Below are 56,489 nucleotides of genomic sequence, written 5' to 3' on the forward strand. Positions count from 1 at the left end.
GCCGTCGTCGCCTACAAGGGCCTGCTCCTGCGCTCCGTGAAGAACCTGGTGGTCGGCGGGCTCTGGCCGCTGCTCGGCTCGGCGTTCATGCTGTGGGCCTTCGTCGAGTCCCTGGGCGAACTCTCCACCACCGCCCTCGCCATCGGCCTCGGCGGCCTGCTCCTCGGCACGGTCCCGCTGGCCGTGTACGCCCGGAAGGGCAGCGACTACTACCGGCGCCCGGCCCGCCTCGACGCCGTCCGCGCCCTCGCCGCCTCGGCCGCCGCCGGGGCCGCCACCCCGGGGGCGCGCACGGGCGGCCGGGACAAGAGCTACGCGACGGACTTCTGACCCCCGTTTCCGCCGGCCGCCGCACCCGAAGGAGGTCCCGATGGCCGTACGCCGCCGCTCCTCGCGCTCCTCCCGCCCCTCGCGTCCGGAGCGCTTCGCGCCCGACTTCGACCCGGACTTCGGGGACCGGGCGCTCACCGAGGCGCGCCACGACATCGTCATCGGCCGCTGGCAGGGCGTACGGGACCTGCTCGCCGCCACCGGCGACGACTGGGCGCGCCGCACCCACCGCGTCCGGCTCCTCTCGCACGCCGCCGCCGGCAGCTCCACCGTCGAGACCTGGCGGGGCGCCGAGCCCGGCAACCCGGACGCCGCCGTGCTGCGGGCCGCGACCGAGGTGGTACGGGTCTTCGACGCGGCCATCGCGGCCGGCCGGGGCGCGGCCGTCGACCGGGGCCGCATCGACGCGGCCGTGAACGCCTGCCGGGGCGCTGCCGAGGCCGCGCCCGCCGACCCGATGCCGTGGGTGTCGCTCCTGTCGGTCGCCAGGCTGTACGAGGGCGGGGTGCCGCGCCGCGAACTGCGCCACTGGTTCGACGAGTTGAGGCGCCGCGACCCGTACAACACCGAGGGGCACATCCAGGTGCTGCGGTACTGGTCGGCGCGGTGGCACGGCACGCACGGCAGCATGTACGACTTCGCGCGCGACGCGGCCGGGGTGGCGCCGCCCGGCTCCCCGCTGCCGGTCCTGGTGCAGGTGGCCAGGGTCGAGGAGTACCGCTACATCGCGGACGGGGCCCTGGGCCGGGGCCCGGTGCGCGGCTTCGACCAGCACTGGAAGCACGAGCTGGCGGTGACCGAACTGCGCCGCACGCACGCCCGCTGGATCGGCGGCCGGGACCCGGCGCTCCCGGTGGCACCCGAGGAGGTCGGCGACCTCAACTTCCTCGCACACGCGGCCTGTTACGCGGGGCAGGTGGACATCGCACGGGAGCTGCTGGGGATGCTGGGGCGGCGGGCGGCGTGGGTGCCGTGGGCGTACACGGGGGACCCGGAGGAGCAGTTCACCCGGTTCAGGGAGGGCCTGGGGGTGGAGTGCCCCCAGGCCCGCGACTGAGACCGGCTCCGTTGTACGGCCCGGGTTACGGCCCCGGTCAGACGCCGATGTCGCGCCCGTCCGTGCGCCAGACGGCGACGACCGACGGGCGGACGAGCTTCCCGGGACCGTCGGGCCAGGTGGACGCGGGCTTCTCGACGGACGCCCCGTCGACCTCGCCCGGGTGCTGCACGGCGACGAGCACGCGCCGGTCCTGGATGACCGGGCCGCAGGTCTCGGCGCCCTTCGGCACGGTCAGGAACTGCTTCAGCTCACCGCGCCGCTCGCCCTGCACCGCGACGCCGAACAGGCCGTCGTGCGAGCCGAGCTGGGCGCCGTCGGTGGAGATCCACAGGTTGCCGTGCGGGTCGAAGGCGACGTTGTCCGGGCAGGAGATCGGGGAGACCTTCTCCTTGGGGAAGCCGGCGAAGTAGGTCGCCGGGTCGTTCGGGTCGCCCGCGACGAGGAAGAGGCGCCAGGCGAAGCCGTCCGAGGCCGGGTCGTCCCAGTGCTCGGCCAGCTCCAGGATCTGCCCGTGCTTGTTGAGGTTGCGCGGGTTGGCCTCGTCCGCGCCCGCCTTGCCGGCCTTGCCGCGGTCGGTGTTGTTGGTGAGCGCGACGTACACGCGGCCGGTGCGGGGGCTGGGCTCGACGTCCTCGGGGCGGTCCATCTTCGTCGCCCCGACCTTGTCGCCGGCCAGGCGGGTGAAGACGTACACCTCGTCGGCGGTCATGCCGGGGACGTGCGAGACGTTCCCGGTGGCGAGCGGGATCCACACGCCGGAGCCGTCGAACTCGCCGTCGTTGGGGAGCTTTCCGGTGCCGTCGACCTCGGCGGCCGGGGAGTCGCCGGTCAGCTTGGCGACGTACAGCGTGCCCTCGTCGAGGAGGGTGAGGTTGTGCTCGCGGGCGGCCCGCGAGTTCCCCTTCTTCATCCGCTTCGAGGAGACGAACTTGTAGAAGTAGTCGAAGCGCTCGTCGTCGCCCATGTAGACGACCGGGCGCCCGTCGGCGGTGAGGCGGGGCTGCGCGGCCTCGTGCTTGAAGCGGCCGAGCGCGGTGCGCTTGCGGGGCGTGGAGTCGGGGTCGTACGGGTCGAGCTCGACCACCCAGCCGAAGCGGTGGACCTCGTTGGGCTCCTGCTTCAGGTCGAAGCGCCGGTCGAACCGCTCCCACTTGCGCTCGGTGGCGCCGGAGCCGACGCCGTAGCGCTTGTCGGTGGCGCTGGAGCCGTTCGCGAAGTACTGGTTGAAGTTCTCCTCGCCGTGGAGGGTGGTGCCCCACGGGGTGGTGCCGCCGGCGCAGTTGTTGAGCGTGCCGAGGACCTTGCGGCCGGACGGGTCGGCGGAGGTGCGCAGCAGCGGGGACCCGGCGGCGGGCCCGGTGACCCGGAACTCGCTGGTGGTGTGCAGCCGCCGGTTGAGGTGGTGACGGGAGACCGGCGTCAGCCTGCCCGTACGGCGCTCCTCCTCGACCACGACGACGGACAGGCCGTGCGCGGCCCAGGCGATCTCGACCTGCTCGCGGGTCGGGTTCTCGGGGTCGTAGCCGCGGAACATCAGGACTTCGTCGGTGTACTCGTGGTTGGCGACGAGGACCTGGCGGTCGCGCTCCCCGGGGAGCGGCAGCAGGGAGAGGAAGTCGTTGTTGTAGCCGAACTGGCCGGCCTGGGCCTTCGCGGTCTGCTTCTCGGCGTGGAAGGCCGGTGCGCCGCGGAGGATGGGCTCGCCCCAGCGGATGACCACGTTCTGGGAGTAGCCGGAGGGGACGGTGACCTTGTCGGCGGTGTTGGGCGCGACGGGGGCGAAGCGGAGGCCGCGGGCGCCGTCGGCCTTGACGGGCGGGTGGCCGTGACCGTGGCCGCCGTGGGCCTCGGCGGCCGGGGCCTCGCCGAGGACGGCGGCGCCGCCGACGGCGGAGGCGACGGTGACGACGGCGGCGGCGCGCAGGGCGGAACGGCGGGAGAGGACCCCGGCTATGAGGTCGCCGGCGTACTCGTTGTCGCTGGTGTTGGGGACCTCGTGGAAGCAGGCGTCGCCGCAGCGGTAACGGCAGGTGAGAGCGGAACGGCCGCCTCCGTGCGGGTTCGTGCTCAGGAGCGGCAGCAGTTTGCGCACTTCGTCCTCCTCCGGCGCAGCACTGCGCCGACATGGTGTCGGGATGTCTTCGGCGGTGACGCTAGGTGCGGGTCCCTGCACGGGGGCGGCCGTGGAATGAACGCCGCATGAATGCGGGACGACCGGGGGCGACCGGGGCACGGAGGTGGCGGGAAGTGGCCGCTAACCTTACGTATCCGCCCTGGCCAGGGATGAAAGTCCCGAAACGCCCAGTACGGACATTCACACTGCACCCCCACTCATGCGAAAGGGTTCGCCCATGGGTATTCGGAGCATGCTGCGCAAGGTGTTCGGCCGGGACCGCGAGGACTCCCCGGCAACCTCCGTCCCGCCCCAGTCGCGTGAGACGACGGAGCCGGTCGCCCAGGAAACCCCGGAGGCCCCGGCCCCGGTGGCTCCCGAGGCCCCGGTTGCCCCCCGGGAGGCGGCGGCTCCGGAGGAGGAGGCCCGCCGGGCGGCGGACGACCTGGTGGCGGCGTCCTTCGACAACCCGCAGGTCCCGAAGGCGCGATCGGCGGAGACGGTTGCTCCTGCGGAGACCAGCGCCGTTGAGACCGTGGAGACCCCGGAGTCCGTGGAGGAGGAGACCCCCGTCCTCTCCGCCGCGGCGGAGGCGGCGGAGCGGGACGCGGCGGCCGTCCCCGAGGCGGAGCCCGTGGAGGTCTCCCTCCCGGAGGAGCGCACCGACGAGGCCGGGCTGTCCGCAGAAGTGGAGGCCGTCGAGATCTCCTACCCCAAGCCCCCGGCCGAGCCGGAAGCCGAGCCCGCCGTCGCGGAGGCCCCTGAGACCGAGCCCGCCGTCGCGGAGGCCCCGGCCGAGACGGAGACCGCCACCGAACCGGAAGCCGTCACCCAGGAGTCCGAGCCCGCCGTGGCAGAGACCTCGACCGGGCCGGAGCCCGTCACCGTCACGGAGCCGGAGCCCGAGCCCGCCGTGGCGGAGACCCCCGAGCCCGAGACCGTCACGGCAGAGGCACCCGAGCCCGAGACCGCCGTCGCGGACACCCCGGCCGAACCGGAAGCCGTCACGGAGCCGGAGCCCGAGCCCGCCGTGGTCGCCGCCCCCGCGCCGGAGGCCCCCGCCCCCGTACCCACCCCCGAAGCCCCCGTGATCACCGCCCTGGAGCCCGAGGCTCCCGAAGGGGCCGGGGTCGCCGCCCCGGCCGCCGCGGGCCCCGCGCTCTCCCTCGCCAAGGTCAAGGCCGTCGCCCCGCACCTCGCCGACGCGTACAAGGCCGCCGGGGCCGCGTTGAAGAAGCAGGGGCTCGCCGGGGCGCGGGCCGCCGTGTACCTGGTCGTCGACCGGTCCGGTTCGATGCGCGGGTACTTCAAGGACGGCTCCGTGCAGCGGCTCGCCGAGCAGACGGTGGCGCTCGCGGCGCACCTCGACGAGAACGCGGCCGTCACGGCCGTGTTCTTCTCCACGGACGTCGACGGCACCGCCGAACTGACCCCCGCCACGCTCTCCCCCACCGGCATCGAGGAGATCAACGCCGGTCTCGGCCGCCTGGGCCGCACCCACTACCACCGCGCCGTGGAGGAGGTCCTCGCCCACCACGAGAAGACCGACCCCGCGCGCCCGGCCCTGGTCGTCTTCCAGACGGACGGCGCGCCGGACGCGAAGACGGCCGCCACGCAGGCGCTCGCCGGGGCGGCGGACCGCCCGCTGCACTGGCGGTTCGTGGCCTGGGGCGAGGAGGACAACAAGGCCTTCGACTACCTCAGGAAGCTCGGCACGCCCCGTACCGCCGCGTACTTCCCGGGCGCGACCCCGGCCGGGACGGCGCACGCCGCCTTCTACCGCGGTCTGCTCGAAGGCCTGGAGCTGTAAGCCCTACGAGCGGCGGGTGACGGTGGCCGGCAGGGTCACCGTCACCACGAGCCCGCCGCCCTCCCCGGCGCCCCGCGCCACCGCCGTCGCGGTCCCGCCGTGGGCGGTGGCGATCGACCGGACGATGGAGAGCCCGAGCCCGGCCCCGGGCCCCGTCCGGTCGCGCCCGGCCCCCCGCCGGAAGGGCTCGAAGAGGCTCTCGACCTCGTCCGGGGGAACGACGGGCCCGGTGTTGACGACGGTCAGGACGACGGTCGGGGCGCCCCCGTGGACCCGTACGTCCACGGTGCCCCCCGGCACGTTGTGGGCGACCGCGTTCGCCACGAGGTTCCGCACGAGCTGCCGGAGCAGCACCCGGCTTCCCCGTACGACGCCGTCCCCCGCGACGGCCACGTCCTCGTACTCCTCCGCGACGACCTCGGCGAAGGGCACGTCCTCGCGCTCCGCGAGCCCCCGCTCGCCGCGGGCGAGGAGGAGCAGGCCGTCGAGGAGGCGTTCGCTGTGCCGGTTGGTGTCGAGGAGGATCCGCCGGACCTCACAGTCCTCGTCCAGGCCGACCTGGAGGGCCGCGCGCTGGGTGGCGAGCGGGGTGCGCAGCTCGTGCGAGGCGTTGGCGATGAACCGCCGCTGGCTGTCGAAGGCGGTCTCGAGGCGTCCGAGCAGCGCGTCGATCGTGTCGCCCAGCTCCTTCAGCTCGTCGTCGGGCCCGCGCACCGCGAGCCGCCCGCCCAGGTCCCGCTCGGAGAGGCGCCGGGCGCGGGCGGTCATCTCGTGGACGGGCCGCAGCACGCGCCCCGCCGTCCACCAGCCCACGACGACGGCGCCGCAGGCGATGACGAGCAGGGCCAGGCAGGACCACATGAGCATCTGCTCGTTCGCGGCCCGGCCGACGTCGTCCCCGATCCGGTACGCCTCGACCACGGCGACCTCGCCGGCCCGCGCCACGATCGCCTCCTTCTCCCCGTCCGTACCGGCCCTGACCAGCAGGTTCACCACGAGCAGCAGCAGTGCGCCGAGGACCAGGAAGACCCCTCCGTACACGAGGGCGATCCGGGTCCGGACGGTGGACCCGGCCCCGAGGCATCCGGTTCCGGAAGGGCTCACAGCACGTACCCCACGCCCTGCACGGTCCGGATCATCCCCGGCTCCCCGAGCTTGGCCCGCAGCTTGCTCATGCAGACGCGGACGGCTCCGGTGAAGGGGTCGGCGTGGGCGTCCCAGGCGCGTTCGAGGAGGTCCTCGGCGGAGACGACGGCACCGTCGGCCTCCAGGAGGATCTGGAGGACGGAGAACTCCTTCGGGGAGAGGCCGAGGTCGCGCCCGTCGCGAACGGCGGTCCGGCGGACGGTGTCCATCCGCAGCCCGTCCCGTTCGAGGAGCGGCGGCAGGGGCCGGGCGGAGCGGCGGCGCAGGGCGCGGACGCGGGAGACCAGCTCGGGGAACTCGAAGGGCTTGCCGAGGTAGTCGTCGGCGCCGAGGTCGAGCCCTTCGACCCGGTCCTCGACGGCCGTGGCGGCGGTCAGCATCAGGATGCGGGTGCGGGAGCCGCCGGCGACGAGCCGCCGGGCGACGTCGTCGCCGTGGAGCCGGGGCAGGTCGCGGTCGAGGACGAGCACGTCGTACGCGTACAGGCCCAGCCGCTCCAGGGCGTCCTCGCCGTCGTGGACGGTGTCGACGGCGAATCCGGCCCGCCGCAGCCCGGTGGCGACGAGCCCGGCGAGGACCCGCTCGTCCTCCGCTACGAGTACACGCATGCCCCCATCCTCACCGAGCCGCGCCGCCGCCCCTTCCCCGGGGTTTAAGGATGTGAGGGGATCTTCGCGGGGCCGTTAGGATTTCGACCATGGCGGCCACTGGATCCGAGAAGCAGGGGACGAAGGCGTTCTACGTCACGACCCCCATTTACTACGTCAACGACGCTCCTCACCTGGGCCACGCCTACACGACCGTCGCAGGCGACGTGCTCACGCGCTGGCACCGTCAGCGCGGCGAGAAGGTGTGGTACCTCACCGGCACGGACGAGCACGGTCAGAAGATCATGCGCACGGCCGAGGCGAACGACGTCACGCCCCAGGCCTGGTGCGACAAGCTCGTGGAAGAGGCGTGGAAGCCCCTCTGGGAGCACCTGAACATCGCGAACGACGACTTCATCCGCACCACGCAGAAGCGTCACACCGACCGCGTCCAGGAGTTCGTGCAGGACCTGTACGACAAGGACGAGATCTACAAGGGCGGTTACGAGGGCCCGTACTGCGTGGGCTGCGAGGAGTTCAAGCTCCCCGGCGACCTCATCGAGGCGGAGGACGGCACGAAGCTGTGCCCCGTCCACAAGAGGCCGGTGGAGATCCTCAAGGAGGAGAACTACTTCTTCAAGCTGAGCGCGTACGGCCCGAAGCTCCTGGAGTTCTACGAGGCGAACCCGGGCTTCATCCAGCCGGAGTCGGCCCGCAACGAGGTCGTGAACTTCGTCAAGCAGGGCCTGGACGACCTCTCGATCTCGCGCTCGACGTTCGACTGGGGCATCCCGGTGCCGTGGGACGAGAAGCACGTCATCTACGTGTGGATCGACGCGCTCCTGAACTACGCGACGGCCGTCGGCTACAACGAGAACCCGGCGAAGTTCGAGGAGACGTTCCCGGCGGACGTGCACCTGATCGGCAAGGACATCCTGCGGTTCCACGCGGTGATCTGGCCGGCGATGCTGATGGCGCAGGGCCTGCCGGTCCCGGGCCGGGTCGCGGCCAACGGCTGGCTGATGGTCGGCGGCGAGAAGATGTCGAAGTCGAACCTGACCGGCATCAAGCCGCAGGACCTGACCTCGCACTTCGGCGTGGACGCGTACCGCTGGTACTTCCTGCGGGCGATCGCGTTCGGCCAGGACGGCTCGTTCTCGTGGGAGGACTTCACCGCCCGCTACACGAGCGAGCTGGCGAACGACTACGGCAACCTCGCCTCGCGCGTGGCGGCGATGGTCGGCAAGTACTTCGGCGGCGAGCTGCCGGCGTCGGCGGCCGACGGTGACGCGGAGAAGGCGGTCCACGAGGGCCTGGCGAAGGCGGTCGCGGTCGCCGACGCGAAGATCGGCGAGGAGCTGGACTTCCAGGCCGGCATCCTGGCGATCTTCGACTTCGTGAAGCAGGTCAACGGCTACATCACGGAGCAGGAGCCGTGGAAGGTCGCGAAGGACGAGTCCGAGGAGGGCCGCGCCCGCCTGGCGACGATCCTCTACACGGCCGCCGAGTCCCTCCGCGCGGTCGCCGTCCTCCTCAACCCGATCATGCCGGAGACCTCCCAGGCCCTCTGGGACTCCCTGGGCGCCGAGGCGTCCCTGGGCGCCCTGGCCTCGCAGCCGGTCCAGGACGCGGCCACGTGGGGACAGCTCCCGGCCGGCGCGACGGTGACGAAGGGCGCGGTGCTGTTCCCGCGCCTGGAGGAGCCGAAGAAGGACTGACGCCCGTTTCGTCCCGCCCGGAGGCCGCCGTTCCCGTACGCACGGGGCGGCGGCCTTCGCCTGCCGGAAAGGAAGCCAGGCCCCATGGACGCGGCTGTCCCCGGCCCTCCGACCCCGGTCCCGGCCGGATCCCGCATGAACCCGCCCCGGCGCCGCTCCTGGCGCACCCCCGCCGACGTCGCCCCGGACAGCGCGGCGGCGGAGCAGCTCCGCCTCCTCGACGGCTTCGCGTCCGGAAGGATCACGGCGGCGGACTTCGCCCTCGGCTGGCACCCGGCCCGCCGGGCGTCGACGGCGAACGGTGAACGCCTCCACGGTCCCCTGTACGCCCTCTTCAACGAGGTCTTCATGATCCTGGAGGACTACACCCACGACCCGTCCCTCCGCGAGGAGGGCGACCTGTCGGACGCGGAGCTCCTCGCGGCGGTGAAGTCCCTCACGCGAGGATGAGCACGGCCGCGGCGGGCGCCATGTAGACCAGCGGGAAGGGCACGTGGCCGTACGCGCGGGCCCGCAGGACCGTGACCACGGCCCCGGTGAAGTACAGGACGAGCCCGACGGCGGCCAGGACGCCGACGACGGGCACGGCGTACCCGACGAGCAGCCCGCCGGCCCCGGCGACCTTGACGGCCCCGAGCCGGTTCCACCACGCCCGGGGCACCCCGTACGCGGCGAGCGGCCCGACGACGAACCCGGCCCGCACGAGCACCGCGACCCCGGAGAACCCGGCCATGAACGCGGCGACGGCGGTGACGACGGTGGCGGTGGTGGACATGGCGTTCTCCTTCGACACTCCCGAAGACCCGCCCCGACCGGGCCGGCCACCACCCTGACGGAGTGGGGAGGGGAAGTGTGACGAGTCGCCGACGCCCCCGTCAGACGCCGACCGCGTACGCCACGAACCCGGCCCACGCACCGGGCCCGACCGCGAGCTGCGGGCCGTCCGCGACCTTGGAGTCACGGACGTGGACGGTGGCGGGGGTGGTGGCGACTTCGACGCACGAGTCACCTTCGCTACTGCTGCTGTAGCTGCTCTTGCGCCAGGCGACCTCGATGCAGGAGTCGCCTTCGCTGCCGCTGCTGTAGCTGCTCTTGAACCACACCAGGTCAGAGACATCCCCGTCTGAGGCGTTGTGCGTCATGTCTCTCCTAGCAGTCCCTGGATGACGTCGGTGGACTCACTGGGTGTGAGGGCCTGAGTCCGGATGATGCCATAGCGCAATTCCAGGATACGGAGCTGTCGCAGGTCGGTCACCGGCCTTCCACCAGCCACCACGGGTGACCGCCCGACTGCCGAGCCGTCCTCGAACTTGAGCACCTCGATAGCGCCGTCTACACCTGCGTGCTCCACTCGCGCCATCGGCATCACCTGGAGCTCCACCTGCCGCAACTCGGACACCTCCAGTAGATGTTCCAGTTGGCGCCGCAGCGCTTCCCGCCCGCCCAGCGGGCGCCGGAGCGTCCACTCCTCCAGTACGAAACTCAGCTCCGGCGCGGGGTCCCGTTCGAACACCGTCTTGCGGGCCACGCGCGCCGCCATGTACCGCTCCACCTCGTCCTGCGTGTACGCGGGACGCCGCATCAGGAGCAGCCCCCGCGCGTACTCGGGCGTCTGGAGCAGGCCGTGGATGTTGAGCGGATCGTAGAGCTGCATCTCGACCGCCCGGGCCTCCAGCTTGGCCAGGTCCCGGACCTTCTTCGGGTACCGGACCTTCGCAACGTCGTCCTTCATGGCCGACAGCAGCCCGCCCGCGCCGAGGATGTCGTCCGCCTTGTCCAGGAACTCGGGGCGCGGAATCCGCTTCCCGCCCTCGATCTTGTAGACCATGTCCTCGCCATAACCGACCACGTCGGCGAACTCCGCGGCCCGCATGCCCACCGCCTCCCGCCGCAGCCTCAACTGCCGCCCCACGGTGGCGATGACCGCGACGCCCCAGTCGTCGTCCGGGTCGACCTCCCAGCTGGGCTCTTCCACCGACATTCCGCACCCCTCCGTCTGTCCTGCTCGGCCGCGTCGCCCCTACCCGTGACGGGGCTTCGGACAGACCGGACAGCGGTGGACAAGCTCCGGACAGTCACCCTACGTACCGGTGGAGTCACTGTTCACGGTAGCCAGGGGCGGCCACGCTCGGTGACGTGAACCAGAAGAACACCACCCAATCCCCTCCCGGCGCCCGGGACTTCGGGCTCCTCCTGTCGTCCACTCCGCGCGGCGCCCGGCTCGCCCGGCTGCTCGCCGTCGAGTGGCTGCGGGAGTACGAACTGCCGTACGGCACGACCGAGGCCGCCGCGCAGCTGGTCGCCGAGCTCGCGACGAACGCCGTCACCCACGGCCGCGTCGCCGGACGGGACTTCCGCCTGGCCCTCCGCCTCTCGCCGGAGGTGCTGCGGATCGAGGTGACGGACACCCGGGGCAATGCCCTCCCCCGGCCGCAACAGGCCTGCCGGGAGGCGGAGTCGGGGCGCGGTCTGCTCCTCGTGGACACCCTCGCCGACCGGTGGGGCGTCGCGCCCGGCCCCGTACCTCAGAAGACGGTCTGGGCCGAACTCGACCTGGCGCCAAGGCCGGAGCACAGGAACCCGTGCTCCGGCGATTCGGGCTGTCTTCCAAAGGAACAAGAAGAGAGAAAGAACCCTCACCAAACCCCACCCCTTCCCGCCCCGGTGAGCCTTCACTCTCAGGAGTGAAAACTACCGAAACAGCTGGTTGAGGGACGGGTTGTCGGATCTATCCTCAGCGCAATTGGCATATGCCTGCAGACATGAGTCAGCCCCCGCCGGAACTGGCATTCCAAAGGCGGGGGCCTGACCACCGAGGAAGATAGGGCTTCCTGATGGGTATCCAGAACACTAGCGCGCGCCCCCTCTCCCCGTCCCGTAACGACGGGCAAAACCGCCCCACGGGGCGAGGTTCGAGGCCCCGTCGTGTCGGTGGCGTCGTCCACCAGAACGTCCGCCACACCACCCGGTTCACGGTGGTCGGCAACCACCTCGCCCAGCACGCCGAGCTGTCGCTGCTGGCCATCGGCCTGGGCGTGCACATCCAGTCGCTGCCCGGCGGGGCGGCCGTCGACATCAAGAGCCTCGCCGCGCGTTTCCCCGAGGGGGCGGCCCGTATCGCCGCCGGGCTGCGCGAGCTGGAGGCCCACGGCTACCTGCGCCGCGAGCGGAACCGCGACGACACCGGGAAGATCGTCACGCTCACGATCTCCTGCAACCACCCGGGCCGGTCGTCCGACCCGGAGGAGAAGACGGAACGCAGGGCCCCGGCCCGCCGCACGGAGGCCCCGCGCCGCGCCCTGCCCGCCGTACCGCAGCCCGTGTACCCGAGGCCCGACCTCCTGCCGACGGCCCTCGGCGTCCTCGCCGGCCTGCGGCGCGAGGACTCCCGCCTGTACCTGTCCGCCACCGACACCGAACACCTGGCGCCGGGGGTCGTCGCCTGGCTGGAACGCGACCTGACGCCGGACACCGTCCACCTGCTCCTGACCTGCGCCATGCCCCAGGTGCCCCTGCACCGCCCGGCCGCGCTCCTGGCCCACCGGCTGAACGACATGCTCCCGCCCCTGCCGCCGCTCGGCGCGAAGGCCCCGCCGGCCGCCCCGTACCCCCTCCAGAACTGCGACGCCTGCGACCTGGCCTTCCGGGGGCCGGAGCCGGGCAGGTGCGGGAGCTGCACGGCGGCGGGGCGAAGGGAGAATATGTAACCGACGAGGAGACGAGGAGGGGACCCCATGGACGCGCCGGAAGCGGACCGGCTCCAGATGCACCACGCGTTCGACCACGGCCCCGACGGCGGCGTCTGCGTCGTCCGCTGCGTCGGAGGGCGGCCCCGGGTCGGGCAGTTCTTCGCCGCGAAGGGCATGACGGGGACGCTGAGGCTGGACCGGATCAAGCAGTACGACGTCCCCGTCACGCCCCTCACCCCGCCCCACAGCGCCAAGGTCCACCTTTCCGGCGGCCCGCTCGTCCAACTCCGTTACGGGGACGCCCTCGTGGCCGTCCCGGAGCCGGGCGACACCGTCACGCTCCCCGTACGGGTGGCCCCCGACTGGCGCGGAAGGCTCGAAGCCTGCGGGCTCCGGCTGCTCGGCCTCGACGACGTACCCGACGACTTCCCCGAACCGCTGCGGGCCCACTACGCCGACCGCGCGCGCCCGGGTCACCCCTCCGCCCTGGCCCGTTCCGACGCGGAGCTGGACCACCTGTGGGACACGCTGACGCGCGCCGCGCGGCTCGCCTCCCCGGAGGGCGAGTTCCACCTCGTACCGCCCGACCCCAACGGACACGAGATCGGCTGGGCCCGCGTCAGGGACCTCGTCGGCACCGCCCTGCCGTCCCGCGTCCTGGCCGCCACCGGCCGCGCCGCGTTCTTCGCGGTCTCGCCGGACGGGCGGGTCCTGGGGGCGGTGACGGACGAGGGGACGGGGAAGCGGATCGTCGTGCGCGAGGACGACTGGAAGACCCGCCGGGCGGTGACCTGAGATGCCTCCCCGCCTCCGCGCGACACTCACCGCCCTCGGCGGCTCGTGGGCGGAACCGGACCGCCTGCGGTGTACGGCCGGCACGTCCACGGACGTCTCCGGATTGCCGGGAGCCGAGCTGTGCACTCACCTGACACCTCAACTCCCTTATTCCACTGGGATGGTGAAAACCGCGTGGCCTGCCGACGGGATCGCGACGAGAATGACGGCGGAGCGGCTGACGGTCGTACGGATGCACGGGGTGGACATGGAGGAGCGGGACGTGGACAGGGACCGCAGGGTCCTTGACCTGCTGGTGGCGCTCGGGCGGCAGGGCGTGGTGGAGGCGGACGGAGGAATACCGGAAACCGCGCCGGACTCCAGGAAGGCGTTCTTCGCCATGGCGGGGTTCGAGGTGGTGCCGACCCGGACAGTTCCCCAGAAGGACCCGGACGCGCGGGAACGGGTGGACGCCCTCTGGCACGAGGAGGCGGACCGGATGGGGCTCTTCGACGGGGACGGAGAGTTCCTGCTGCTCGCCACCTATGCGGGTTCTCTGGCCAGAGGATGGCTCAGGACGCGGGACACGATCGGCACCCGCCTCCCCTCCCGCATCGCCGCCGCGACCGGAAACCAGGAGTTCGTCGCGGCCTCCCTGGACGGGAGGTCGATGTGCGCCGTCTCGGTCGAGGAGTACGACGACTGGATCATCACGCACTCCTTCGAGACGACCGAATAGGAGGGCTGGCCCCATGACGGCCGCCGTCCCGACCCTGGTGAACCCCGAAGACCTCGTCCGCCTGTACGGAGAGGTCCCGCACCTCGGCACGTTCCGGCCTCGGGCCGTCAACCTGTCCTGGAGGGGGCCGACGGTCATGCTGCGCGTAGACCTGTCGGCCTTCCCGGCGGAGGTTCCGCCGGAGTGGGGGGGCGCGGACGTCGACACCGTCCAGTGCCACTTCCAGTTCCTCGCGGTGGAGGACTTAGCCCTGGAGGAGTGGGAGCCGCCCGTACCCACCGCGTCCTTCACGGCGGAGCCCCTGGGCCGGGACCGGCGGATGCGGGTGCGCGTGCGGGGCGCCGGGATGGACCTCGGCTTCACCAGCCACGACACCGTGCACGTCGGGCACGTGAGCGCCTTCGGGATCGCGCCCGACGGCACGGACGGAGGCCCGCACCTCTTCCTGAGGCCTCTCGACAGGAGGCGCTTCACGACCGTCCCGGGCCCCGAGGAGAAGACCTTCCATGAGCGCGTCTGACTGGACGACCGTCGTCGGGGCGACGGGCGAGGTGACGAACGCGTACACGACGCCACCGAACCTGGACGAGTGCCGCCTCTACTACACGCAGATCGACGAGAGGGACGCGTCGGTGACCCTGATGTTCGAGACCACCGCCCTCCCCGAGAGGCCGCCCCTCGCCTGGGCGGACAGGGCGTGCAACACCGTCGAGATCTACGTGAAGTTCACGGGCGTGCGCGGACTGCGGTTCAACGGCTGGCAGTTCAGCGCCCGTGACGCGGGGATCACCCTGAACCCCCGGGAGGGCACGGACGTCCGGGTGACCGTCGAGGCGGAGGGCTCGTACCTCGCCTTCACGGCGTCCGGATCGACCGTGGCCCGCTTCCGCTCGTACCTCTCGTCGGGTACGGATTGCTGACCTCCAGGAGCGATCCCGTCATGAACAACGCTCTCGCAGCCCTTCACCAGGTCGCCCCGGCCCCGGACGTACCCCGCCGAAAGGACTGGGCCGAGATCGAGCGTGCCCTCGGGACCGGGCTGCCCGCCGACTACAAGGAACTCGTCCGCATCTACGGCGGAAGCAACTGGGACGACTACCTGTACGTCCTCGAACCCGACTGCCCCAACGCGCACTACGACCTCCTCACCTGGGCCGATCAGCAGGCCGAGGACCTGGAGGACCTGTGGGCGTACGAGGAGAAACCGGCGGAGCTGGAGGCGGGCGACGGGGCCCGGGTCGTCCCGTGGGCGGTCACGGACAACGGAGAGTGCCTGTACTGGCTCGTCCGGCCCGGGCTCGACCCGGACGGGTGGACGGTCATGGTGAACGAGGCGCGCGGCGCCCGGTGGGAGCACTTCTCCGTGTCCTGCACCCGATTCCTCGCGTCCGCCCTGTCGGGCGATCTGCGCTCGGGCATCCTCTCGTCCTCATTCCCTCTCGCCGTACACGGGTTCCGTCGGCTCGGTCCGGCGTGACGGGGCGGAAGGGGCCGCCGGCCACGATCACGGTGAGGTTCTCGGTACGCCCGGGGCAGGGAGAGCCCGACGACTTCGACCTCGGGGACATGGTGTGGGAGGGAGAGCGCGGAAGGGTGGTGTCGGCGGGGCACGTCCCCGACCAGGGGATGATGATCCACCTGTCGGTGGCGCTCCTGCTCCACCAGCTCGGGCCGCTGCTCTCCGGTAAGCGGCGGACCCTCTCGTACGCGGGCATCGGCTCGTCGTTCCGGCTCGACTTCCGGCATGACGGGAAGGGGTTCGTCTCGGTCGCGTCGAAGGGGAAACCGGTGGGCAGGGTCCGTGCCGAAGACCTCGCGCAGACGGTTCTCCGCGCCGCCGAGGAACTTGCGCAGGAAGGCTCTTCGAGCCTCCCTGCGGACAGCGGGGCACGGAACGACTGCCTCGCGGCTGTACGGGAGTTCCGCGTGACGATGGAGGCGATGGAGGCGACGGGCACGGGGGTGGCGGAGGCGTGAGCCCCGACGACGACCGGGGCGGGCTCCCCCGTACCTCGCTGGAGGACCTGGAACGGATCCCTGTGGGACCCGATGCGGGGTCCCACTCACCGGAGGACTGGGAGCAGCTGCGCGACCTCGCCGTCGGTCGCATGCAGAACGGGGACCTCCCGGCCGGGACCAGGATCCGCTGGGGTCGGATCGCGCTCGCCGCGCTCCCGGGGGTGTATCCGGAGGGAGGACGGTCGCAGCAGGCGGTGATCGGCTCGGCCCGCGTACGGGCGTATCTGATCCGGGAGTGCGGGCCCGACGCCACCGACCCGGCCCGGGACCTCCCCGCGCTCCGCGCGGACGTCCTGCGGAACCTGGGCACGCCGGGGGAGACGGCCGCGCGTCTGGCCGACGGGTGGCAGTCCCTGCCGCGGGAGCAGATGCTCCGGCTGCGCCGCATCAAGAACACACTGGTCGACAGAAGCCTCCGGTACGGACGAGTCTGTCCGTACCGGAGGCAGGGAGCCCGACCCACGCCATTGGCCTGGTCGTCGTCACAACGGGAGCCCTACGGGGGGCTCACTGCCCCAGTCCTCCACTGGACCTGACGTAGATCCTCGTGGCGCCCGGTTCGAATGCATGGGCATAGATGTCCACGCAACTGCGCAGGTGCTTGCCCTCCGGGGTGGCCGTGTCTTCGGGGCAGAGAGCGGTCTTCCCGAGGTTCGAGGTGATCGTCTCCGGCTCCGTCAGTTCCAGGTGCGTGAACGGGGCGTCCCCCTTGTACGCGTCGTGCTTCGGAGCGATGTTGGCGATCAGCCTGGTGTCTTCGGGCACCATCCGGGAGAGATAGCGATGTGCGGCATCCTCGGGCAGAGTGAAGGCCAGAATTCCCGTCTCGTGACGGGAGTTGGCCTTCACCGCGGCCTTTCGGTCCATGGCCCCTTCGGGGATTCTGATGCCGATCCGCGCACTGAGCCCGGCGGGAGTGACTCCTTCCTCCCAGCAGCAGTTCTTCTCCTTGGCCGCCGTCTCGGACACGGCCCGGTCGCCGAGCATGGCCACAGCCATGATTCCCCCGACCACGACCGCGAGTGCCACGCCGAGGACGATGAGCGTCCTGCGCACGCCCCCCGGTCGGCGCTTCCCTCCCGGTGCCGGAACTACAGTGGTCACTCGGCTCAACGCTTCGTCCTCTGTCTGTCCGGATCCTGCCTCGTCCCTTCGCGGCCGGGATCGTCCGGTGCGGGCAGCGGATCGTCGTTCGACGTCGTGGAACCGAGATCGTAGTACTTCACGGAACTGCTGCCCTGCATGTCGAATTCCTGGGCAAGACCGGTGGTGTGCAGTCGCGCCGGTTGGCCATCCGGAACGTTGAGGAAGCCGATGTCGACGCCCTTGCCCTGGTCCCAGTTGTAGCGGTCCCAGGCGTTGACCTGATAGTCGAGTCCGACCTTCGGCTCACCGTCGGCTCCGGATACTACGGTCACCACGCCGGTGACGTTCGTACGGGTGGAACCGACCGCGTAGAACCAGTTGGCCTGCTCGTTCTGGGGGAAGGTGTAGTCGCTGTTGGAGGTTTCCACGGGGACGGCGACCGGCCGGCCGCCGTTTCGCCGGAACTCCTCCAACGCCTGTTCCCGCCAGGCGTCCTGCTTTCCGCGAATCGCTTCCTCGGCATGGATACGGAGTCCCTCGTCATCGTGAAGCATCTTGTCCACGGGCAGATCCAGCGGTTCACCCGACTTCTCGAGATAGTGCTGCATATGCCGGGAGGCATCGTTCATACCCTGCCAGTCGGAACCCGAGGAGAGCATCCTCATCTTGTCCTTGGTCAAGAACTCGGTGAAGGTGGGTTCTTCCGCTCCGTATCGCCCCGAACCTCTGTCCGGGGCGATCTTCTTGACCGTGGGACTGAGCAGTCCGGCTGCCAGCAGGTCGTCTTTCCGAGCTTTCCATAGCTCGGCACGGGCCTCAGGACTCAGCGACTGCCACAGCCGCTGCAACTCGGCTCGCTGTCCACCACTGGCGTCCTCGCCGAGTGAGGCGAGCTGCATCGCACGCGGTAGCTGATCCTCGTCGAGCGAGGTGTAGGCGGCGTGACCGGCGTTGTGCGGGTCACCGCCGTGGGATTTGCGCAGAGCTCGGCCGACCGCGGCATCCACCTCGGCAGCGTGGGCGACCAGGCCGGTGAGGGTGTCGGCGTACCACTGCATCCTGTCCTTGGTCCGCTGCGAGGTTCCCTTCACGTCGCACACCGCCTCGACGACCTTTACCGTCCCGTTCCCGCCGTCCGTCACCAGCAGGCCGTGGTCGGGGTCGGGAGACCGGCCAGGGTCGCCTTTGCGTGCCTCGTCGGTCAGGGCCTTCGCCCTCTTCTGGATCCGCAACAGTTCGGCATGTGCGTCGGCAAGCACGGCATGGATGCTCTGCGCTTCCTTGTGCAGATCGGCGAATTCCTTGGCGGCCTTGCGGACGAAGTCCTTGGTCACCGTCGCGTTGACACCCTGCCAACGGGCGCCTTCGGACTTCTTCAGCAGACCGTCCCTGGCATCGGTCTGCAGCGTGGCGAGACTCCCGGCCATCGTCTTCCAGTTCGTGACGGCGGTGCTCAGCCTGTCGAGATCCAATGCAATGAGGTCGGAGTAGGTGAAAGTGCCCATCGGTGTACCGCCTCCCCGTCAGCGCACGTACGTGGTGATCGCGGAGACCGGCACAGCGGCCCCGTCCCGGCCTCGAAGAGTGGCCGCGATCGCGGCGTCCTCATCGGCGTGCATCTTCTTCGAGTAGTCCAGGTGGTTCGAGATGTGTGCGCACATCTGCAGGACGGTTTTCACCTGCGAGTCCCACACCGACAACGTGGTGTAGAGCTCGCCACCCATGGTCAGGTTACGGTCTGCTAATTCCCTGGCCGCCCGGGCAGTGGAGCCCTCGCCGTTCCGATCGACGCCCGCACCCACGATGTCCGCCTTCTTGCGCAGCTCACCGTGGAGCAGGAACGCCTCATGGCCAACCGCTCCGAGGTCGTCCTGCGTGACCACCAGATCCACGCCGGCTTCGCCACCGGTACCGGCGGATCCCGGCTCCAGCTGATTGAGCTGCATCCCTGTGGACCGACGCTGCTTGGCCTCCGAAACCAGCTGTTCCCACTCGTCGTTGAACGTCATCGTCTCCCCCGTCCCGATCATCGACTCCTGAGCAATTTTAGCAACGGTGCTGTATACAAACCCAGTTGCTGCCGTGACGCCCTCCGAGGGGCGGGCGCTGTCATTTTCGGCCCCGTGGCGACACCTTCCACAACCGACCCACGCCAAGGGGTGTGGGCCAGCAAGCCAGGACGCTGTCCAGCCTCATGCCGACCGCTTACCGACCCGGAGGTATCAACAAGGTCCTTGACCTACAGAAACCCCTAAACGCCAGCCCTTGGGCTTGGATATTGTTCGTATCACCGAGGCACTCATGGACATAAGCAACGAGTCGCAGGCCCGGGCGCTGTTCCCAGGTTCTCCAGGACTTATGCCGACCACTTGCTGATTTTTCTGGCGCATCACCATGTGACAGCGGGGTCCTCCTACACCAAGCCGACCGTCGCCATGATGGCCCGGTAAGCGCCCGCGTCGGCGACGGCGACGTGTGGGGCCTCGATCTGTGGCTGCCGTTCCGGACGGGCTGACGGGAAGCGGGAGGGGCCCGGAACCGTACCCACGGTTCCGGGCCCCTCTCGTCAGTACGGCGTACTGCTTACCGCGCCGCGTCCGGATGCACAGCCTCCGTCACCGGGCGGCCCTCGACCACCTTCGACTCGACCGGCTTGCGGAGCTGGATGTTCAGCTCGCGCAGGCGGGCCTCCTCCAGTTCCGTGGGGGCGCCCATCATGAGGTCCTGGGCGTTGCCGTTGAGGGGGAAGGCGATGGTCTCGCGGATGTTGGGCTCGTCCGCGAGGAGCATGACGATGCGGTCCACGCCCGGGGCGATGCCGCCGTGCGGCGGGGCGCCGAACTGGAAGGCGCGGAGCATGCCCGCGAACTCGGTCTCGACGGTCTCCTTCGAGTAGCCCGCGATCTCGAAGGCCTTGAACATGATCTCGGGCTCGTGGTTCCGGATCGCGCCGGAGGAGAGCTCGATGCCGTTGCAGACGATGTCGTACTGCCAGCCGAGGACGTCCAGCGGGTCCTGGGTCTCCAGGGCCTCCAGGCCGCCCTGCGGCATCGAGAACGGGTTGTGCGAGAAGTCGATCTTCCCGGTCTCCTCGTCCCGCTCGTACATCGGGAAGTCCACGATCCACGCGAAGCGGAAGACGTTCTCCTCGAACTGGCCGGCGCGCTTGGCGGCCTCGACCCGGACCGGGCCCATGATCTTGGAGACCTCGTCGAACTCGCCGGCGCCGAAGAAGACGGCGTGGCCGGGCTCCAGGCCCAGGCGCTCGGTGAGGACCTTGACGTTCTCCTCGGTGAGGAACTTGGCGATGGGGCCGGTCAGGGCGCCGCCCTCGCCGACGCGGATCCAGGCCAGGCCCTTCGCGCCGAGCGAGATCGCGTAGTCGCCGAGGCCGTCGAAGAACTTGCGCGGCTGGTCGCCGGTGTCCGGGACGGCGAGCGCGCGGACGTGCTTGCCGGCGAACGCCTTGAACTCCGAGTGCGCGAACACGTCGGTGAGGTCGACCAGTTCGAGCGAGGTGCGCAGGTCCGGCTTGTCGTTGCCGTACTTGAGCATCGACTCGCGGAACGGGATCCGCGGGAACGGCGAGGTGACGTGGCGGCCGCCGCCGAACTCCTCGAAGAGCTCCGTCATGAGCTTCTCGATCGGCTGGAAGACGTCCTCCTGCTCGACGAAGCTCATCTCGACGTCGAGCTGGTAGAACTCGCCCGGCGAGCGGTCCGCGCGGGCGTCCTCGTCGCGGAAACAGGGCGCGATCTGGAAGTACCGGTCGAAGCCCGAGATCATCAGCAGCTGCTTGAACTGCTGCGGGGCCTGCGGCAGCGCGTAGAACTTGCCCGGGTTGAGGCGGGACGGGACGACGAAGTCGCGGGCGCCCTCGGGGGAGGTCGCGGTGAGGATCGGGGTCGCCATCTCGTTGAAGCCGAGGGCCACCATCTTGGAGCGGATGGAGGCGATGACGGCCGAGCGCAGCATGATGTTGCGGTGCATGCGCTCGCGGCGCAGGTCGAGGAAGCGGTACTCCAGGCGCCGCTCCTCGTTGACGCCGTCGTCGGCGTTGATGGTGAAGGGGATCTGCTGGGCGGCGCCCAGGATCTCGACCTCGGCGACCTCGACCTCGACCTCGCCGGTCGGCAGCTCGGCGTTGACGTTCTCGGCGCCGCGCGAGACGACCTTGCCGTCGACGCGGACGACGGACTCCTTGGTCAGCTTGTCGAGCGCCTCGTACGCGGCGGTGCCGGGACGGGCGACGAGCTGCGTGATGCCGTAGTGGTCGCGCAGATCGATGAAGAGGATGCCGCCCAGGTCGCGCCGATTGTGCAGCCAGCCGCTCAGCCGGACGTCGGTGCCGACGTCAGAGGCGCGGAGCTCGCCGCAGGTGTGGGACCTGTACCGATGCATCGTCGTTCATCCAGTCTTCGGGATCGATGGGGAAGGGCTTGACGGTGTCAAGGTTTCCCAGCCTACCGGCCGGGCCGGGATCGCTCCTCGGACACCGTCGGTGGCGTCCCGCAGTCCGATATTCATAAAGTGGGGCAATGCGCACCGAGGACGTCCTGGCCGCGATCGCGACCGGCCTGTGGCGCTGGGACAACGCGTCCGGGACCTTTTCGCTCGACGCCGAGGCGGCCCGGCTGCTCGGGCTGCCCGCCGAGCCCGTACGGCTCAGCGAGGCGGCCGTACGCTCCCGTTTTCATCCGGTCGACTGGAACGAGATCGGCGGCGTGGTGAACCTCGCCATCGCCGAGGAGACCCTCGCCGAGTCCCGGCTGCGGATCATGGACGAGCAGGGGCGGGTGATCCGTACGGTACGGAGCCGGTCCAAGCCGCTGGTCGAGGGGACGGGCCACCAGCTGGTCGGCACCCTCCAGGAGGTCGCCGGGCAGGCGCCGGACGCCGCCTCCCGCACCCCGGTCACCGGCGACTGGCGCCGCTCCCGCGAGGCCTTCCTGCTCGACGCGGGCCGGGCGCTCGCCGAGGCGCGGTCGACGGCCGAGGTGCTGCGGGTGGCCGCCTCCCTGTCCATGCCGGGCTTCTCGCCGGACGGGCTCGCCGTCTTCGGGGTCGCGGGCGACCGGCTGACGATCATCGGCCACCACGGGCAGAGCCGGGACGACGAGGGCCCCTTCGCGTCGATGTCCCTCGACACCGACTACCCGGCGGCCGAGGTGGTCCGCACGGGCCGGGCGATCTACCTGCCGTCGCCCGAGGAGTACCTGCGCCGCTTCCCCGTGACCTGGCCGCTCGCCCGGCGCTTCGGGCGCCGCTCGTGGGCCTTCGTGCCGCTGGTCGTCGCCGGACGCACGATGGGGGCCTGGATGGCGGCCTTCAAGCACCCGGTGGCCTTCACGCCGGACGAGCGGTCGGTGCTGACGACGGTGGCGCGGATGCTGGCGCAGGCCCTCGCACGCGCGGGCGTGGCCGAGTCGGAGCGCGAGCTGTCGCTCGGCCTCCAGCGGACGATGATGCCGGTCCTGGGGCCGGGGATCCCCGGCATCCGCGTGGCCGCGCGGTACGTGCCGACCGGCGGCGGGCTCCAGGTCGGCGGCGACTGGTACGACGTGATCCGGCTGCCCGGCGGCGCCTCGCGCCCCGGCGGGAACGGGGGCGGCGCGGGCCGGATCGCCCTGGTCATCGGGGACGTGCAGGGGCACGACGTGCGGGCGGCGGGCCTGATGGGGCAGCTGCGGATCGCCCTGCGCGCGTACGCCTCCGAGGGACACCGGCCGGACGCGGTCCTCTCCCGGGCCTCGCGCTTCCTCTACGGGATCACGGACGGCGACGACGGGGAGAGCGAGAACGGTCCGCGGTTCGCGACCTGTCTGTACCTGGAGGTGGACCTGGAGACGGGGACGGTGGACATCGCGCGGGCGGGGCATCCGGACCCGGCGGTGCGGATGAACGACGGAACGGTTCTGCTGAGGCCCACGGCCGGCGGGCTGCCCCTGGGCATCGACCCCGACACCGACTACCCCACCACCCGCCTGACCCTCGACCCCGGCGAGACCCTGATGATCTGCACCGACGGCCTCCTGGAGACCGGCGGGCACGACCTGGACAGCGGCTGGGAGCGGGTCAGGAAGCTCCTGGAGTCCCACGACGGCGAGGACCTGGAAGAGCTCGCCGACGCCCTCGTGGAGGCCGTCCACGGCCCCGGCTCGCACCACACCACGGGCCCGCTCGCGGACCGGCGCGAGGACGACATCGCCGTCCTGCTGCTCTCCCGCCGCCCCGCCGGGACCGTACGGGAGACCCCGCGCCGCACCCTGATGACGATCGCCCAGGCGGAGCCGGAGCGGATCGCGGAGGCGCGGGAGCAGATGCGGCAGCTGCTGCACGACTGGGCGGACGGGGACCAGCTCGACTCGGCGGTCCTGATGGTCTCCGAGATGGTCACCAACGTCCTCGTGCACACGGACGGCGACGCCCTCCTGGTCGCGGAGGTCGCCTGCGGCGAGACGTCGCGCCGGCTGCGCGTGGAGGTCTCCGACACCAGTGACGAACTGCCGCACAGGCGCCACCCGGGCGAGATGGCCTCCAGCGGCCGGGGCCTGGTCCTGATGGAGATGCTGGCGCACGCGTGGGGGGTCGATCCGCGCGGCGAGGGCAAGTCGATCTGGTTCGAGCTCGACGAGCCGGGCACGACGGAGGGCTGCTGCGGCTAGGGGGTGTCCGACCCTGATTCGCCGGACAGGCCCTGGGGGGTGTCCGGCGCGTCGGGCGCGCCCCCCTCCCCGTACCGGCTCCGCAGCCCCCCCAGTACCCCCGTCGCCGCGGCCGTCAGGGGGACGGCGAGGAGCATGCCGAGGATGCCCGCGACGGAGGCGCCGGCCGTGATCGCGAGCATGACGGCGGCCGGGTGCATGTGGACGGTGCGGCTCTGGACCATGGGCTGGAGCAGGTGCCCCTCGATGACCTGGACGGCGAGGACGACGCCGAGCGCCCACAGGGCGATGACGAAGCCCCGGTCCGCGAGGGCGACGAGGACCGCGACCGCGCCGGAGAGGAAGGCGCCGAGGTAGGGGATGTACGCGGTGACGAAGACGAGCGCCGCGAGCCCGACCGCCCCGGGCACCCGCAGCACGAGCAGCCCGATGCCGATGAGGGTTGCGTCCACGAGGGCGATGAAGGTCGTGCCGCGCATGAAGCCCTCGACGGCCTCGAAGGCGCGGCGCGCCATGGCCTCGACGGTGTCGCCGGTCGCGCGGGGGACGAGGGAGCGCAGGGCCCCGGCGGCCCGGTCGGAGTCGCGCAGGAAGAAGAAGATCAGGAGCAGCGCGAGGACGGCGGTGGCGATGAGCTGCCCGACGACGCTGATGCCGGAGATCACCCCGGAGGCGGCGGTGCCGCCGAACTTCTTGAGCAGGCCCTCGGCGTTCCGGCTGAGGTCGTCCAGGGAGGTCCCGGCCGCGCCGAAGTGCTTGGCGATGTCCTCGGCGGCCTGCCGGAGCGAGGCGACGATCTGGTCACCGGTGTCGATGAGGGCGGCGACGACGATGTACGTGGCGCCGCCGACGACCGCGAGGACGGCGACGACGGTGAGCCCGGCCGCGAGGGACTTCTGCACCTTCATCCGCAGCAGGCGGCGGTAGAGGGGCCCGAGGAGGGCGGTGCCGAGGATGGCGAGCAGGACGGGCGTCACGGCCGTCTTGAAGACGACGCACAGCCAGACGCCGACGGCGGCGACCCCCGCGACGAGCAGCAGGACGGCGCACCAGGCGGCGACCCGGCGGACGGGTTCGGGAAGGAGCGTTCCGGTGGTGGGCGTCTGCACCCGACCACCGGACCACGCCGCCCGGCGCGCCGTCGCGCGCTGACGGCCCGTACGGGTGACGACTCGTCAGCGAAGGGGTGCGCACGCGGGGCCGGGTACGCGTACGGGGCCGGAGCGCGCGCCCCGGCCCCGTACCCCGTACTCCCTACCTCCTACTCGCCCATCCCGTGCACCGCCGGGATCGTGCCGAGGCGGCCCGCCTGGAAGTCCTCGAAGGCCTGGCGCAGTTCGGCCTGGGTGTTCATGACGAACGGGCCGTAGTGGGCCATGGGCTCGCGGATCGGGCGCCCGCCGAGGAGGACGACCTCCAGGTCCGGGGTGTTGCCGTCCTGCTTCTCGTCGGCGCGGACGGTGAGGGCGCCTCCCTTGCCGAAGACGGCGGTCTGGCCGGTGTGGACCGGGCGCCGCTCGGCGCCGACGGTGCCGCGCCCGGCGAGCACGTACGCGAGGCCGTTGAAGTCCTCCCGCCAGGGGAGGCCGATCTCGGCGCCGGGGCGCAGGGTGGCGTGGATCATCGTGATCGGGGTGTGGGTGATGCCGGGGCCCTCGTGGCCGTCCAGCTCGCCCGCGATGACGCGGAGCAGCGCGCCGCCGTCGGGGGAGGTGAGCAGCTGGACCTGGCCGCCGCGGATGTCCTGGTAGCGGGGGGCCATCATCTTGTCGGCGGCCGGCAGGTTCACCCACAGCTGGAGGCCGTGGAAGAGGCCGCCGCTGACGACCAGGGACTCCGGCGGGGCCTCGATGTGCAGCAGCCCGGCGCCGGCGGTCATCCACTGGGTGTCGCCGTTGGTGATGGTGCCGCCGCCGCCCTGGGAGTCCTGGTGGTCGAAGGTGCCGTCGATGATGTAGGTGACGGTCTCGAAGCCGCGGTGGGGGTGCCAGGGGGTTCCCTTGGGCTCTCCGGGCGCGTACTCCACCTCGCCCATCTGGTCCATCATGATGAACGGGTCGAGGTACTGGTGGTTGATCCCCGCGAACGCCCGGCGGACCGGGAAGCCCTCTCCCTCGAAGCCGGAGGGGGCCGTGGTCACGGCGAGCACGGGGCGGGCCGGGGCGTCGGCGGGGGCGGCGACGCGCGGCAGGGTGAGCGGGTTCTCGACAGTCACGGCGGGCATGGCGGGACCTCCTTGGGCGACCTTGCACGTCCACTTTAGTTGAACGCTGAACTTTCTGCCACCCGGAACGCGGAACGCCCGGGAGGAATTCCCCCGGGCGTCCCGGCCGCACGCGGACCGCGCCTCAGCCGTACATCCGCCGCATCGCGAAGTCGACCATCTGCTCCACGGCCTTCGCGTCGAAGACCATCCGGTGGTCGCCCTCCATGTCGAGCACGAAGCCGTAGCCGGTCGGGAGGAGGTCGATCACCTCGGCGCCGGTGATCACGAAGTACTTCGACTCCTTGCCCGCGTACCGCCGCAGCTCCTTGAGCGAGGTGAACATGGGGATGACCGGCTGCTGGGTGTTGTGCAGGGCCAGGAAGCCGGGGTTGTCGCCGCGCGGGCAGTAGACCTTGGAGGTCGCGAAGATCTGCTGGAAGTCCTCGGCGGCCAGGGTGCCGGTGGTGAAGGCGCGCACGGCGTCCGCGAGGGAGGGGGGCGAGGGTTCGGGGTAGAGCGGGGTCTGCTGCCCGTAACCGCCCTGTACGCCGCCCTGCATGCCGGCCTGCATCCCGCCCTGCTGGGGCGGGATGTACTGCTGCTGGGCGGCACTACCGTCCGCGTGCTGGCCGTATCCGTACATGGGGGCAGCCTATCGAGCGGCGGGGGGCCGTCGGGGGCCCGCGCCCCTTACCCGCCGGTACGTCCGAGGCGCGGGACGGGCGGGGCGGAAAGGGTCCGCGAGGCCCGCGGGACGGGGCGGGAGGGCGAGGCGCGTCACAGACGCCCGTCAGGGGTTGCTCTTATTACTGACGGGTAGCATCATGGTGGAGAGCGTTTTGCTACTCGCTGGTATGTGTAAGAGGAACCTCCCTCCCCGAGCCTTACGGAGCCGTCGCCATGGGGCACTACAAGTCGAATCTCCGCGACATCGAGTTCAACCTCTTCGAGGTCCTCGGCCGCGACAAGGTGTACGGCACCGGTCCGTTCGAGGAGATGGACGTCGAGACCGCCAAGAGCATCCTCGACGAGATCCGCCGCCTCGCCGAGAACGAGCTCGCGGAGTCCTTCGCCGACGCCGACCGCAACCCGCCGGTCTTCGACCCCGAGACCAACACCGCCCCGGTCCCGGCCTCCTTCAAGAAGTCGTACGACGCCTTCATGGAGTCCGAGTACTGGCGCCTGGGCATCCCGGAGGAGATCGGCGGCACCGTCTCCCCGCGCTCCCTGATCTGGGCCTACGCGGAGCTGCTGCTCGGCGCGAACCCGGCCGTCTGGATGTACTCCTCCGGCCCGGCGTTCGCCGGCATCCTCCACAACGAGGGCAACGAGGCGCAGAAGAAGGTCGCGCGGATCGCCGTCGAGAAGCGCTGGGGCTCCACCATGGTCCTCACCGAGCCCGACGCGGGCTCGGACGTCGGCGCCGGCCGCACCAAGGCGATCCAGCAGGAGGACGGCTCCTGGCACATCGAGGGCGTCAAGCGCTTCATCACCTCCGGCGAGCACGACATGGAGGAGAACATCCTCCACTACGTCCTCGCCCGCCCCGAGGGCGCCGGCCCCGGCACCAAGGGCCTCTCGCTCTTCCTCGTGCCCAAGTACGAGTTCGACTGGGAGACCGGCGAGCTGGGCGCCCGCAACGGCGTGTACGCCACCAACGTCGAGCACAAGATGGGCCTCAAGGCCTCCAACACGTGCGAGATGACCTTCGGCGACAAGCACCCCGCCAAGGGCTGGCTGATCGGCGACAAGCACGACGGCATCCGCCAGATGTTCCTCATCATCGAGTTCGCCCGCATGATGGTCGGCACGAAGGCGATCTCCACCCTCTCCACGGGCTACCTCAACGCCCTGGAGTACGCCAAGGAGCGCGTCCAGGGCACCGACCTGGCGAACTTCATGGACAAGGCCGCGCCCAAGGTCACCATCACGCACCACCCCGACGTCCGCCGCTCGCTGATGACGCAGAAGGCGTACGCCGAGGGCATGCGCTCCCTCGTCCTCTACACGGCCTCCGTGCAGGACGAGATCGCGATCAAGGAGGCGGCCGGCGAGGACGCCAAGGCGCTGCACGGCCTCAACGACCTGCTGCTCCCGATCGTGAAGGGCTACGGCTCCGAGAAGGGCTACGAGCAGCTCGCGCAGTCGCTCCAGACCTTCGGCGGCTCCGGCTTCCTCCAGGAGTACCCGATCGAGCAGTACATCCGGGACGCCAAGATCGACACCCTCTACGAGGGCACCACGGCCATCCAGGGCCAGGACTTCTTCTTCCGGAAGATCGTGCGCGACCAGGGCGCGGCCCTGAACACGCTGTCCGAGGAGATCAAGAAGTTCCTCGCGGTCGGCACCGGCGGCGAGGAGCTGGCCGGCGCCCGCGACGCGCTCGCCAAGGCGGCCGTCGACCTGGAGGCCATCGTCGGCCGGATGATCACCGACCTCACCGCCACCGGCGAGGACGTCAAGAACATCTACAAGGTCGGCCTGAACACCACCCGCCTGCTGCTCGCCTCCGGCGACGTCGTCGTCGGCTACCTGCTCCTCAAGAGCGCGGCCGTCGCCGCCGAGAAGCTGGCCGCCGGCGCCTCCGGCAAGGACGTCGCCTTCTACCAGGGCAAGATCGCGGCCGCGAAGTTCTTCGCCGCCAACGTCCTGCCGGGCGTCTCCGCCGAGCGCGCGCTCGCCGAGTCGGTCGACGGCTCGCTGATGGACCTGGACGAGGCCGCGTTCTAGGACGCCCCAGGGCGTTCGGGAGCACTTCTCGTCCATACAAGGAACGGCTCGTCCCCGGGGAGGGGGGCGGGCCGTTCCGCCTTGCCGGGCACCCCGGCCTCCCCCCCGGCCCCCTGCGTAAGGTGAACCCCATGAGCAGCGCAGCTTCCCGTACCACCGCCGGCCCCTTCGACCGCGGGCACACCGACGACCTCATGGCCTTCCTGTCGGCCTCCCCCTCCCCGTACCACGCGGTCGCGAACGCGGCCTCGCGCCTGGAGGAGGCGGGGTTCCGGCGGGTCGAGGAGACCGAGGCCTGGGACGCGACGAGCGGCGGGAAGTACGTGGTCCGGGGCGGCGCGATCATCGCCTGGTACGTGCCGGAGGGCGCCGCCGCCCACACCCCGTACCGGATCGTCGGAGCCCACACCGACTCCCCCAACCTGCGCGTGAAGCCGCGCCCCGACCTGGGCTCGCAGGGCTGGCGGCAGGTCGCCGTCGAGATCTACGGCGGCACCCTCCTCAACACCTGGCTCGACCGCGACCTCGGCCTCGCGGGCCGCCTCACCCTCCGCGACGGCAGCCACCGCCTGGTGAACGCGGACCGGCCGCTGCTGCGCGTCCCGCAGCTCGCCATCCACCTCGACCGGCAGGCCAACGACGGCCTGAAGCTCGACCGCCAGCGCCACATGCAGCCCGTCTGGGGCATCGGGGACGTCCACGAGGGCGACCTGATCTCCTTCGTCGCCGCCGAGGCCGGCGTCGACGCCGAGGACGTGACCGGCTGGGACCTGATGGTCCACGCCGTGGAGGCCCCCGCCTACCTGGGCCGCGACCGCGAACTGCTCGCCGGGCCGCGCATGGACAACCTGCTGTCCGTGCACGCCGGGACCGCCGCGCTCGCCTCCCTCGCGGGCCGCGACGACCTGCCGTACATCCCGGTCCTCGCCGCCTTCGACCACGAGGAGAACGGCTCCGAGGCCGACACCGGCGCCCAGGGGCCCCTGCTCGGCAACGTCCTGGAGCGCTCGGTGTACGCCCGGGGCGGCTCCTACGAGGACCGGGCGCGCGCCTTCGCCGGCACCGTCTGCCTCTCCTCCGACACCGGCCACGCGGTCCACCCCAACTACGCGGAGCGGCACGACCCGACGCACCACCCGCGCGTCAACGGCGGCCCGATCCTCAAGGTGAACGTCAACCAGCGCTACGCCACCGACGGCAGCGGCCGGGCCGTCTTCGCCGCCGCCTGCGAGAAGGCGGGCGTGCCCTGGCAGTCGTTCGTCTCCAACAACGACATGCCGTGCGGCACCACGATCGGCCCGATCACGGCCGCCCGCCACGGCATCAGCACCGTGGACATCGGCGTCGCGATCCTCTCCATGCACAGCGCCCGCGAACTGTGCGGTGCGGAGGACCCGTACCTGCTCGCGAACGCGCTGGTGGCGTTCCTGGAGGGCTGAGCCACGAGTCCCGCCGGCCGGGACCGCTCGCGAAACATCCGCGAAAGGTCCCGCCCGGCAGGCTCGTCCCCATGCACCGTCATGAGGGTCCGCCGCCGCGGAAGTTCGTCCCGTTCGCCGTCGTCGGCGTGCTCGCCGCCCTGACCGGGGCGGGGCTGCTGATCGGGGAGTACGACGACCGGCCGCCGTGGGGCACGGACATCGCGTACGAGGGCGGGTACGTCCTGGCCTCCCGGATCCGCGGGTACGACGCGGACGGCTCGCGGACGAAGGCGCTGATCGCCGGGGGCTGCGTGCGCCTGGAGCGGGAGGGGCAGGGCGGCGACCGGGCCGTCCACGACCCGGCCGCCTGGGTGGAGGGCTGCCTGGACGGGGCCGCGGGGCGCCCGTCCGGGAACCAGGGGCTCGTGCGTTAGCCCTGCTCGTCCATGCCCGCGAGGATCAGGGGCAGGCGGGAGACGCCCGCGTCCGTGAGCTTCACCGGGACGCCCCAGTCCTGCTGGTGGACGTGGCAGGCCGGATATTCGTTGGCCGGGTCGTCGTCGCAGGAGGCGGCCATCGCCGAGACGTGCAGCACGCCTTCCGTGATCTCCGGGTTCAGGTCGAGGTCGCGGAAGAGGTCCGTGCCCGTGCCCTCGCCGCCGAGCAGCAGCTCCGGCGGGGTCGAGGAGACCAGGAGCCGGGTCGAGGGGCCGTAGCGCTCGTCCAGCTTTTGGCCGGTCGGGGCGCGGAAGACGACGTCGAGGCGGAGGCGGCCGGGGGCGACCTCGGTGGCCTCGCGCCGGGTGCGGTGGGCGACCGCCTCGACCCGGACGGCCTCCTCGGGCAGCCGCAGCCGGGTCAGCCGGTGCCGGGCGGACTCGACGACCACGATGTCCCCGTCGACCAGGACCGCGTCGCTCGGCTCGCGCAGATCGGTGGCCAGGGTGGTGACCTCGCCGGAGGCGGGGTCGTAGCGGCGCAGGGCGTGGTTGTACGTGTCGCTGACGGCGACCGAGCCGTCCGGCAGGGCGGTCACGCCCAGCGGGTGCTGGAGGAGCGCCTGGCCGGCGTCGCCGTCGCGGTGGCCGAAGTCGAAGAGGCCGGTGCCGACGGCGGTGCGCACGATCCCGTCCGCGTCGATCCAGCGCAGGGCGCTGGTCTCGGAGTCCGCGATCCACAGCCGGTCGCCGGCGGCCGCGAGACCGGAGGGCTGCGCGAACCAGGCCTCGGCGGCGGGCCCGTCGACCAGGCCCTCGTTCGTCGTCCCGGCCGCGACCCCGACGGTGCCGGTCTCGGGGTCGTACGTCCACAGCTGGTGGACGCCGGCCATGGCGATCCACACCTTCCCCTGCCACCAGGCCACGTCCCACGGCGAGGACAGGTCGACCTCCAGGGCGGGGCCGGAGGTCGGGGACCCCTGCCACCACTGCTTCCCGGTGCCGGCGACGAGCTCGATCGCGCCGCTCTCCGGGTCGTACGTGCGCAGGGAGTGGTTCACGGTGTCGGCGACGACGACCTTGCCGTCGGGGAGCTGCGCGAGGCCCTGCGGCTCCCGGAAGACCCCTTCCCCGATGCGGCGCACGACGGTCTCGCCGTCCGCCGCCAGCTCGACCAGCTGGTGCCGGGTGGTGTCGGAGACCAGGAAGTTCCCGGAGGGGAGGGTGATCGCCTTGCCGGGGAAGCGCAGGTCGGTGGCGGCGGGCTCCGGCGGCACGTACGGCCCGTCGCCGCGCCGCAGCGTCCCCTTGGCCCCGTGCTCGGCCTCCAGCTCCTCCACCAGGGTCCGGATGGCGTTGGCGTGGCCCTCGCCCGCGTGCTGGGCGACGACGTACCCCTCGGGGTCGATCACGACGAGCGTCGGCCAGGCCCGCACGGCGTACTGCTTCCAGGTCGCGAGCTCCGGGTCGTCCAGTACGGGGTGGTGCACCTCGTACCGCTCGACGGCGTCCACCACGGCCTGGTGCTCGGCCTCGTGCACGAACTTCGGCGAGTGCACCCCGACGATCACCAGGGTGTCGCGGTGCTTCTCCTCCAGGTCGCGCAGCTCGTCGAGGACGTGCAGGCAGTTCACGCAGCAGAAGGTCCAGAAGTCGAGAAGAACGATCTTCCCCCGCAGGTCGGCGAGGGTGAGTTCTTCTCCGCCGGTGTTCAGCCAGCCGCCCTTGCCGATCAGCTCGGGGGCGCGGACACGGGCACGTCGGGGCGCGGGGGTGGGCGCGGGATCGTTCATGGGTCCAAGGGTGCCGTACGGGTGGAAAGTGGGGGTCGGGCGGGGGCGGAGGGCGTGTCCGGGGGCGGGTTCCGGGGTGGGGGCCGGTCAGCATGGCGGGCATGGAGCACGTGGGCAGATCATCGGACTATTCCGGCTTTCGGGTGAGTGCCGGGTTACTCGTGGCGGTTCTGTTCGCGTCCGCCCTCCTGGAGGGTTCCGGGTGGGCGGGCGGGGTCGGGGACGGGAGCCTGCGGCTGACCGTGACCGTGAACGGCCGGGCCGACAGCGACCGCCGGCCGCCCGAGGTACGGGTCGGGACGTGGGTCGTGAAGCGGTACCGGCTGCTGAACCTGAGCGAGGCGGACCTGCACCGGGTCCGGGTCCTCGACCCCGGCGCCCCCGCCGGGTCCGTGCGGTGCCCGGCGGGGTTGCTCCCCGCGGCCGAGGAGGTGGAGTGCGTGGCCCGCTTCCGGGCGGTGGCGGGGCGGCACGTGCATCCCGTACGGGCCGAGGGCGACGTCCCCTCCCTCCGCACCCGGCTCACCGCGACCGCCCGCGCCGGGTACGCCGGGGTCGCCGGGGCGCTGGGGCTCACCGAGGAGGTGGTGGTCGCGGACCCGGGGTCGGGGACGGGGACGGGGTCGGGTGCGAGCGTGGCCACCGTTACGTACACCGTCACCAATCAGGGGAACCTTCCCCTCTACGCCGTGCGGGTCGAGGACCCCGGGCTCGCCCTCGCGCCCGGCTCGCCCGACTGCGGGGGGCAGGGCGGGACCGTGGCCGTCCTCGCCCCGGACACCTCCGCCCTCTGCCGGGCGACCGTACGGCTCCGCCCCGGGACCTACCGGAGCACCGGCCGCGCCTCCGGCAGCGACCGGGCGACCACGCTCGGGGCGGGCGGCGAACGGGTCTCGGCACCGGTCCTCACTGCGGGGGCCTCGGCCGTCTTCGTGGTGCGGGAGGCGCCGGCCCCCAGGGCGCCGGCCGCCCCCGGGCCCCCGGCTCCCAGGGCTTCGGCTCCGAGCGCTTCGGGGGCGGGTGGGGCCGCGGAGGGGGCTGTTCCAGGGACTCCGGGTGCTCCAGGGACTCCGGGTGCTCCAGGGGCCTCGGGTGCTCCGGGTGCTCCGGGTGCTCCGGGCGCCCTCTCAGGTGCGGGCGCGGGTGCGGGTACGAGTACGGGCGCAGGTGCCGCCGGGCGGTTCGGGAGTCCCGTCGTTCCCGGTGCGGGTGCCGTTCCCGGAGGCGTGCCCCCGGAGGGCGTGCCCCCAGGGGTCGTACCCCCCGGAGCCGTACCGACCGCCCCGCCCTCCGTCCCCTCCCCGCCCGCCCTCCGGCGTGCCGACGGGCTCGACGACGAGGGGTTCTTCGGGCGGGTGCGGCGGCGGGGGCGGGAGGCGGCGGAGTTCGGGGTGGCGACGATGTTGCTGTTGCTCCTGATCCCGGCGGCCGTCGCCGCCGCGCTCCTCGGCAGTAGGAGGAAGTGACCGTGGCCCTGCTCGAAACCCTCGTCGTCGTCCTCGGGGTCGCGCTCGTCGCCGCCCTCTCCGTGTTCGCCAAGACCCGGCTCTTCCCGGCCGGGGAGGACGAGGAGCCGCGCGAGGACGTGGCCGAGTACATCGCCATGATGGTGTCGGTCCTCTACGCCGTCGTCCTCGGCCTCTGCCTGGTCTCCGTCTGGGAGACGCGCTCGGCCGCCTCCGACCACGTCCAGGCCGAGGCGAGCGCCCTGCACCAGACGTACCTCCTCGCGGACGCGCTGCCGCCCGCCCAGCGGCAGCCGGTGCGCGACGCGGCCCGGACGTACGCGAGCCACGTCGTGGACGTCGAGTGGCCCGCGATGGCCGGCCGCGAACCGCTCGGCGCCTCGGGCTGGACGCTGCTCGACCAGTTGCGGCGGGCGGGCGAGGTGACCCGCTCCGACCGGGTGTCCGAGCAGATCGCGGCCCAGGAGCTGCTGGCCCAGCTCGGTTACGTGGACGACGCGCGGCGCGGCCGGGAGGCGGCGGCGCAGGAGCAGCTGTCGCCCGTGCTGTGGACGGGGCTGCTGATCGGCGGCGTGCTGACGCTCGCGTTCATGTTCCTCTTCGGGATCAAGCGGAGCGCGACCCACGTGGTGATGGTGATGGGCCTGTCCGGGTTCATCGCCTTCACGGTGCTGCTGATCCATCAGCTCGACTCGCCGTTCGGGGAGATGCTCGGGGCGAGTCCGGACGCGTTCACCCGCTACTTCGGGTGAGAAGCGGCTGCGGCGGGGCAGGAGTAACCGGGTGAAATATCTCGTACGGGACAAGATCTTCGCGATCGGCGACGACTACTGGATCGAGGACGAGCACGGCCGCCACGCCTTCCTCGCCGACGGCAAGGCCATGCGGCTGCGCGACACCCTGGAGCTGAAGGACCCCGAGGGGCGGGTCCTGATCACCCTGCGGCAGAAGATGTTCAGCCTGCGGGACGCGATGACGATCGAGCGCGACGACCGGACGCTGGCGACCGTCCGCCGCAAGCGGCTCTCGCTGCTGCGCAACCACTACCGGGTGACGCTGGTCGAGGGCACGGAGCTGGACGTCAGCGGCCGGATCCTGGACCGGGAGTTCACCGTCGAGTACGAGGGCGAGCTCCTGGTCCACGTCTCCCGGCAGTGGTTCCGCGTCCGCGACACGTACGCGGTGAACGTGGTCCGGGAGGACGCAGACGCCGCCCTGATGGTCGCGGTGGCGGTGTGCGTCATCCGGATGGCGGAGCGGGAGGACTGACCCCTCGTCAGGCTGCCTTCTTCAGGACCTGGTCCAGCGCCTGCTCCAGGTCCGTCCACAGGTCCTCGACGTGTTCGATGCCGACCGAGATCCGGACCGTGCCGGCGCCGATGCCCGCCGCCGCGAGGGCCGCCGCGTCGAGCTGGTGGTGCGAGGTGGAGGCCGGGTGCATGACCAGCGTCTTCACATCCCCCAGGGAGACGCTGAGCGAGGCGAGCCGGACCGCCTCCACGAAGGTCCGGCCCGCGTCCCGGCCGCCCGCGAGGTCGATCGAGACGACCCCGCCGCCCCCGGCGGGCAGCAGGCGCGCGGCGACCTCCCGGTCCGGGTGGCTCGCGAGGGACGGGTGGCGGGCGGCGGCGACCGCCGGGTGCGCGGCGAGCCGGGCCGCGAGCTCGGCGGCGTTGGCGCACTGGCGCTCCACGCGCAGGGAGAGGGTCTGCAGGCCGCGCAGGGTGAGCCAGGCGGCGAACGGGTCGGTGGAGGCGCCCTGTTCGACGGCGTGGCGGCGGACCCTTCCGTACAGCTCGCGGTCCTTGAAGACGGCGACCCCGCCGAGGACGTCCGCGTGTCCGGCGAGGTACTTGGTCGCGGAGTGGATCACGACGTCGGCGCCGTGGTCGAGGGGGCGGCAGAGCAGCGGGGAGGCGAAGGTGTTGTCGACGGCGACCGGGACGCCCGCCTCGGCGGCGACGGCGGCGAGGGCGGGCAGGTCGGAGACGCGGGTGGTGGGGTTGGCGATGGTCTCCAGGTAGAGCAGGCGGGTCTCGGGGCGCAGGGCCGCCCGCACCTCCTCCGGGTCCGTGCCGGAGACGTACGTGACGTGGACGCCCCAGCGGGCGGCGAGGTCGGTGAGGACCGCGTACGTGCCGCCGTACAGGCAGGTCTGGGCGACGACGTGGGCGCCGGAGCCGAGGAGGGAGAGGAGGACGGCGTTCACCGCGCCCATGCCGGAGGCGAAGGAGAGGCCGGAGGCGCCGCCTTCGAGGCGGGCGACGGCGTCCTCCAGGGTGCGGACGGTGGGGTTGCCGAGGCGGGCGTAGAGGAAGGCGTCCGGGGAGGTGAAGCCCTCGGCGAGGGCGTCGGCGGAGTCGAACGCGAAGACGTGCCCCTGGTGGAGGGGGACGCCGAGGGGGCGGCTGCCGGTGACCTCGACGTGGGGAGGGTGGACGGCGAGGGTGTCGGGGTGGGGGTGGACGGAGGGCGGGGTCTCGGGGCGGGGGCGGGCGGAAGGCGGGGCGTCGGGGCGGGTCATGAAGTCAGTCTGGGAAAGGGGCGCTTGCCTTCCCAGGTCCAATCCCGGCAGATTGGTCCGGCGATGGAGCCAATCGAATCCCTTCCCCTTCCTCTTCCCCCTCCCCCTCCCCCCTCGCTCGACGTCCTGGTCGCCCGGCTCGGGCGCTGGTCCGCCGGGCGCGGGCCGCTGTACCTGCTGCTCGCCGCCCGGCTGCGCCGGCTCATCGACGAGGGGGTGCTGCCGCCGGGCACGCTCCTGCCGCCGGACCGGCGGTTCGCGACGGCCCTGGCCGTGGGCCGTACGACGGTGGTCGCCGCCTACGACGCGCTGCGGCAGGAGGGGCGGCTCGTACGGAGGCAGGGCAGCGGTACGCGGGTGGCGCCGGCCGCGCTGTTGGCGAGGCGGCTCCGGTCGGCGGGAGCGGAGACAGCGGCAGGGGCGAGTACGGGAGCCGGGGCAAGCACAGGGGCCGGGCCGGTTATGGGGGCGCCCCGGGTGCGGGAGACCTCGAACCCGCTCTTCCTGCACCTCCTGGAGGCCCCCGACGACGTGATCCTGCTCAGCTGCGCGGCCCCCGACCGGGCGCCGGACGCGCTGGCGGAGGCGTACCGCTCCCTCGAACTGCCCGTCGGGGACCTCGGCTACCACCCGGCCGGGCTCGGGGCGCTGCGCGAGGCGGTCGCCGCGCGGTACGCGGCGCGGGGCGTGCCGACCGGGCCCGGCCAGGTCCTGGTCACCACCGGCGCCCAGCAGGCGCTCGCGCTGCTCGCGCGGCTGCTGCTCGCGCCCGGGGACGGGGTCCTGGTGGAGGCGCCGACGTACCCCGGGGCGCTCGACCTGTTCCGGGAGGCGGCGGCCGTGCCGCTTCCGGTGGCGGTGGGCCCGGACGGGGTCGACGTGGCGGAGGCGGTGCGGCTGATGGAGCGGCACCGTCCGGCCCTGGCCTATGTGGTGGCCCGCTTCCAGAACCCGACCGGGACCGTGCTCCCGCCGCTCGCCGGGCGCCGGCTGGTCGAGGCGGCGAACGCGCTCGGGGTGCCGCTCGTCGAGGACGAGGCGCTCGCCGACCTGGCGTTCGACGCCGGGGCGCCGTGGACGCCGCTCTCGGCGTACGGGGAGGTGGTCGCGGTCGGCTCGCTCAGCAAGGTGGTGTGGGGCGGCCTCCGGATCGGCTGGGTACGCGGCCCGGCCCCGCTGATCGCCCGGCTCGCCCGCCTGAAGGCCCTGCACGACCTGGGCAGCGACGTCCCGGCCCAGCTGGCGGCGGCCCGGCTCCTGGACGGTTTCGGCCCGGTCCTGGCGGCCCGCGTGCGGACGGCCCGGGCGGGCCACGACCACCTGCGGGCCGAGCTGGCCCGGCTGCTGCCGTCCTGGTCCTGCGCCCCGGCGGCGGGCGGTCAGACCCTGTGGGTGCGGCTCCCGCACGGCGACGGCGTCTCCTTCGCGCAGCTCGCCCTCCGGCACGGGGTCGCCGTCCTGCCCGGCGCCACCGCCGACGCCCTCGGCGGCAGCGTCCGCCACCTGCGGCTGCACTTCCTGGCGGCCCCGGAGGTGCTGACGGAGGCGGTGCGGCGGCTGGCGGCGGCCTGGGCGGAGTACACGCCGGGACCGGAGCCGGTACGGGCGGCCCTGCACGCGATCACGCTGTGACGGGCGGGGCCCTGCTTCGGACGGGTCCTAGGGCCGCTTCGGCGCCGCCACGCCCAGGACCCGGTCCTTGAGGGCCGGGAAGTCCTCGCGGGTCGTGGCGACCCGGCCGGGGTCGAGTGCGACGCGCAGGACCTCCTCGTCGGGCCCGGCCTCCGCCAGGACCTCGCCCCAGGGGTCGACGACGGTCGAGTGCCCGGCCTGTTCGACGCCCGCGTGGGTGCCGGCGGTGCCGCAGGCCAGTACGTACGCCTGGTTCTCGACCGCGCGGGCCCGGGCCAGGAGGGTCCAGTGGGCGCGGCGGCGGGCGGGCCAGCCGGCCGGGACGACGAAGGCCTGGGCGCCCGCGTCGACCAGGCCGCGGAACAGCTCGGGGAAGCGCAGGTCGTAGCAGGTGCCGACGCCGACGGTGAGGTGCGGCAGGTCGACGGTGACCAGGTCCTCCCCGGCGGCCATGAGGACCGCCTCGCCCTGGTCGAAGCCGAAGCGGTGGATCTTGCGGTAGGAGGCGGCGAGTTCGCCGTCGGGGGAGAGGACGAGCGAGGTGTTGTAGAGGGCGCCGGCCTCCGCCTCCACGAAGGAGCCGGCGTGCAGCCAGACCCCGGCGTCGCGGGCGGCCTCGGCCATCGCCCGGTGGGTGGGGCCGTTCAGCGGCTCGGACTCGGCGGCGAAGAGGTCGGACGCGAAGGCGCCGACGGTCCACAGCTCGGGGAGGACGACGAGGTCGGCGTGGCCGGATTCCGCCCGTACGAGACGGGCCGCGCGGGCACGGCGGGCGTCGACCGGTTCGTCCGGGTCTACCGCGATCTGGATCAGCGAGGCGCGCACAGTACCACCGTCCTGGCATTCGAGCCGTCAACACCGGCCTACGATCGTCACACGAAAGCACTGCCGGGGTGCCTTCGGGCAGCGTAACTTAGCGTCCGAGCCTCCCACCCAGTCGTGTTATTCAGCCCGCGCACCGAAGAACCGCCGAGGGGTCCCGTGACCGTCCATCCCAGCCTCCAGAACAACGCCGACGCCTGGACGCACTCCGTCGAGGCGATAGCCGAGCTGGTGCAGCCGCTCGTGGAGGGCGAGTGGAACCGGCCGACCCCGTGCCCCGGCTGGTCGGTGCGGGACATCGTGTCGCACGTCATCGGCATGGAGACGGAGATGCTCGGCGACCCGCGGCCGATCCACTCGCTGCCGCGCGACCTCTACCACGTACGCAGTGACTTCGCGCGCTACATGGAGGTCCAGGTCGATGTGCGCCGCCACCACACGGCGCCGGAGATGACGTCGGAGTTGGAGTACGTCCTGATCCGCCGGGCCCGGCAGCTGCGCAACGAGAACCGCTCGCCCGACCATCTGATCCGGGCCCCGCTGGGCGCCGAGCAGACCCTGGAAACGGCCTACCGGATGCGGGCCTTCGACGTGTGGGTGCACGAGCAGGACCTGCGGACGGCGCTCGGGGTGCCGGGGAACCTGGACTCGCCGGGGGCGCACGTGGTCCGGGACGTGCTCCTGGAGGCGCTGCCGAAGGTGGTCGCCAAGGACGCGGGCGCGCCGGCCTCCTCGGCGGTGGTGTTCGACGTGACCGGTCCGGTGGAGTTCCTGCGGACGGTGCGGGTGGACGCGGAGGGGCGCGGGTCGATCGACGGCGCGCCCTCGCTCGGCCCGGCGGTGACGCTGGCGACGGACTGGGAGACGTACGTGCGCCTCGCCTGCGGCCGGGTCCGGGCGGCCGACGCGGCCGACCGGATCAAGGTGGAGGGCGACGAGCGGCTGGCGCGGGCGATCCTCGACAACTTCGCGGTGACGCCCCGATAGCCGTGCGCTATACGGGTACGTGCACGGCCTCCACGCGGCTGGCGACGAGCCGTTCGCGTTCCCGGCGGTGGGTGCGGGCCTTGAGGCGCAGGATCTGCACGACGCCGAGGGCTTCGAGGACGAAGACCGAGGAGAACGCGATCCGGTAGTCGTCGCCGGTCGCGTCGAGCAGCACGCCGACGGCGAGGAGCGTCGTCATCGAGGCGACGAAACCACCCATGTTGACGATCCCGGAGGCGGTGCCCTGACGCTCCGGCGGGTTGGCCGGGCGGGCGAAGTCGAAGCCGATCATCGAGGCCGGTCCGCAGGCCCCGAGGACCAGGCAGAGGGTGACGAGCAGCCACATCGGCGCGTGGTCGCCGGGGTACGCGAGGGTGGTCCCCCACAGCAGGGCGGTGGCCGCGACCGTGCCGAGGGCGAGCGGGGCGCGGGCCCCGTGGTGGCGGGCGATGATCTGCCCGTACGCGAGGCCGACGACCATGTTCGAGAGCACGACCAGGGTGAGCAGCGTCCCGGCGGTGGAGCGCGACAGGCCCTGCGCCTCGACCAGGTAGGGCAGTCCCCACAGGAGCAGGAAGACCATGGCCGGGAACTGGGTGGTGAAGTGCACCCACATGCCGAGCCGGGTGCCGGGCTCGCGCCAGGACTCGGCGATCTGGCGACGCACGTAGGCGGCGCCCGCGTGCGGGGCCGGCTGGGGCTCGTACCCCTCGGGGTGGTCCTTGAGGAAGAGCAGCAGCAGGACGAGGACGAGGACGCCGGCGAGGGAGCTGCCGACGAAGGTGGTGGTCCAGCCGAGGCCGTGCAGGGCGCGGGCGACGACGACGGTGGAGACCAGGTTGCCCGCCATGCCGAAGAGGGCGGCGACCTGGCCGATGAGGGGGCCGCGCCGGGCGGGGAACCAGCGGCTGCCGAGCCGCAGGACGCTGATGAAGGTCATGGCGTCGCCGCAGCCGAGGAGCGCGCGGGAGGCGAGGGCCGTGCCGTACGACGGGGAGAGCGCGAAGCCGAGCTGGCCGGCGGTGAAGAGGACGACGCCGAGGACCAGGACCTTCTTGGTGCCGAGCCGGTCGACCATGAGGCCGACGGGTATCTGCATGCCGGCGTAGACGAGCAGCTGGAGTATCGAGAAGGTGGAGAGCGCGGAGGCGTTGACGTCGAAGCGGTCGGCGGCGTCGAGTCCGGCGACGCCGAGCGAGGTGCGGAAGATGACGGCGACGAAGTAGACGGCGACGCCGACGCCCCAGACGAGGGCGGCGCGGCGGCCGCCGGGCGGGTCTCCGGGGAGGGTGACGGCGGAGCCGTAGCCGTTGCGGTTGCTCATCGGGCCTCACCCCGGACCAGGACCTTGACCCAGCTGAGGTGCTGGCGGACGCAGTGCGCGGCGCCCTCGGCGTCGCCGGCCTTGATGCGGTCGAGGATCTCGGCGTGCTCGGTGATGTTCTTGGCGACGCGGTCGGGCTGGGACTGCATCACGGCGACGCCCATGCGCAGTTGGCGGTCGCGGAGCTGGTCGTAGAGGCGGGCGAGGATCTGGTTGCCGGCGTGCTGGACGATCTCGGCGTGGAAGCAGCGGTCGGTGACGGCGACCGCCGCGAGGTCCCCGGCCCCGGCCCGCCGCTTCTGCTCCTCCAGGAGCTCTTCGAGGCGGGCGATCAGGGAGGCGGGGGCGGGCACGGCCCGGCGGACGGCGAACTCCTCGACGAGCAGCCGGGTCTCGACCACGTCGGCGATCTCCTGCGCGGAGACGGCGAGGACGAGGGCGCCCTTCTTCGGATAGAGCTTCAGGAGCCCTTCCATCTCCAGCTTGAGCAGCGCCTCGCGGACGGGCGTCCGCGACACCCCCACGGCCGTGGCGAGCTCCCCCTCGGTCAGCAGGGTCCCCCCCTCGTAACGCCGGTCGAGTACGGCCTGCTTGACGTGCGTGTAGACGCGGTCGGCGGCGGGGGGAGCGGAAGACATGGACACAGCATAGATACAACAGGGGTACAACAGAGAGCCCCGTCCGCATGATGGACGGGGCTCCGTCTGTCGCCTTCTCGCCGGTTTCACGTGAAACCGTGCACGTCGGGCACGACGCTCACGGCGTCACGCCGGGCGTCACGCCCAGGTGATCAGTCGCTTCGGCTGTTCCAGGATCGCGGCGACGTCCGCCAGGAACTTGGAGCCGAGTTCGCCGTCGACCAGGCGGTGGTCGAAGGAGAGGGCCAGGGTGGTGACCTGACGCGGCTTCACCTTGCCCTTGTGGACCCACGGCTGGAGCTTGATCGCGCCGACCGCGAGGATCGCGGACTCGCCGGGGTTCAGGATGGGCGTGCCGGTGTCGACGCCGAAGACGCCGACGTTGGTGATGGTGAAGGTGCCGCCCTGCATCGCCGCCGGGGTCGTCTTGCCCTCGCGGGCCGTGGCGACCAGCTCGCTCAGGGACTTCGAGAGCTCGGGCAGGGTCTGGGCGTGCGCGTCCTTGATGTTCGGCACGATCAGACCGCGCGGGGTGGCCGCGGCGATGCCCAGGTTCACGTAGTGCTTGAGGACGATCTCCTGCGCCGCCTCGTCCCAGGCCGCGTTGATCTCCGGGTTGCGCCTGACCGCGACCAGGACGGCCTTGGCGATGAGGAGCAGCGGGTTGACCCGCAGGCCCGCCATGTCCTTGTCGGACTTGAGCTCCTCGACCAGCTTCATCGTGCGCGTGACGTCGAAGGTCACGAACTCGGTGACGTGCGGGGCGGTGAAGGCCGAGCCGACCATCGCCGCCGCCGTGGCCTTCCGTACGCCCTTGATGGGGATACGGGTCTCCCGGGCGCCGGACGACGCCACGGAGGTCTCCGCGGCGGGTGCGGCGGCCTGAGCGGCGACGGGCGCCGGGGCCTGGACCGGCGCGGCCGGAGCCGGGACCGGGGCCTCGACGGCCGGTGCGGGCGCCGGGGCGGCGGCCGCGTGGACGTCCTCGCGGGTGATGATGCCGTCCGGCCCGGTCGGGACGACCGTCGCCAGATCGACGCCGAGGTCCTTGGCGAGCTTCCGGACCGGCGGCTTGGCCAGCGGCCGGCCAGCTCCCGCGGCGTGCCCGTTGAGCTGCTCGGGTACGGAGACGGCGGCGGGCGTCTGCTGGACGGGGGCGGCCGGGGCGGCCTCCCCGGCCCCCTTGCGGGGGCGGCGCTTGGTGGAGCCGGCGGCCACGCCGTAGCCGACGAGGACCGGCTGACGGCCCTGCGGCTCGTCCTCCTCCTCGGCGACCGGCTCCGCCGGCACGGCCTGGGCCGCCACGGACTCGGTCACCGGGGCGGCCGGGGCGGCCGGGGCGGGGGGCGCGCCGCCGCCGACGTTCACCGAGATGATGACCTGGCCGACGTCGACCGTCGTGCCCTCGGGGAAGCACAGCTCGTGGACCGTGCCGTCGAACGGGATCGGCAGCTCGACGGCCGCCTTGGCCGTCTCGACCTCGCACACGACCTGCCCGTCGGTGACGGTGTCACCGGGCTGGACGTACCACTTGAGGATCTCGGCCTCGGTGAGGCCCTCGCCCACGTCGGGCATCTTGAATTCGCGGATCGTCACGGTGCTCTCCTCAGTACGCCAGCGAGCGGTCGACGGCGTCGAGCACGCGGTCGAGACCCGGCAGGTACTCCTCCTCCAGGCGCGCCGGCGGGTACGGCGCGTGGTAGCCGCCGACCCGCAGGACGGGGGCCTCCAGGTGGTAGAAGCAGCGCTCGGTGATCCGGGCGGCGATCTCCGCGCCGGAGCCGAAGAAGACCGGGGCCTCGTGGACGACGACCAGGCGGCGGGTCTTCTCGACCGAGGCCTGGAGGGTGTCGAAGTCGATCGGGGAGATCGAGCGCAGGTCCACGACCTCGACGGACTTGCCCTCCTCGGCGGCGGCCGAGGCCGCCTCCAGGCAGGTCTTCACCATCGGGCCGTAGGCGACGAGGGTGAGGTCCGTGCCCTCGCGGGCGACCCGGGCCTTGTGCAGCTCGCCCGGGATGGCCTCGGTGTCGACCTCGCCCTTGTCCCAGTAGCGGCGCTTGGGCTCGAAGAAGATGACCGGGTCGTCGCTCTGGATCGCCTGCTGGAGCATCCAGTAGGCGTCGGAGGGGGTCGCCGGGGTGACGACCTTGAGGCCCGCGACGTGCGCGAAGAGCGACTCGGGGGACTCGGAGTGGTGCTCGACGGCGCCGATGCCGCCGCCGTACGGGATGCGGATGACGACCGGCACCTTCACCGCGCCGAGCGAGCGGGCCCGCATCTTCGCGAGCTGCGTGACGATCTGGTCGTACGCGGGGAAGACGAAGCCGTCGAACTGGATCTCCACGACCGGCCGGTAGCCGCGCAGCGCGAGGCCGATGGCGGTGCCGACGATGCCGGACTCGGCGAGCGGGGTGTCGACCACCCGGTCCTCGCCGAAGTCCTTCTGGAGGCCGTCGGTGATCCGGAAGACGCCGCCGAGCTTGCCGACGTCGAGGCCCATGACGACGACCTTGGGGTCGGTCTCCAGGGCTGTGCGCAGCGACTCGTTGAGCGCCTTCGCGAGGGGAAGCTTCTGAACAGCCATGATTACTCGGCCTCTCCGTCCGCGAAGGACGCCTGGTAGGCGGCGAACTGCGCGCGCTCCTCGTCGACGAGCGCGTGCCCGTCCGCGTACACGTTGTCGAACATCGCCATGTGCTCCGGTACGGGCATGGCGCGGACGACCTCGCGGACGTTCTTGCCGAGGGCCTCGCTCTCCGCCTCCAACTCCTCGAAGAAGGCCGCGTCGGCGTGGCCCTCGTTCTCCAGGTACGCCTTGAGGCGCAGGATCGGGTCCTTGGCCTCCCACGCCTCGCGCTCCGCGTCGCGGCGGTAGCGGGTCGGGTCGTCGGAGGTGGTGTGGGCGGCCATCCGGTAGGTGAAGGCCTCGATGAGCGTCGGGCCCTCGCCGCGGCGGGCGCGCTCCAGGGCCGAGCGGGTGACCGCGAGGCAGGCCAGGACGTCGTTGCCGTCGACGCGGACGCCGGGGAAGCCGAAGCCGCGGGCGCGCTGGTAGAGCGGGACGCGGGTCTGCTTCTCGATGGGCTCGGAGATCGCCCACTGGTTGTTCTGGCAGAAGAACACGACCGGGGCGTTGTAGACCGCGGAGAAGACGAACGACTCGTTGACGTCGCCCTGGCTGGAGGCGCCGTCGCCGAAGTACGCGAGCACGGCGGAGTCCGCGCCGTCCTTGGCGATGCCCATGGCGTAGCCGGTGGCGTGCAGGGTCTGCGAGCCGAGGACGATCGTGTACAGGTGGAAATTGTTGCTGTTGGGGTCCCAGCCGCCGTTGTTCACGCCGCGGAACATTCCCAGCAGGTTCGTCGGATCGACGCCCCGGCACCAGGCGACGCCGTGCTCGCGGTAGGTCGGGAAGACGTAGTCGTCGTCCCGCAGCGCGCGGCCGGAACCGATCTGGGCGGCCTCCTGGCCGAGGAGCGAGGCCCACAGGCCCAGCTCGCCCTGGCGCTGGAGGGAGGTGGCCTCGGAGTCGAAGCGACGGGTGAGGACCATGTCGCGGTAGAGGCCGCGCAGCTCCTCGGCGCTCAGGTCGATGTCGTAGTCGGGGTGCTGGACGCGCTCCCCTTCGGGCGTCAGGAGTTGGACGAGCTCGGGCTCCGTCGCTCCCGCCGCGGCGCGCGTGCTCGTCTTCTTGGTGGTGCTCGGGCTCGCGCTTGCGGTGCGCTTGGTGCCGCTGCTGCGTCGCGTCGTCTTGCGCGCGGCAGTGCTCTCCACGGTCACGTGCGTGCTCCTCCGTCGGTCCGGCCCCCGGGTTCGCCGGTGAGGCCAGTGCGGCTCTCCGCCTTATCCGTACCCTTCGCACGGGGTGGGTGCGACGCGGCCGGGGTCGGGCGTGACAAGTGCCCCGGCGAGCGCCCTGTCATAGGCACGTTACCCACAGCGCGGCATTCCCGCGAAACCCCTCTTGACCTGCGTTTTTGCTTGGATTTCCAAGTAAATCGAGAAAAGGGGGAACAGCGGCTGGTCAGCGCGTCGGCAACGGCCTGGAGGGCCGCCGGAACAAGCGGCACGTTATCCCGCGCACCCCGGGCGCGGGAAGAGCCAATATGTGAGACTGACCCCGTGCGCGAAGAAGGAAAAATCAGGGTATTTCTGCTGGACGACCACGAAGTCGTCCGGCGCGGCGTCCACGAGCTGCTCTCCATGGAGGAGGACATCGAGGTGGTCGGCGAGGCCGGTACGGCGGAGGACGCCCTGGTCAGGATCCCCGCGACCCGCCCCGACGTCGCGGTGCTCGACGTCCGGCTCCCGGACGGCAGCGGTGTCGAGGTGTGCCGGGAGGTCCGCTCCCGGGACGAGGACGTCAAGTGCCTGATGCTGACCTCGTACGCGGACGACGAGGCCCTCTTCGACGCGATCATGGCCGGGGCCTCGGGCTACGTCCTCAAGGCCATCCGGGGGACCGAGCTCCTGAGCGCGGTACGGGACGTGGCGGCCGGCAGGTCGCTGCTCGACCCGGTGGCGACCGCCCGGGTCCTGGAGCGGCTGCGCGACGGGAACGCCCCGAAGGGCGACGACCGGCTCGCCAACCTGACGGACCAGGAGCGCAGGATCCTGGACCTGATCGGCGAGGGCCTGACCAACCGGGCGATCGGCGAGCGGCTGCACCTCGCGGAGAAGACCATCAAGAACTACGTCTCCAGCCTGCTGTCGAAGCTGGGCATGGAGCGGCGCTCGCAGGCGGCGGCGTACGTGGCGCGGCTGCAGGCCGAGCGGCGCTGAACCGGTCCGCTGCGGGCCCGCGCGGCCCGTCTTCCTCGGAACCCGCGCTGCCCGTCGGCTCAGGGACCCGCGCTGCCCGTCGGCTTCGGGACCCGCGCTGTCCGTCCGTTTCGGAACCCCCGCACCCCGTCCGCTTCGGGACCTACGTCCCGTCCCGAGGGGGCGGGGGCCCCTTTCCGGGCGTCCGGTGGTGACGGAGAGTGGACGTCATGTCCACCGACGAGATCCGCGCCATCGAGCTGCTGAACCGCGTGACGTACGGGCGGGTGGCGGCGAGCATGCGGGCGATGCCCTTCGTCGCCCCGGCCCGGCACGTCGTGGCCGACGGCCGCGTGCTGCTCCGGATGCACGAGCGCCTCGGCTACCACCGCGTCTGCGACGGCGGCGTGGTCGCGTACGGGGCCGACAACTTCGGCTCGGGGACCGAGCACGTCTGGTCCGTGCAGTTCAGCGGCACCGCGCGGGTCGTGGAGCCGACCGCGGCGGAGCGCGCAGCCTTCGGGCCCGAGCCGGAGCGGGTGGACGGCGAGCCGTTCGTCCCGGTCTACCTGCGGATCGAACCGCAGTTCGTGACGGTGCACGCGCTCGACTACGCGAGCGAAGCCGTCGGGGTTCCGACCGCGGCCCGTTCCGTACGGCGACGCCTTCACCACGCAGCGTGATCTAACATCTGGCGGGTGCCGCGCTCATCTGAAACCCTCGCCCCGCCGACCGGCGCGCCGCCACCCCCCGCCCGCCCCGTCGGCATCCTGCCGCCCCGGACGGCCACGGCCCCTGGCGCGCCCCCCGTCGGCGTCCTGCTGCGCCGGTACCGGCACGCCGGGGAGCCCCTGGCCTGCGTGCCGGTCACCGAGGGGCTGCTCAACCGGGGCTTCCGGCTCACCACCACCCGCGGGACCTACTTCCTCAAGCAGCACCTGGACGCCGCCACCGCCGACCGGGCCACCGTCGCCCGCCAGCACCGCGCCACCCAGCGCCTGCACGCCCTCGGGCTGCCCGTCGCCCCGCCGCTCGCCGACGCCCGGGGGCGCACGGTCGCCGTCGTCGGCGGCCGCTGCTACGCCCTGCACCCCTGGGTCGAGGGCCGCCACCGGGACGGCGGCCAGCTCACCACCGGCGGCTGCCGCCGCCTCGGCACCCTCCTCGGGCAGGTCCACACCGCGCTCGACCGGGTCATGGGCGCCCCCGGAGCCGCCGGGCCCGACGGGACGCCCGGCGGGACGGACGCGGACGCGTGCGCGAGCGCGGACCCCCAGGACACCTTCCGCGCCATCGACGAGCTGATCCGCCTCGTCCGCGCGCACCGCCCCCGCGACAGCTTCGACGCGCTCGCCGAGCACCGGCTCAGGGAGCGCCGGGCGCTGCTCGACCGGCACGCCCACCACCGGCCCCCGGCCGCCTCGGCCGCCGGCTGGGTGCACGGCGACTTCCACCCGCTGAACCTGCTCTACCGGGGCGCGGAGCCCGCCGCGATCGTCGACTGGGACCGGCTCGGGCTCCGCCCGAGGGCCGAGGAGGCGGTCAGGGCCGCCGCCATCTTCTTCGTACGGCCGGGGGGCGAGCTGGCCCTGGGGAAGGTGCGGGCCTACGCGCGCGCGTACCGGCGGGCGGCGGGCGCCGACGGCGCCGAGCTGGCGGCGGCGGCGCACCGGGTGTGGTGGGAGCGCCTGAACGACTTCTGGACCCTGCGCTGGCGCTACCAGCTGCACGACCGGAGGGCCGACGCGCAGTTCCCCGCGGTGTCGGCCCTGGCGGTCTGGTGGACCCGCGAGTACGAGGCGGTGCGGGAGGCCTTCGCGGGGTGAGGCCGGTGCCTGCGGGGCCCTGCTGGCCCGAGCCCCGCCGTCGGGTCCTTCGTCAGCCGGAGGCGCCGCTGGTGGCCGGCGGCTGCGTGCCCGTGCCGCCGTCGTCGCCGTCGTCCCCGCCGTCGCCGCCCCCGGAGGGGTTGCCGGGCGTCTCGGTGGCGGGCGTGCTCGGAGGACGGGTCGTCGGCTCGCTCGTCTTCGTGGGCGTGTCCGTGGGGTCGACCGGCGGCGTGGTGGCCGGCTCGGTCGGCGTCTCGGTGGTCGGCGTGCCCGTGGGCCAGTCCGGCTGCCGCGTCGGCTGCTCGGTCCACGGCTCCCGCGTCGAACCGCCGCTGGACGTGCCCGGGTCCTGCGTCTGGTCCTGGGTGGGCTCCTGCGAGGGCGTGGGCTCCTCCGAGGTCTTCGTGGACGGCGAGGTGGTGACGGTCGGCGTCTTGTTCTCCGTACCGCCGCCGCCGTTCCCGCCCGCCTTGCTGAGGGCGAACGCGACCCCGGCGACCACCGCGACCACGGCGAGCGCGGCGAACAGCCACACCTTGCCCCGGCCGCCGTTGCCGCCGCCCTGCGACCCGTACGAGCCGCCCTGGCCGTAGCCCCCGCCGCCCGCACCGCCGTCGTAGCCGCCGTCGTCGGGGTTCACCGGCGGGAGGATCGGGCGCTGCGCGGTCTCCCCGTGCATCGGGTGGCCCATCGCGGTCGTCGCGGCCACGCCGCCGGCCGGGGTCCGCCCGCCGTCGTGGACCTCGATCGGCCCGGTGTTCCACGTGCCGGTGTAGCCGCCCTGCTGCTGGAGCATCTGGAGGGCGTACTGGATGAGCCCGCGCATCTCCTCGGCGCTCTGGAACCGGTCGTCCGGCTCCTTCGCGAGCGAGCGCATCACCAGGCCGTCCAGCTCAGGCGGCACGGACCCGGTCACGTCGGACGGCGGGACCGGCGCGTCCTGGACGTGCTGGTAGACGACGGACAGCGGGGTCTCGCCGGTGAAGGGGGGCCGCAGCGCGAGGAGTTCGTAGAGGAGGCAGCCCGTCGCGTACAGGTCGGAGCGGTGGTCGACGGCCTTGCCGAGCGCCTGCTCGGGGGAGAGGTACTGCGGCGTGCCCATGACCATGCCGGTCTGGGTCATCGTCGACTGCGCGCCGTGCAGGGCGCGGGCGATGCCGAAGTCCATGACCTTGACGGCGCCGCCGTGGGTGATGATCACGTTCGCCGGCTTGATGTCGCGGTGCACGATGCCGTGCTGGTGCGAGTAGGCCAGCGCCTCCAGGACCCCGGAGACGATGATCAGGGCCTGCTCGGGGCCGGGCGCCTCGGCGCTCAGCAGCAGGTCGCGGATGGTGCGGCCCTCGACCAGCTCCATCACGATGTACGGCACGGGCCGGCCGCCCACCAGGTCCTCGCCGGAGTCGTACACGGCGACGATCGCGTGGTGGTTGAGCCCGGCGACGGACTGCGCCTCGCGCGTGAAGCGGGCCTTGGAGACCGGGTCCTCGGCGAGGTCGGCGCGCAGCAGCTTGACGGCCACGGTGCGGCCCAGCCGTACGTCCTCCGCCGCGAACACCTCGGCCATGCCGCCGCGTCCCAGACGGTGCGTCAGGCGGTAGCGCCCGTCGCCGACGACGCCGCCGACGCCCCAGGATTCCGCGGCCGCGTCCGGCGCACCGCCACCTGCTCCGGATTCGGGTGCCATCAGTCCTCGCCGTCGTCTGTCGTGCCGTGTCCAGTCGTCACGCTACAGGCTCCGTGGGACATCACGGTCCGAGATGGACCGGCCATCCAACCCCGTTCACGTACACCTGTGCAAATTCGACGCATTCACGCACCGGTTCGGAAACGCTTCCTGTGCGGAGGGTCACGTAACGGGCACCCGGCTTGACGTGTCACAGCCCTGGGGCAGACTTGGCCGGGAAATCCATATCGACGCCGCCACGCGCGCGTGTAGGGGGAGCACAGATGAGCCAGGACGGCGGACAGGGCCGCTACGCGGGCGGTTCGGTCGCGGGCGGCCGGTACCAGCTGCGCGACCTTCTCGGCGAGGGCGGCATGGCGTCGGTGTACCTGGCGTACGACAGCGCCCTCGACCGGCAGGTCGCCATCAAGACGCTGCACACGGAGCTGGGCCGGGAGCAGTCCTTCCGCGAGCGGTTCCGGCGCGAGGCGCAGGCCGTCGCGAAGCTCTCCCACACCAACATCGTCTCGGTCTTCGACACCGGCGAGGACACCCTCGACGGCGCCGTCATGCCGTACATCGTCATGGAGTACGTGGAGGGGCAGCCGCTCGGCTCGGTCCTCGCGGCGGACGTGCGGCAGTACGGCGCGATGCCGGCCGACAAGGCGCTGAAGGTCACGGCGGACGTGCTCGCCGCCCTGGAGGTCAGCCACGAGATGGGCCTGGTCCACCGGGACATCAAGCCGGGCAACGTGATGACGACCAAGCGCGGCGTGGTCAAGGTCATGGACTTCGGCATCGCGCGGGCCATGCAGTCGGGGGTCACCTCGATGACGCAGACCGGCATGGTCGTCGGCACCCCCCAGTACCTCTCCCCCGAGCAGGCCCTCGGCCGCGCGGTGGACGCCCGCTCCGACCTCTACTCGGTCGGCATCATGCTCTTCCAGCTGCTCACGGGCCGGCTCCCCTTCGACGCCGACTCCCCGCTCGCCATCGCGTACGCACACGTGCAGGAGGAGCCGGTCGCCCCGTCCTCCGTCAATCGCTCGTTGACGCCGGCGATGGACGCGCTGGTCGCCCGCGCGCTCCGGAAGAACCCGAACGAGCGGTTCCCGAGCGCGGCGGCCATGCGCGACGAGTGCCTGCGGATCCTGTCGGCCGGGCAGACCGGCGCCCCCGTGATCGTCACGGGCGGGCCGGTCAGCAGCGGCGCGGGCGTCGGCTCGGCGGTCTTCCCGCCGGTCGGCCAGACCCCGCCGCCCGGGCCGCACGGCGTGCAGCAGCCGTACATGCCGCCGACGCCCCAGCCGGGCCCGTACGGCCAGACCCCCGCGCCCGCCCCGTCGTACGGCTACCCGCAGCAGGCCCCGACGCCCGCCCCGTACGGCCAGACCCCCGCGCCCGCGCCGTACGCCCCCCAGACGCACGTGCCTCAGACGCACGCGCCCGCCCCGGCGGGCGGCGGCTCCCGGCGGAACACGCCGGTGATCGTCGGCGCGATCGCGGTCGCCGTGCTCGCGATCGGCGGCCTGGTCCTGGCGCTCAACCTGAACAAGGACGGCAAGGAGGACCCGCAGGCGGGCGGCGCCGGCGGCACGGGAACCCAGCAGAGCCAGTCGGCGGCGCCGGGCCACAAGGGTCCCGACCTGACCAAGACCGTCGACGTGAAGAAGTGCACCCAGCCGAGGGAGTCGAGCGACGACCCCGAGAAGTTCGAGGTGCCCAACTTCAAGTACAAGAACATCCAGTCGGTGAAGGACTGCATCCAGGCCGCCGGGTGGAAGGTCAAGGTCCAGACGCCGGTGGACGAGGCGACGTACGGCGAGGGCACGGTCCTGGAGCAGTACCCGCCGTCCGGCACGGACATCACCGCCAAGGACGCGGAGTTCACCCTCCAGGTCTCGACGGGCAACCCGCCGCAGTAGGCACGGGACCCGCCAGGAGCCTCCCCAAGGCCTGCCGCGAGCCCTCTCAAAGCCTGTCGAGCGCTCGTCCGATGCCTGTCGGACGCCCAACGGATGCCGGAATCGTCCCGACATGTGACGCTGATTCGGACACCTCGGCGGCTCGGTACGGGAGGGGGTCACCCGGTGACTCCAGTACGCGGCGGGGCACGGGCGCGAGCCCCGCGCCCCGCGCTCACCTGCGCGTTCGCCTGCGCCTGCGCCCTGTACGCCGCGCCCCTCGCACATACGGCGGAACCTCCCGGCGCCACGACGAGCGGCACCACGGCGAGCACCACGGCAAGTGCCGCTGCGGACACCAGGACGGGCGCCACCTCCCCGGCGTCCCCGCCCCCCTCCGGGTCCGCCACGCCCCCGCCGGGTCCGCCCTCCACGACCGCCCCGACGCCGGTCTCCGCCTCCGCGCCCCCTCCCGTCTCCGCCTCCGCGTCCGCCCCCGTTTCCGCGTCCGCCTCCGCCCCGCCGGGGCGCCCCGGGAGCGCCGTCCCGCCCGCTCCCGCGCCCGCGGGCCCCGGAGCGGGCCGCCCGGTCGTGCGGCCCGCCGAGCCCTCCGGCACCCCCGCCCCGGACGCCTCCCTCGCGGGGCGGCCCGCCGCCGAGGGCCGGCCCAGGCCCGGCCGCACCGAGACCGCCCCGACGCCCTCGGAGAGCCGCTTCCGTACCGAAACCGCCACGGAATCGGAGCCGTGGGAGCACGAGGAGGAGGGCGGAGGGGTACGCGAGGAGGAGGCCGCGTCGCCCGGGGCCGTGCCCGCCGACCTGCCCGCCGTCGCGCCCCGGGCGGAGAGCGGGCCCGCCTCCGACCTCGTCCACCAGCGGGTTCCCGTACTCACCCTGGGGGTGGGGCTGGCCCTGATGGGGCTCGGGATCGGCTTCCTGGGACTCCGGATGCGCCGCCGCTGAACCGTCGCGGGAGCCGGGGTCCCCCTTGAGTGGGACCCCGCGCTTCCGCCTCAGGTCGGTTGTCCGCGACGACATACCCGGTATACATACTGAGTATGTCCATCCGCCACGGGCTCCTCGCCCTCCTCGAACGCGGCCCGCGTTACGGCTCTCAGCTCCGTACGGAGTTCGAGTCCCGCACCGGCTCCACCTGGCCGCTCAACGTCGGCCAGGTCTACACGACCCTCAGCCGGCTCGAACGCGACGGCATGGTCGCGCAGGGCGGTGAGGACGAGGCCGGGCACACGCTCTACACGATCACCGACGGCGGCCGGGCCGAGCTGAGGGCCTGGTTCGAGAAGCCGGTGGACCGCACCAGCCCCGCCCGTGACGAACTGGCCATCAAGCTCGCCATGGCGGTGGGCGCGCCGAGCGTCGACATCCGCGACGTCATCCAGTCCCAGCGCCGGCACACCGTGAAGGCGATGCAGGACTACACCCGGCTCAAGGCCCAGGCGCTCCTGGCCGTCGAGAGCGGCGGGGCGCGGGAGCGGGACGACGTGGCCTGGCTGCTCGTCCTGGAGCAGCTGATCTTCCAGACGGAGGCCGAGGCGCGCTGGCTGGACCACTGCGAGTCCCGGCTGATCCGCCTCTCGGCGACCGCCCGGTCGGCCCAGGACGCGCCGAATGCGCCGGACGGGCCCGATGGCGAGGCTCCCGCTCCCGCCGTACGGGCGGGCGCCCGGACCGACCACCCGTGACCCCGGCGGACGACGGCTCATGACCCCGCAGCGGCCGATCGGCCGCCCGTGACCGAGGGGCGCGCCGACCGCTCGCCCGCGCCCCTTCCGTACGTCCGACGCACCACCTTCGCACCACCTTCCACCGCACGCTCCGTGCCCGGCCGATCGCCCGGCACGCCAAGGGGGGAACCCTTCCATGTCCGCACAGCAGCCCGTGCTGCAACTGAAGAACCTGACCCGGGTCCACGGCTCGGGCGCCACCGAGGTGCACGCCCTGCGCGGCATCGACCTCGCCGTGTACCCCGGTGAACTCGTCGCCGTCATGGGTCCGTCCGGCTCCGGCAAGTCCACCCTGCTCACCATCGCGGGCGGCCTGGACTCCCCCACCTCGGGCGAGGTGATCGTCGAGGACACCGACATCACCAAGGTCGGCATCAAGGAGCTCGCGGCCCTGCGCCGCCGCAGCATCGGCTACGTCTTCCAGGACTACAACCTCATCCCGGCCCTGACCGCCGCCGAGAACGTCGCCCTCCCCCGCGAGCTGGACGGGACCTCCGCCCGCAAGGCGCGCGTCGAGGCCCTCGCCGCCCTGGAGGAGATGTCGCTCGGCCACCTCGCCGACCGCTTCCCCGACGAGATGTCCGGCGGCCAGCAGCAGCGCGTGGCCATCGCCCGCGCCCTGGTCGGCGACCGCCGTCTGGTCCTCGCCGACGAGCCGACCGGCGCCCTCGACTCCGAGACCGGCGAGTCCGTCCTCGCCCTGCTCCGCACCCGCTGCGACGCGGGCGCCGCCGGCGTCCTCGTCACCCACGAGCCGCGGTTCGCCGCCTGGGCCGACCGCGTCGTGTTCCTGCGGGACGGCGCCATCGTCGACCAGACCGTGCGCAGCGAGGCCGACTCCCTCCTCTCGGGCCGGGTGGCGGAGGCGTGAAGACCTGGTTCCACTCCTGGCGGGCCGCGATCCGCATAGCCCGCCGTGACGCCTGGCGCGCCAAGGGCCGCAGCGCCCTCGTCCTCGCGATGATCGCCCTGCCCATCCTGGGCGTCAGCGCCTTCGACCTGACCTTCCGCAGCGCGGAGCCGTCTCCCGCCGACCGGGTGGAACGGGCGATCGGCGCGGCCGACGCGCGCTTCCGGGACGCCCAGATGGGCGGCGTGCCGATCCTCCAGGACCCGGCCGGTGACATGAACGCACCCGCCAGGAAGCAGGACGACGAGCGGTGGCCGTCGGGCCCCACCGACGTCACCAAGGCCATCCCCGCGGGCTCCACCGTCCTCACGGACCGCGTCGGGTCGGCCAAGCTGACCACGTCCCACGGCCTGCTCATGACCGAGGTGCGCGAGCTGAAGGCGTCCGACCCGGTCGCCCGGGGCATCATGACGCTCCTGGAGGGGCGTCACCCGGAGAAGAGCGACGAGGTCATGGCGACCTCGCACTTCCTGGAGAGCAGCGGTCTGTCGATCGGATCGACCCTTTCCGCTCGCAACTTCGACCGCCCGTACCGGATCGTCGGCTCCTACGAACTTCCCGACTCGCTCGACACCGCTCAGGTCAACGCGCTCCCCGGCGCCTTCCTCGCCCCGTACGCGAAGGCCGTCGAGAAGTCGGGTCTGCCGGCCCCGGAGTCCTCCGTCTCGTACCTGGTGCGGAAGGCCGGCGGTTTCACGTGGAACAAGGTCCAGGAGATCAACACCAAGGGCGTCATGGTCACCTCGCGTGCCGTGCTGCTCTCCCCGCCCGCCGACGCCGACGTCCCGCTCTACCAGAAGGACGGCTGGGGCAATTACGAGGCCGGGTCCGCGGATCGCGCCGCCGAACTCGCCGCGGTCGCGACCGTCGTGGGCCTGGCGATGCTGGAGATCTGCCTCCTCGCCGGCCCCGCCTTCGCGGTCGGCGCCCGCCGCTCGCGCCGCCAGCTCGGCCTCGTCGGCGCCAACGGCGGTGCCCGCAGCCACATCCGGGCGATCGTGCTGAGCGGCGGTCTGGTCATCGGCGTCGCGGCGGCCGTCGTCGGCACCGTGCTCGCCGTGGTCCTGACGCTGGCGCTCCAGCCGCTCCTCGAAGAGGCGATGGGGAAGCGGTTCGGCTCCTTCGACGTCCGGCCGCTCGAACTCCTCGCCATCGCGCTGCTCGCGGTCCTGACCGGTCTGCTCGCCGCGATCGTCCCGGCGATCACCGCCTCCCGGCAGAGCGTCCTCGCGTCGCTCACCGGCCGGCGCGGTGTCCGCCGCAGCAGCCGGGTCCTGCCGGTGATCGGCCTGGTGGCCCTCGTGATCGGCGCGGCCGTCGCCCTCCTCGGCTCCCTCGTCACCGAGCAGGTGGCCGTGGTGGCGGCCGGCTCCGCCCTCGCCGAGCTGGGCGTGGTCGCGATGACCCCTGCCCTGGTGGGCCTGTTCGGACGCGTCGGCCGCTGGATGCCGCTCTCCCCGCGCCTCGCGCTGCGGGACGCCGTCCGCAACCGGGGGCGTACGGCTCCGGCCGTCGCCGCCGTGCTCGCCGCCGTCGCGGGGACGGTCGCCGTCTCCACGTACATGGCCAGCCGCGAGGCCGAGAACAGGGCCGCGTACCAGCCCCAGCTGCCGTACGGCGTCGCCGCGGCCTTCGTCCGCGAGGAGGGCGGCCGGGACGTCCCGGCGGTCCGCGAGGCCGTCCAGCGGTACCTGCCCGTCGACGTGCGCGCCGACGTCGAGCGCGTCTCGGTCGGCAAGCCCGGCTGCCCGCCGTGGGGCGGCGACCCGGGCTGCGGGCGCTTCGAGGTCGTCGTGCCCCCGGCGAACGAGTGCCCGCTGTACGTGGCGGTCCCGGGCCGCGAGGACCCCGCGGAGAGGTTCACCCCCGACCAGCGGCGGAAGATGGTCACCGAGGACTGGCGCTGCAAGGAGTCCTCCAGCGGCGGGATGTACAGCGCCGACGGCGGCCTGCTCGTC

Annotated in this window: 52 protein-coding genes (2 of these 52 cut by a window edge); 30 read left to right on the forward strand and 22 right to left on the reverse strand. The window is 72.5% G+C overall.

Going from position 1 to position 56,489, the window contains the following annotated elements; genetic code table 11:
* Both CP977_RS16995 and CP977_RS17000 read left to right on the forward strand, forming a co-directional pair.
* Positions 1-330: the 3' portion of an APC family permease gene (locus CP977_RS16995; protein WP_152370396.1), read on the forward strand. It extends 1,155 nt beyond the left edge of the window; the window shows 330 of its 1,485 coding nt (coding positions 1,156-1,485); its start codon lies beyond the left edge, outside the window; it ends in the stop codon at positions 328-330.
* 40 nt (positions 331-370) lie between these two features.
* Positions 371-1,387, forward strand: a complete 1,017-nt coding sequence (locus tag CP977_RS17000) for a hypothetical protein (RefSeq protein ID WP_062753940.1) — start codon at positions 371-373, stop codon at positions 1,385-1,387.
* Positions 1,388-1,424: 37 nt separating this feature from the next.
* On the opposite strand, the gene CP977_RS17005 is transcribed toward CP977_RS17000, so the two are convergent.
* Positions 1,425-3,482 carry a PhoX family protein gene (locus tag CP977_RS17005; RefSeq protein WP_152370397.1) on the reverse strand — a complete coding sequence of 686 codons (2,058 nt, stop codon included), beginning with the start codon at positions 3,480-3,482 and terminating at the stop codon, positions 1,425-1,427.
* Between the two features lie 259 nt (positions 3,483-3,741).
* Between CP977_RS17005 and CP977_RS34855 the strand changes: the two genes are divergently transcribed.
* Entirely contained in the window at positions 3,742-5,313 is a 1,572-nt protein-coding gene (locus CP977_RS34855; protein WP_229991607.1) for a VWA domain-containing protein, read from the forward strand.
* Positions 5,314-5,316: 3 nt separating this feature from the next.
* Here the strand turns inward: CP977_RS34855 and CP977_RS17015 are convergent, their stop codons facing one another.
* Both CP977_RS17015 and CP977_RS17020 read right to left on the reverse strand, forming a co-directional pair.
* On the reverse strand, positions 5,317-6,417 hold the full coding sequence (locus tag CP977_RS17015) for a sensor histidine kinase (protein ID WP_152370398.1): 1,101 nt from the start codon (positions 6,415-6,417) through the stop codon (positions 5,317-5,319).
* Positions 6,414-7,067 (reverse strand): response regulator transcription factor, encoded by a 654-nt coding sequence (locus CP977_RS17020; RefSeq protein ID WP_152370399.1) that lies wholly within the window; start codon positions 7,065-7,067, stop codon positions 6,414-6,416. The genes CP977_RS17015 and CP977_RS17020 overlap by 4 nt, the downstream gene beginning before the upstream one ends.
* Positions 7,068-7,156: 89 nt before the next feature.
* Between CP977_RS17020 and metG the strand changes: the two genes are divergently transcribed.
* Together metG and CP977_RS17030 are read left to right on the forward strand one after the other, a co-directional pair.
* Complete coding sequence (gene metG, locus CP977_RS17025; RefSeq protein ID WP_152370400.1) at positions 7,157-8,764, forward strand: methionine--tRNA ligase; 1,608 nt, start codon at positions 7,157-7,159, stop codon at positions 8,762-8,764.
* A gap of 84 nt (positions 8,765-8,848) precedes the next feature.
* On the forward strand, positions 8,849-9,214 hold the full coding sequence (locus tag CP977_RS17030) for a hypothetical protein (RefSeq protein ID WP_152370401.1): 366 nt from the start codon (positions 8,849-8,851) through the stop codon (positions 9,212-9,214).
* Here the strand turns inward: CP977_RS17030 and CP977_RS17035 are convergent.
* The 3 genes from CP977_RS17035 to CP977_RS17045 all read right to left on the reverse strand — a co-directional run bounded on the left by CP977_RS17035 (position 9,201) and on the right by CP977_RS17045 (position 10,745).
* Positions 9,201-9,539 carry a DoxX family protein gene (locus tag CP977_RS17035; protein WP_152370402.1) on the reverse strand — a complete coding sequence of 113 codons (339 nt, stop codon included), beginning with the start codon at positions 9,537-9,539 and terminating at the stop codon, positions 9,201-9,203. The two genes, CP977_RS17030 and CP977_RS17035, sit on opposite strands and share 14 nt — an antisense overlap.
* Before the next feature lie 100 nt (positions 9,540-9,639).
* Positions 9,640-9,906 carry a DUF397 domain-containing protein gene (locus tag CP977_RS17040; RefSeq protein ID WP_152370403.1) on the reverse strand — a complete coding sequence of 89 codons (267 nt, stop codon included), beginning with the start codon at positions 9,904-9,906 and terminating at the stop codon, positions 9,640-9,642.
* Positions 9,903-10,745: a helix-turn-helix domain-containing protein gene (locus CP977_RS17045; protein ID WP_152370404.1), complete on the reverse strand. Its 843-nt coding sequence runs from the start codon at positions 10,743-10,745 to the stop codon at positions 9,903-9,905. The genes CP977_RS17040 and CP977_RS17045 overlap by 4 nt, the downstream gene beginning before the upstream one ends.
* 155 nt (positions 10,746-10,900) lie before the next feature.
* On the opposite strand from CP977_RS17045, the gene CP977_RS17050 reads away from it, so the two are divergent.
* From CP977_RS17050 to CP977_RS17085, 9 genes are all read left to right on the forward strand, one after another.
* The gene (locus CP977_RS17050; protein ID WP_152370405.1) at positions 10,901-11,452 is read left to right on the forward strand and encodes an ATP-binding protein; all 552 of its coding nucleotides are present in this window, start codon (positions 10,901-10,903) and stop codon (positions 11,450-11,452) included.
* Positions 11,453-11,598: 146 nt separating this feature from the next.
* Entirely contained in the window at positions 11,599-12,471 is an 873-nt protein-coding gene (locus CP977_RS17055) for a helix-turn-helix domain-containing protein (RefSeq protein WP_152370406.1), read from the forward strand.
* 27 nt (positions 12,472-12,498) lie between these two features.
* Positions 12,499-13,248 carry a hypothetical protein gene (locus CP977_RS17060; RefSeq protein ID WP_152370407.1) on the forward strand — a complete coding sequence of 250 codons (750 nt, stop codon included), beginning with the start codon at positions 12,499-12,501 and terminating at the stop codon, positions 13,246-13,248.
* A 202-nt stretch (positions 13,249-13,450) separates the two neighbouring features.
* A complete protein-coding gene (locus CP977_RS34115; RefSeq protein WP_167308914.1) occupies positions 13,451-13,966 on the forward strand; it encodes a hypothetical protein in 516 nt (171 codons plus the stop codon).
* Positions 13,967-13,979: 13 nt separating this feature from the next.
* Positions 13,980-14,486, forward strand: coding sequence for an Imm50 family immunity protein (locus CP977_RS17065; RefSeq protein ID WP_167308913.1), 507 nt, complete (start codon positions 13,980-13,982; stop codon positions 14,484-14,486).
* Complete coding sequence (locus tag CP977_RS17070; RefSeq protein ID WP_152370409.1) at positions 14,473-14,886, forward strand: Imm50 family immunity protein; 414 nt, start codon at positions 14,473-14,475, stop codon at positions 14,884-14,886. The genes CP977_RS17065 and CP977_RS17070 overlap by 14 nt, the downstream gene beginning before the upstream one ends.
* A gap of 20 nt (positions 14,887-14,906) precedes the next feature.
* Positions 14,907-15,443, forward strand: coding sequence for an SMI1/KNR4 family protein (locus tag CP977_RS17075; RefSeq protein WP_152370410.1), 537 nt, complete (start codon positions 14,907-14,909; stop codon positions 15,441-15,443).
* Between the two features lie 32 nt (positions 15,444-15,475).
* Positions 15,476-15,943 carry a hypothetical protein gene (locus CP977_RS17080; RefSeq protein WP_152370411.1) on the forward strand — a complete coding sequence of 156 codons (468 nt, stop codon included), beginning with the start codon at positions 15,476-15,478 and terminating at the stop codon, positions 15,941-15,943.
* A complete protein-coding gene (locus CP977_RS17085; protein ID WP_152370412.1) occupies positions 15,940-16,521 on the forward strand; it encodes a hypothetical protein in 582 nt (193 codons plus the stop codon). Before CP977_RS17080 ends, CP977_RS17085 begins: the two co-directional genes overlap by 4 nt.
* On the opposite strand, the gene CP977_RS17090 is transcribed toward CP977_RS17085, so the two are convergent.
* The 4 genes from CP977_RS17090 to aspS form a co-directional block, all read right to left on the reverse strand.
* Positions 16,493-17,014, reverse strand: a complete 522-nt coding sequence (locus tag CP977_RS17090; RefSeq protein ID WP_152370413.1) for a hypothetical protein — start codon at positions 17,012-17,014, stop codon at positions 16,493-16,495. The two genes, CP977_RS17085 and CP977_RS17090, sit on opposite strands and share 29 nt — an antisense overlap.
* A gap of 80 nt (positions 17,015-17,094) precedes the next feature.
* The gene (locus CP977_RS17095; RefSeq protein ID WP_152370414.1) at positions 17,095-18,576 is read right to left on the reverse strand and encodes a hypothetical protein; all 1,482 of its coding nucleotides are present in this window, start codon (positions 18,574-18,576) and stop codon (positions 17,095-17,097) included.
* A gap of 18 nt (positions 18,577-18,594) precedes the next feature.
* Positions 18,595-19,080 carry a hypothetical protein gene (locus tag CP977_RS17100; RefSeq protein WP_167308911.1) on the reverse strand — a complete coding sequence of 162 codons (486 nt, stop codon included), beginning with the start codon at positions 19,078-19,080 and terminating at the stop codon, positions 18,595-18,597.
* A 574-nt stretch (positions 19,081-19,654) separates the two neighbouring features.
* Positions 19,655-21,472, reverse strand: coding sequence for an aspartate--tRNA ligase (gene aspS / locus CP977_RS17105; protein ID WP_152370416.1), 1,818 nt, complete (start codon positions 21,470-21,472; stop codon positions 19,655-19,657).
* 137 nt (positions 21,473-21,609) lie between these two features.
* On the opposite strand from aspS, the gene CP977_RS17110 reads away from it, so the two are divergent.
* Entirely contained in the window at positions 21,610-23,736 is a 2,127-nt protein-coding gene (locus CP977_RS17110; protein WP_152370417.1) for an ATP-binding SpoIIE family protein phosphatase, read from the forward strand.
* Here the strand turns inward: CP977_RS17110 and CP977_RS17115 are convergent.
* The 3 genes from CP977_RS17115 to CP977_RS17125 all read right to left on the reverse strand — a co-directional run bounded on the left by CP977_RS17115 (position 23,733) and on the right by CP977_RS17125 (position 26,585).
* On the reverse strand, positions 23,733-24,845 hold the full coding sequence (locus CP977_RS17115; protein WP_152370418.1) for an AI-2E family transporter: 1,113 nt from the start codon (positions 24,843-24,845) through the stop codon (positions 23,733-23,735). The genes CP977_RS17110 and CP977_RS17115 overlap by 4 nt on opposite strands.
* A 152-nt stretch (positions 24,846-24,997) precedes the next feature.
* Positions 24,998-25,960, reverse strand: a complete 963-nt coding sequence (locus CP977_RS17120; RefSeq protein ID WP_062753888.1) for a pirin family protein — start codon at positions 25,958-25,960, stop codon at positions 24,998-25,000.
* Positions 25,961-26,084: 124 nt separating this feature from the next.
* Complete coding sequence (locus CP977_RS17125) at positions 26,085-26,585, reverse strand: SseB family protein (RefSeq protein ID WP_152370419.1); 501 nt, start codon at positions 26,583-26,585, stop codon at positions 26,085-26,087.
* 257 nt (positions 26,586-26,842) lie between these two features.
* Here CP977_RS17125 and CP977_RS17130 point away from each other — a divergent pair, with 257 nt between their 5' ends.
* The 3 genes from CP977_RS17130 (at position 26,843) to CP977_RS17140 (ending at position 30,527) form a co-directional block, all read left to right on the forward strand.
* Positions 26,843-28,672, forward strand: a complete 1,830-nt coding sequence (locus CP977_RS17130) for an acyl-CoA dehydrogenase (protein WP_109186795.1) — start codon at positions 26,843-26,845, stop codon at positions 28,670-28,672.
* A gap of 131 nt (positions 28,673-28,803) precedes the next feature.
* Positions 28,804-30,111 (forward strand): M18 family aminopeptidase, encoded by a 1,308-nt coding sequence (locus CP977_RS17135; RefSeq protein WP_062753886.1) that lies wholly within the window; start codon positions 28,804-28,806, stop codon positions 30,109-30,111.
* Between the two features lie 71 nt (positions 30,112-30,182).
* Positions 30,183-30,527, forward strand: coding sequence for a hypothetical protein (locus tag CP977_RS17140; protein WP_062753885.1), 345 nt, complete (start codon positions 30,183-30,185; stop codon positions 30,525-30,527).
* Here CP977_RS17140 and CP977_RS17145 read toward each other — a convergent pair.
* Entirely contained in the window at positions 30,524-32,323 is a 1,800-nt protein-coding gene (locus CP977_RS17145) for an NHL domain-containing thioredoxin family protein (RefSeq protein ID WP_109186794.1), read from the reverse strand. The genes CP977_RS17140 and CP977_RS17145 overlap by 4 nt on opposite strands.
* A 1,468-nt stretch (positions 32,324-33,791) precedes the next feature.
* On the opposite strand from CP977_RS17145, the gene CP977_RS17155 reads away from it, so the two are divergent.
* Complete coding sequence (locus CP977_RS17155) at positions 33,792-34,541, forward strand: bestrophin-like domain (RefSeq protein WP_062753881.1); 750 nt, start codon at positions 33,792-33,794, stop codon at positions 34,539-34,541.
* A 31-nt stretch (positions 34,542-34,572) separates the two neighbouring features.
* Complete coding sequence (locus CP977_RS17160; RefSeq protein ID WP_109186793.1) at positions 34,573-35,058, forward strand: LURP-one-related/scramblase family protein; 486 nt, start codon at positions 34,573-34,575, stop codon at positions 35,056-35,058.
* Positions 35,059-35,065: 7 nt separating this feature from the next.
* Here the strand turns inward: CP977_RS17160 and CP977_RS17165 are convergent, their stop codons facing one another.
* A complete protein-coding gene (locus CP977_RS17165; RefSeq protein WP_152370421.1) occupies positions 35,066-36,313 on the reverse strand; it encodes a trans-sulfuration enzyme family protein in 1,248 nt (415 codons plus the stop codon).
* Positions 36,314-36,376: 63 nt separating this feature from the next.
* On the opposite strand from CP977_RS17165, the gene CP977_RS17170 reads away from it, so the two are divergent.
* Positions 36,377-37,945, forward strand: coding sequence for an aminotransferase-like domain-containing protein (locus CP977_RS17170; RefSeq protein WP_152370422.1), 1,569 nt, complete (start codon positions 36,377-36,379; stop codon positions 37,943-37,945).
* A 27-nt stretch (positions 37,946-37,972) separates the two neighbouring features.
* On the opposite strand, the gene CP977_RS17175 is transcribed toward CP977_RS17170, so the two are convergent.
* On the reverse strand, positions 37,973-38,770 hold the full coding sequence (locus CP977_RS17175; RefSeq protein ID WP_152370423.1) for a carbon-nitrogen family hydrolase: 798 nt from the start codon (positions 38,768-38,770) through the stop codon (positions 37,973-37,975).
* A 156-nt stretch (positions 38,771-38,926) separates the two neighbouring features.
* Between CP977_RS17175 and CP977_RS17180 the strand changes: the two genes are divergently transcribed.
* Positions 38,927-39,754, forward strand: a complete 828-nt coding sequence (locus tag CP977_RS17180; RefSeq protein ID WP_062753870.1) for a maleylpyruvate isomerase family mycothiol-dependent enzyme — start codon at positions 38,927-38,929, stop codon at positions 39,752-39,754.
* A 7-nt stretch (positions 39,755-39,761) separates the two neighbouring features.
* Here the strand turns inward: CP977_RS17180 and CP977_RS17185 are convergent, their stop codons facing one another.
* The 5 genes from CP977_RS17185 to pdhA all read right to left on the reverse strand — a co-directional run bounded on the left by CP977_RS17185 (position 39,762) and on the right by pdhA (position 45,499).
* The gene (locus CP977_RS17185; RefSeq protein WP_062753869.1) at positions 39,762-41,078 is read right to left on the reverse strand and encodes an MFS transporter; all 1,317 of its coding nucleotides are present in this window, start codon (positions 41,076-41,078) and stop codon (positions 39,762-39,764) included.
* The gene (locus tag CP977_RS17190) at positions 41,075-41,716 is read right to left on the reverse strand and encodes a GntR family transcriptional regulator (protein WP_104860685.1); all 642 of its coding nucleotides are present in this window, start codon (positions 41,714-41,716) and stop codon (positions 41,075-41,077) included. The genes CP977_RS17185 and CP977_RS17190 overlap by 4 nt, the downstream gene beginning before the upstream one ends.
* 138 nt (positions 41,717-41,854) lie before the next feature.
* Entirely contained in the window at positions 41,855-43,291 is a 1,437-nt protein-coding gene (locus CP977_RS17195; RefSeq protein WP_152371582.1) for a dihydrolipoamide acetyltransferase family protein, read from the reverse strand.
* A gap of 31 nt (positions 43,292-43,322) precedes the next feature.
* On the reverse strand, positions 43,323-44,303 hold the full coding sequence (locus tag CP977_RS17200) for an alpha-ketoacid dehydrogenase subunit beta (protein ID WP_062753863.1): 981 nt from the start codon (positions 44,301-44,303) through the stop codon (positions 43,323-43,325).
* A gap of 2 nt (positions 44,304-44,305) precedes the next feature.
* The gene (gene pdhA, locus CP977_RS17205; RefSeq protein WP_062753861.1) at positions 44,306-45,499 is read right to left on the reverse strand and encodes a pyruvate dehydrogenase (acetyl-transferring) E1 component subunit alpha; all 1,194 of its coding nucleotides are present in this window, start codon (positions 45,497-45,499) and stop codon (positions 44,306-44,308) included.
* Positions 45,500-45,841: 342 nt separating this feature from the next.
* Here pdhA and CP977_RS17210 point away from each other — a divergent pair, with 342 nt between their 5' ends.
* From CP977_RS17210 to CP977_RS17220, 3 genes are all read left to right on the forward strand, one after another.
* Positions 45,842-46,501: a response regulator gene (locus CP977_RS17210; protein ID WP_062753859.1), complete on the forward strand. Its 660-nt coding sequence runs from the start codon at positions 45,842-45,844 to the stop codon at positions 46,499-46,501.
* Between the two features lie 209 nt (positions 46,502-46,710).
* Entirely contained in the window at positions 46,711-47,163 is a 453-nt protein-coding gene (locus CP977_RS17215; protein ID WP_152370424.1) for a pyridoxamine 5'-phosphate oxidase family protein, read from the forward strand.
* A gap of 84 nt (positions 47,164-47,247) precedes the next feature.
* Positions 47,248-48,306, forward strand: coding sequence for a phosphotransferase (locus CP977_RS17220; RefSeq protein WP_104860684.1), 1,059 nt, complete (start codon positions 47,248-47,250; stop codon positions 48,304-48,306).
* Between the two features lie 52 nt (positions 48,307-48,358).
* On the opposite strand, the gene CP977_RS17225 is transcribed toward CP977_RS17220, so the two are convergent.
* On the reverse strand, positions 48,359-49,993 hold the full coding sequence (locus CP977_RS17225) for a protein kinase domain-containing protein (RefSeq protein WP_062753857.1): 1,635 nt from the start codon (positions 49,991-49,993) through the stop codon (positions 48,359-48,361).
* Positions 49,994-50,256: 263 nt separating this feature from the next.
* Between CP977_RS17225 and CP977_RS17230 the strand changes: the two genes are divergently transcribed.
* The 5 genes from CP977_RS17230 to CP977_RS17250 form a co-directional block, all read left to right on the forward strand.
* A complete protein-coding gene (locus tag CP977_RS17230; protein ID WP_152370425.1) occupies positions 50,257-51,897 on the forward strand; it encodes a protein kinase domain-containing protein in 1,641 nt (546 codons plus the stop codon).
* 570 nt (positions 51,898-52,467) lie between these two features.
* The gene (locus CP977_RS17235; RefSeq protein WP_062753851.1) at positions 52,468-52,839 is read left to right on the forward strand and encodes a hypothetical protein; all 372 of its coding nucleotides are present in this window, start codon (positions 52,468-52,470) and stop codon (positions 52,837-52,839) included.
* 95 nt (positions 52,840-52,934) lie between these two features.
* The gene (locus CP977_RS17240) at positions 52,935-53,579 is read left to right on the forward strand and encodes a PadR family transcriptional regulator (protein ID WP_062753849.1); all 645 of its coding nucleotides are present in this window, start codon (positions 52,935-52,937) and stop codon (positions 53,577-53,579) included.
* Between the two features lie 178 nt (positions 53,580-53,757).
* Positions 53,758-54,492 carry an ABC transporter ATP-binding protein gene (locus CP977_RS17245; RefSeq protein ID WP_062753846.1) on the forward strand — a complete coding sequence of 245 codons (735 nt, stop codon included), beginning with the start codon at positions 53,758-53,760 and terminating at the stop codon, positions 54,490-54,492.
* Positions 54,489-56,489, forward strand: partial view of an ABC transporter permease gene (locus tag CP977_RS17250; protein WP_109186788.1) — the 5' portion only. It continues 867 nt past the right edge of the window; 2,001 of the gene's 2,868 nt are visible here — the first part of the coding sequence; it begins with the start codon at positions 54,489-54,491; its stop codon lies beyond the right edge, outside the window. Before CP977_RS17245 ends, CP977_RS17250 begins: the two co-directional genes overlap by 4 nt.

This window comes from Streptomyces cinereoruber, assembly GCF_009299385.1.
Taxonomy (GTDB): domain Bacteria; phylum Actinomycetota; class Actinomycetes; order Streptomycetales; family Streptomycetaceae; genus Streptomyces; species Streptomyces bikiniensis.

What these genes read in the sequence shown, in the direction of transcription:
- CP977_RS17000 (WP_062753940.1), top strand. Translation starts at nt 371, where the DNA reads ATGGCCGTACGCCGCCGCTCCTCGCGCTCCTCCCGCCCCTCGCGTCCG.
- CP977_RS34855 (WP_229991607.1), top strand. Translation starts at nt 3,742, where the DNA reads ATGGGTATTCGGAGCATGCTGCGCAAGGTGTTCGGCCGGGACCGCGAG.
- CP977_RS17020 (WP_152370399.1), bottom strand. Translation starts at nt 7,067, where the DNA reads ATGCGTGTACTCGTAGCGGAGGACGAGCGGGTCCTCGCCGGGCTCGTC.
- metG (WP_152370400.1), top strand. Translation starts at nt 7,157, where the DNA reads ATGGCGGCCACTGGATCCGAGAAGCAGGGGACGAAGGCGTTCTACGTC.
- CP977_RS17030 (WP_152370401.1), top strand. Translation starts at nt 8,849, where the DNA reads ATGGACGCGGCTGTCCCCGGCCCTCCGACCCCGGTCCCGGCCGGATCC.
- CP977_RS17035 (WP_152370402.1), bottom strand. Translation starts at nt 9,539, where the DNA reads ATGTCCACCACCGCCACCGTCGTCACCGCCGTCGCCGCGTTCATGGCC.
- CP977_RS17040 (WP_152370403.1), bottom strand. Translation starts at nt 9,906, where the DNA reads ATGACGCACAACGCCTCAGACGGGGATGTCTCTGACCTGGTGTGGTTC.
- CP977_RS17045 (WP_152370404.1), bottom strand. Translation starts at nt 10,745, where the DNA reads ATGTCGGTGGAAGAGCCCAGCTGGGAGGTCGACCCGGACGACGACTGG.
- CP977_RS17055 (WP_152370406.1), top strand. Translation starts at nt 11,599, where the DNA reads ATGGGTATCCAGAACACTAGCGCGCGCCCCCTCTCCCCGTCCCGTAAC.
- CP977_RS17060 (WP_152370407.1), top strand. Translation starts at nt 12,499, where the DNA reads ATGGACGCGCCGGAAGCGGACCGGCTCCAGATGCACCACGCGTTCGAC.
- CP977_RS34115 (WP_167308914.1), top strand. Translation starts at nt 13,451, where the DNA reads ATGACGGCGGAGCGGCTGACGGTCGTACGGATGCACGGGGTGGACATG.
- CP977_RS17065 (WP_167308913.1), top strand. Translation starts at nt 13,980, where the DNA reads ATGACGGCCGCCGTCCCGACCCTGGTGAACCCCGAAGACCTCGTCCGC.
- CP977_RS17070 (WP_152370409.1), top strand. Translation starts at nt 14,473, where the DNA reads ATGAGCGCGTCTGACTGGACGACCGTCGTCGGGGCGACGGGCGAGGTG.
- CP977_RS17075 (WP_152370410.1), top strand. Translation starts at nt 14,907, where the DNA reads ATGAACAACGCTCTCGCAGCCCTTCACCAGGTCGCCCCGGCCCCGGAC.
- CP977_RS17095 (WP_152370414.1), bottom strand. Translation starts at nt 18,576, where the DNA reads ATGGGCACTTTCACCTACTCCGACCTCATTGCATTGGATCTCGACAGG.
- CP977_RS17100 (WP_167308911.1), bottom strand. Translation starts at nt 19,080, where the DNA reads ATGACGTTCAACGACGAGTGGGAACAGCTGGTTTCGGAGGCCAAGCAG.
- aspS (WP_152370416.1), bottom strand. Translation starts at nt 21,472, where the DNA reads ATGCATCGGTACAGGTCCCACACCTGCGGCGAGCTCCGCGCCTCTGAC.
- CP977_RS17110 (WP_152370417.1), top strand. Translation starts at nt 21,610, where the DNA reads ATGCGCACCGAGGACGTCCTGGCCGCGATCGCGACCGGCCTGTGGCGC.
- CP977_RS17120 (WP_062753888.1), bottom strand. Translation starts at nt 25,960, where the DNA reads ATGCCCGCCGTGACTGTCGAGAACCCGCTCACCCTGCCGCGCGTCGCC.
- CP977_RS17125 (WP_152370419.1), bottom strand. Translation starts at nt 26,585, where the DNA reads ATGTACGGATACGGCCAGCACGCGGACGGTAGTGCCGCCCAGCAGCAG.
- CP977_RS17130 (WP_109186795.1), top strand. Translation starts at nt 26,843, where the DNA reads ATGGGGCACTACAAGTCGAATCTCCGCGACATCGAGTTCAACCTCTTC.
- CP977_RS17135 (WP_062753886.1), top strand. Translation starts at nt 28,804, where the DNA reads ATGAGCAGCGCAGCTTCCCGTACCACCGCCGGCCCCTTCGACCGCGGG.
- CP977_RS17140 (WP_062753885.1), top strand. Translation starts at nt 30,183, where the DNA reads ATGCACCGTCATGAGGGTCCGCCGCCGCGGAAGTTCGTCCCGTTCGCC.
- CP977_RS17145 (WP_109186794.1), bottom strand. Translation starts at nt 32,323, where the DNA reads ATGAACGATCCCGCGCCCACCCCCGCGCCCCGACGTGCCCGTGTCCGC.
- CP977_RS17165 (WP_152370421.1), bottom strand. Translation starts at nt 36,313, where the DNA reads ATGACCCGCCCCGACGCCCCGCCTTCCGCCCGCCCCCGCCCCGAGACC.
- CP977_RS17170 (WP_152370422.1), top strand. Translation starts at nt 36,377, where the DNA reads ATGGAGCCAATCGAATCCCTTCCCCTTCCTCTTCCCCCTCCCCCTCCC.
- CP977_RS17185 (WP_062753869.1), bottom strand. Translation starts at nt 41,078, where the DNA reads ATGAGCAACCGCAACGGCTACGGCTCCGCCGTCACCCTCCCCGGAGAC.
- CP977_RS17190 (WP_104860685.1), bottom strand. Translation starts at nt 41,716, where the DNA reads ATGTCTTCCGCTCCCCCCGCCGCCGACCGCGTCTACACGCACGTCAAG.
- CP977_RS17195 (WP_152371582.1), bottom strand. Translation starts at nt 43,291, where the DNA reads ATGCCCGACGTGGGCGAGGGCCTCACCGAGGCCGAGATCCTCAAGTGG.
- CP977_RS17200 (WP_062753863.1), bottom strand. Translation starts at nt 44,303, where the DNA reads ATGGCTGTTCAGAAGCTTCCCCTCGCGAAGGCGCTCAACGAGTCGCTG.
- CP977_RS17215 (WP_152370424.1), top strand. Translation starts at nt 46,711, where the DNA reads ATGTCCACCGACGAGATCCGCGCCATCGAGCTGCTGAACCGCGTGACG.
- CP977_RS17225 (WP_062753857.1), bottom strand. Translation starts at nt 49,993, where the DNA reads ATGGCACCCGAATCCGGAGCAGGTGGCGGTGCGCCGGACGCGGCCGCG.
- CP977_RS17230 (WP_152370425.1), top strand. Translation starts at nt 50,257, where the DNA reads ATGAGCCAGGACGGCGGACAGGGCCGCTACGCGGGCGGTTCGGTCGCG.
- CP977_RS17240 (WP_062753849.1), top strand. Translation starts at nt 52,935, where the DNA reads ATGTCCATCCGCCACGGGCTCCTCGCCCTCCTCGAACGCGGCCCGCGT.
- CP977_RS17245 (WP_062753846.1), top strand. Translation starts at nt 53,758, where the DNA reads ATGTCCGCACAGCAGCCCGTGCTGCAACTGAAGAACCTGACCCGGGTC.